Here is a 57,671-nt window from a genome sequence, read left to right on the forward strand (position 1 = left end):
TTAAGTACCTTACCAATTTGTCTATATTTATATGAAACTGAATAAGGAATCCAAATTTCATATTTTTCTATTTCATTCAACCAGTTTTCTATTATTCTTTTAATACCTGGAAGTTCAGTATTTAGTATGTTGAGTCTTCTAATTTTCCTTGCTTCTTTTCTTTGGTATTCTGTGTTGCCATCGTTAAACGCATACTCTTTTACACATTCGCTTCCTACATTAATTTCTCTTCTGGTCTGTCTATTGACAATATAATGAATATAGCGATTAGGTGTACCACAAAGAGAGCATTGAATCCACTTTTCTTTATTTTCTCCTAAATCCTTGGGAAGTTGAGCTTTTTCTTTCCACTCAAGAATTGCTTGTTGTAAAACAATTGGAAACATATTTTCCATAAAGTTTTTTTCTTTTGCTTGAAGGGAATCTATGAGGTCTTTTGTAATTCTTTCATTCTGCTTTAATAAACCATAGAACCAGTCATAATCCTGTGTGATTCGACTTAATAAAAGCACTGTATGATCTTTTTTTGTAATTGCTAATTTCATTGATTAACCCCCTCTTTTACGAATGTACGTTCCAATTATATCATTTATCTTAGGCTTCTAAAAATTATATAAAATTTAGTAAATTAAAAAATTGTACTTCACCTTTTCAAGTTACCAATTTGCTCCACGTATAGACTCTTAATACATGTTGAAGAAAGCAATTATGGAAAACACACTGTAAAATTGAAAACGAACATTAAAATTAGCACGCTAATTAGCGTGCTAAACTTTGCTTTGAGTTTTTAGTATTGTGATGAAACATAACCTTCTATATTTGCCTTTACTATGAGAACCATCATTTTTATGTCGTCATTTGTCATTGGTACTCGAACCACCACTTCTGGTTTATTTCCAGTGTATCTCGGCACAATTAGTCCTGTTTCAGTCAGCTCACCTGGGCCTGATTCTGCGGAAATAATCCATGGAACTTTATCACCAGGAGTTATTTTCATTTGTCGAGATAGACTTTTTCCATCAGGTCGCTCCTCCCCTTTTTCTTTTAATACATGTGATGGTCTGCCACCCATATCACTCCAAATTTCCTTACAGTATTTATAATTACCCTTTTGCTGTTCTTCCCTTGCCTTAGTAGATAAGGCATTGATTCTTCCATTTAAAGTGTCATTGGCAAGGAGCAAGAACTTATCAATGTTTACGTAAACAGAAATTTCGTTCTTTATTCGTTCACCCTTATCCTTAGTCACATCATATTCCAAAAAATTTATTTGAACTTTTCCTATTTGAAATGCATTATTTAATACTTCCAAAAACACATTCTTCCCATCAATTCGAATGATTTGATTGGATTCAGGCATTTCATGTCATCTCCTCAAACTATTCATTTGCAATAGTAGTACCACTACTGCAATGTTAGATTGCCCGATTTTCCAACTTATTATCTTTCCAAATTATATGGCTTTTATGTAAATTATTTTTTACCAAACACCTTTATGACAATGTAACAATGTTAGTCTTTGTAGTTGGTGAAAACAAAATTAACCCATGATTTATAAAGTGATTAATCAATCCGAACACTTTTCTGAACTCAAATTTAACTTTGTTGAATTTTATATGAAGCATGGTTTGTTAATATATGTATGTTATTGCTAATCTCCTTATTATATTTATTGATCGATTCAGCAATCAGAAAATAAAAAACCGAAGGATAGTGAACCATCTTAACCTTCGGCTGATACTTTTTTATTTAGTTTAGATTAGGTCAGTAACTTTTTTTTTATCTTGTAAGGGAGCAAACTCTTCCTCAAAGCTCATAAACCAATAATTCGATTCGTCTTGTTTACATACTGCTCGTCTACTTTCCCTTAAACCTGATGGCGTAAAATAATACGCATTTACCCTTTCGATATCATTATCACTGTCATAATAACGATAAATCATCAATGCATTTGACTTTTGGATTGAATTCCTTTTAGAAATTAATTCATTTAAAACGGTTATTCTCTCAACTGATTCGATGTATTGTATCCCGATAACATTATGTGGAACATAGGCTTCCTCCGTTTTCGAAAAGAGCTTTTCAATTGTATCAACATCTTTGTCCCATACATTTTCTCTTTCGAGATGTAACGCAAGATATAGGAAGTTTTCCTTATCTTTTCGTGCATCCCACTTCCACCATGACAAATCCATTGGCCTTGAACGACCCTTAATTCGGTCAAATTTAGAATCCTCAACAAATGCATCAAAACCCAACATTTCCCCCAAATTGGCAAAATAATCAATTTCCCTTTTTGTAAACATTGAGCGGTTATGTAAATGGGTCAAATTCATTCTTCGATAATTTCGAACGTACCCATCAAAAAATTGCATAAGATTAAAATATTGTTTTTCCAACCGAAAGATACCTCACTTTCCCCATAAATGTCTATAAATTTCTCGTTTTTTCATACTGCTTTATTCGGGGAAATTCCCTTCCATTAACAAATAGGTAATACTTTCTTACCGCATTTTGATAAACATTGTGATGTAATCCATCATTCATCACCTCTTGTATTTGAAGCAAGAGGCTATACATTTTCTCGTCATCCTTAACCTCATTATCCAAATTTACTTTTAATTGCCTTTCAACCATTAATGCTTTTGCAACCCTCGAATTAACCGCTTTTACTTTACTTTCAATATCACTATTGCTAATAAGAAACTGTCTAAACTCTACCTCTCTCACTTTCATATCCCCCAATCAGCATTTTCTAAATAGTACCATATAAAAGTGCAGTTGTGATTTAGCATTTTCCCGATCAAACACTGGTGTTTAGCCATTTATGATCAAATAACGGTTGCACAACCAACACCTTGCTCGCAATTTCATTTCCCTTAAAAAGAAATAGACCACTCATTAATGAGCGGCCCGTTTCAGGTGACTTATTTCCCTTTGATGCTGACTTCTTATTGAGAAGAAGTCATTGGAAAGGTAGAGACAGTTAGTGTTACCCGCACCTACTATCACTACTCTTTTATTGTACCATTTTCCTTTACATTGTCATTACACTTTGTAAATGTGAGTAATAGGGGACAACAATTACTCCATTGCTGTCTCCATTGAAGTAATGGCATCTTCTATGCTTGATATCGCATTTTCCATTTCGCTTATTGCATTTTCCATTGCTTCACCTCGTTCTGATACTTGAAGCCCTTCTGGAAAATTATCAAAAGCATCCTGCTCCTCGTCTTTGACACTCTCCAACTCTAAATTGCAATCATTTAGTTTATTTATTATTGATTGCAGTAATTTTCGACGGGTATTGTTCATATTTAATCCCTCTTTCAATATAGAAATTCTGAATAGCATTTCTAAATACGTACTTACATATATAACATCGACAAAAAATTATAGTCTATTTATATATGTCTGCAAGTATTAACAAAATGTCCATATTTGAAGGGGTTTCTTCAAATACTTTTTTGTTTTAGATGAAGTAAATTTATTGTGTGACAAACTCTTCTATCCTAATGTCTTATTAATATACTCCTGCCAATAAGATTCATCTCCATCAATTTCATGAATCCAACAATACATTAACAAAATTTCAAGAAACTGTTTTTTTCCTTTCATAAAAGGCTTATTGGATATTCTTCTAAACAAAGAATTAATATTGAATAAATTGCTCTTTTGCTTGTAATCATACTCATATTTCCGCCAACTCTCCTTGCTCCTAATTCTGTGCTTTACATCCCAAGTTTCCTCATTGTCATAAAAACGGGATACATAATCAGAAGCGAAAGCCAACAAATTTACTTGGTGTTTGTCCCAAGATTTATTCAACCATTCCTTCATCTCTTCTGAAATATATACATTGTCAAAGTCTGACTTAGGGTAACTTTGAATCCGATGTTGGTCTTTAATGAAGTGGAATAACATTTCTGCTTGCTCTTTCAAAAAAGGATTTTTCTTTATGAGTTGAGCATAGCATTCATATGATATACTGCGGAACTCTTGTTCAGTATTGTATAAATAAAACAGGTCATCTTTTTTTAAAAAAGAAACTATAGACCGATTCAGTTGCTTATCATAATTATCAAAAATACTTACTAACCATTCTTGAATCTCAGAATCATAGTTATGGAGCGTCTTTTGGTACTTTTCAAGTCTTTCTTCATTTAACACTGTCTTTTCATCCAACCTTGATTCATCAAGATATTGATTAAAATACTCAAATACATAGTTCACACACGTCTGCATATTTTGCGTTTTTAAATCAATATCAAATTCATTTATTCGATCTTCCTTTTTCCTTTTGGATATGTACTCTTCAAGGGAAACAAGCATATATTGTTCACATCCTATCTACTCTTTTCCTAACCTTTTTATTAATTATACTAAATTCAACCTTTTACCCTTAACCCTAATCGTCTACGTTGTTCAGACATAAAAATCCATGGGTAATTTTCCTCCCCCTCTTTCCCCGCTCCATCCCTTCTCCCGCTTGCCCTCACGCTCCTTTTCCATAATTTGTAATTGAATATAGTTTGCCCAGCGTTTTTCCCCACTTTTGCTCAATCTTGTATCGAATTTGCAATGCCCCAGAGAGAAAAAAGATTGTCCAGAATGGAGAGATAAGGGTTAAGGATTTAAGAGTTAATCAGCCATTCTTTCCCCCTTCTTTTTCAAGCCTATTCAGGCTTCTCTTCAAGCTCCTCCTCCCGCTTTTACTCTTTCATCGCCCCATTTTGTGTATAACTTGTTGATATCTCACATTTTCTCATTCTCTTTTTCCCGCTTCATTTCCGTTATTCACAACTTATCCCCCATTCACCCCAAACCTTCCTATCACACTTTTTTTATCATGCAAAAAAAGAACCGAATGGCGTACCGTCGGTACGCTACTCGATCCTTTAATAAACATTCGTCTTTTCCTTATCCTATATTTTTCCTTGGCTTGGACATTTCAACTATTACTTTACGAATATCATCCAACATTCCTTCAAATTCCCCATCAAAGTCAGTATTGAGGTGAAGCAAGGCATTGTCATATTCTTTGTAAATTTGGAGTATCAATCGGATAATATGCCTTGCTTTTCCATCCACTGCTATTCTTGATCCTAATAAAGCAGTAACGTTAAGCTCTACTTCATCCATGTGAGAGATGGCATACAGATCCTTTACTATGCTTGATTTATCTTGAATTGGTACATGGTGGATAAGTGATTTCCTAATAAAACTAAGAAGGTGAGAGACTCTTTCCACATAAGGATTATAAGCGGGGTGTGTAAACAGTTGTTTAATCTCACTTTCAAGCTGGTTGATATTAGATATTACCTTTTTGAACTTCTTTTGGTTTGATTTTATTGTGGACATTTTCGTGGTCTCCTTTGGGGGTATAGTTTGCGGGTAATCATCAGATGGGAGTGCCAGAGAAGTATTTGATGGCATCCTTTGAGGTGTACGTCGATTGCTTACATTTATATAATACATAGGATAAAAGAGCGGGACAATCCTTTATGTGTTCTATATTGTCGTAGCCCCTATCCCTTGAAATTACAGTATTCGTACCGATGGTACGCTACCCAATCCTTTGTACTTACTAACTCCTATTAATCTTCTTGAAGAATCTTATCTATAATATGCATTTCAAAGATCGTAAGCGGTGCTTCCATTAGCTCTGTTAAATCAAAGCCATCTTTCTGCATCTGTCTTAAACAATCAATACACATCCCTGTATCTCTGCCGACTAATTCTCTAAAATACAAATAAAATTCTACTGCTTTTCCTTTTAAATCCATAGTTCCTGGTGTGTTCATATTAGAGGTCTCCTTTGTATGAGGTATAGTTTGTGGTAAGCGTAAGACGGGAGTGCTTGAAGGGAAGGATTAGCACACCTTTGAGGAAGTTCATCTACCGCTTATGTATTCATTTTATAACGGAGAGTAATGCAGGACAATGGCTTGGATGTTGGAGTTTGTTCTACCCCTTCAAGCCTTGATACCACTGGAAAAGACCATAGGTCTTTATAGTAAGAGCGAGAGAGAATGGCCGAGAATAACCGATTAAAGGATCGTTAAAATGCCAGAAAAGAAGGCCTGGCAAGGAAGTGAGAAGATAAGAACATAGGAAAAAGTTTGAATAAATGTTTGAAGAAAGGGAGCGGAACAGAGTAGAGGCAAGGGTTAAAGGTATGAGATGAAGGAGCGGGAAAAAATGCCCAAAAAAAAGCACGAAGAAATGGAGCCAAAATTTTAGCTTTATCTGCTGTTCATGATTCGTTTGTTCAAATAAAAAAGAACCGAGACGTACCAACGGTACATTCCCGATTCTGATTTGGTTACAGTTGAGAATAAACTTACATACATAATTGACCCTGTACCCCTCAGTCTTGACCAGACTTTTTTCTTTAAGCCTATGATTTTTTCATTAAGCCTAAAGAAAATTGGGTGGGAACAGTGCAACTTTTTTATAAACGGTATAACTTTATTTTAAACGGTACATCTTTTTTACAAACGGTACAACTTTATTTCAAACCTACAAAGTGTTAAATTAGAATAAAGTTTGCAGAAACGAGTAAATACGTCCATCCCTTGCCATATATAGCCTCAAAGGCATTACCCAACTTATTTCATGAGAATAAAGTTTGCACAAAGATTTGCTCGTTTTAAGTCAGAAATGAAATCAATAAATAATAAAGATAAGAATAAAGTTTGCTTAAACATAGAGGAGAGATCACCAAACAAAGAGAGTAACCTAAACCTCATGAAGGCACCTTACGGTGACACCTGAACCAAAACCGATTCTTGACTTCTGATTGTTATAGGGTAATGCAGTTCTTTACTACCCTTGGAATACGGTATAATTGCCATGTTAATTAGTTATCAAGGGTGGGCATTAAATGATTTACACAATTGTATTGTTTATATTTGCTGGATTTGCAGAGATTGGTGGAGGTTATCTTATCTGGCTATGGTTAAGAGAAGGTAAGCCATTTTATTGGGGTGCTTTCGGAGGACTAGCCTTAGCGTTATATGGTATTATTGCCACATTTCAAACATTCCCATTATTCGGCAGAGTATATGCTGCCTATGGAGGAGTATTTATTGTTCTTTCTGTATTGTGGGGATGGGGGATTGATAAAAGAACACCTGATTTATACGATTGGATAGGTGCTGGTATATGTTTAGTGGGTGTTTCAGTAATGTTATTTGCACCTCGCCAATAAAGTAAAAAGACAAGAATACATTGAAGGGAAATCAACTAACGAAGGTGTATCCCGAACCGTGTAGGTGTGAGTTTGAAAGAAGGTCTTACGATGTCCACTATCCTCCTAAATCCCTTTTCCCTCTTACTCTTTTTCATTTTTCTAAAATGGAACTAATTTTTAATAAGTAGAGTTATGTATTTGGGAGACAGGCTTTTCTGTTTATTTTCACCTTTATCAAATAAAATAGAACCGAGAAGAGGTATCGTAGATACATTTCCCCGATTCGTTAGACTAATACATCAGCCTAATACATAGTTGGCTCCCTCTTCCCCTGCCTTGGACAGTTACTTAATGTATAAGAGAGTTGTAAACTTGCAGATACAGATAATCCATTAGTATACCTTACGGTTTCCCTTGTACCACCACAATTCACCTACTTACCACATGACCTATGCCTAATCATTTATTTATATATTTATTTATTTTTTATGGGCGAGTGCTTCTTTATGAAGCATGTTATACACTTCTGGACGTGGGCTTCCCTTGATTGAGTTGGTTTGAATGCTCTTCAGAGAAAAAGGGGGACGTCCCTTGTGTTGTACTTATGCAGGGATTATCCTCCCCGTAAGGGTAAGCCTGATCCTCTCAGGGAACCTCGTTAAGACTCAGTTTTATATAAAAAAGCCCTGTAATTATATCCATACTCTGGATACACTCAGGGGGCTCTGTATAAACTTTTTTCTTTATAAACAGATTTTTTCCCATACTTCAAACTTCAGTTTGGTTTGACACCCACATATAATGAACACATTTTAAAAGCAATACCACAATCAACATGCATCCTTATCCATTATTTTCACCTTTGGCTGTGAAAGTAATTCTCAAACCTTCTCCAAATAAAAAAACCGAGAAAAGATATCCTAGATACGTTCCCGATTCGATAGTCTATATATCAGACTCATACATAGACTGGCTCCCACTTCCCTTTTTTGAAAAATCATTTTCAGATTGTAAGTGGGGGATAAGTGAGACTGACACTTTATTAACAGAAGTTACATAGGAGACAATAAGAAACCTTACGGTTCACCAATACCACCCAGTTCCCTTGTGATATCCCCGTATAGACTTGGCTGTCATACAGTGGTATCCCATGCTCTGGACAAACAAGAACCCCCGATACCTGATGACTCCTCTTACATGACCAATCCCTTATTATTTATATATATTTATTTCATAGGAGAAACCACTTGAAGCATTTTACACGTTACAGGGTGTGGGCATTCGTTCATTGAATTAGTTTCGGGTCTGTATACCTTTAGAGAGACATAGGGACATTCCTTTCACCCTACTTACTCAAGGGTTACTCTTCCCGTAAGGGAATTCCCTACAGATACCTCATTATGGCCATAAATCCACATAAAAAACCCCGTTTATACATCCATATACTGGATACACTCACGGGGCTTTATGCAAACTTTATTCTTCTTATGCAGACTTTTTTCTTATTCTGCAAACTTTATTTTGTTTTAACATAGTTACAAAAACGGTTAGGTAATTTAAAAGAAATTAATCTACTAAAATTGTTTAATTCACCGTTTTCTTGAAGCAGGAAATTCTTTTAATCGAAAAACTCCATATGTGTTTTTTCTTGCTTATAGTAATCCAATCTATCTTGTAAAGTACCTGTATGGAACTCAAATTTATGACCGTCTGGGTCAGTAAAGTAAATAGATTTTTTATCTCTGACATCTCTCGGACGACCTGATAAGATGTTTATGTTCAATTCCTTTAGTCTATCGTACATTTTATCAAACTCAGTGTCTTCAATTGAAAATGCTATATGTGTGTATGATTGGTTTATTTCATTACGAGGTATATCTTTTTCAACATTCAGAGCCAGCCACATTCCATTCAAATCAAAATATGCGGTGCTTCTACCTTTAACTAACAATTTAGCATCAAAAACATTTTTGTAAAACTCGATAGAATTATCTAAGTTAGAAACTGAAAATAAAAAATGATTAAGCCCTTTTATCGACACTGTATCACCTCAACTTTTTTAAGAAATAAGGGAATCCCTATTGTTGAAGATTAGCCCCCGTTAATTAAATAAAACAATTTACTGTGAGTTTGATTTAGTAACAGTCCCTTGATGAAAAAACATTTGCCATCTACCATCTATATATTTCCAAATTGAACTTCGCAAAGTGTCCTGCTTTCGTGTTTCATCTCTTACTCGGTATGTAGTTAACACAGCCTCCGAGGATAAAGGATGAATTTCAAAATCATGAAGTGACAATTCTCGTACTCCTACTCCACCCTCACCAACACAATCTTTTTTGTATATAACAATACCTGAACTTCCAAATTCAAAAAAATTATCTGCCAACAATCTATATAGTTCCTCACTTGATGTACGAATTTCAGGATTTAAATGACTTTCCTCCAGTTCTTTCAAATGACTTTTAAGGTTTGGTTCATTTATCATTTTATAGTAGCCACCTTTCCCTGCAAAATAGAATTAAAGTTAATAATTCACTATAAGTAGTCAATTAACCTTCTTGAAGTAAACTGCTCCAATAGCACAAGAAGCGACTGCCTTGTTCTGCAATCACCCCTGTTGAATAAAAGCACTGGTTTGCCTTCCTTTAACTTAATAACTATTTTTTCCCTTGGTGCATTAAGTTCAATTGAAAGAAAATTCCACTTAATAAAGCAACTATCATTCCTAACATTACAGCATAACCTGTAAATACTTCATTCCCATACAAAACACTACAAATAACTATTCCACCAACTCCACCAACAACCATTAGTAATAACCAAGCAAATAAAAATGCCATTTTATCCCCCCGTACATATATTTATATGTTTTATTTTTATCATTTTAATTAAAGTATCTGCTTCGATAGCACAAGAAAGTTTATGACTATTCTTCTTTCGCTTTTTGCAATACTTTTTTTATAAAAGGGGCTTTATTCTCTGTATAAGCAACTCTGTCAAAGCGATAATTTCTTGCCAAATCAATTTTTAGTTGGTGGTATTCTCTCATAACATCAGGATTATTTCTTAAATAATCTCTAAACAAAATTTGATTGTTCCAATGCTCCCCTTCAAACTGATAAAAATGTAAATGATGTGTACCTGCTCTCCATTTTCCCTTCCTAAAGAAGCGTCTTTCTGGAAACTCTTTATGGTAGACAAATTCATATCCTATTTGTTTTAAAGGCTCGATAAATTCGTTAACTACCTCCAAATCATTTACTCCAATAGCAATATCTAAAATCGGTTTAGCCACTAACCCTTCAATAGAGGTACTTCCTATGTGTTCAATAGATATAACCTTTTCAGATAGTATTTCCTTTAGTTTAAATTTTTCATTTTCATATTGTTTCGACCAATTTGGGTGCCACTCTTCAATTGTTATTTCCTTATCCATACTCCCCCCTAACTTCAATAAAAAAGTTTTTATTGAACAGGCCTACTTCTTTAACATAGGAGTGACTGTAGTGTTCTGCAATCTTCACCCGTAGTTCAACATCACTATTTAATATTCATTATTTTTGTAATATGTATCTGGCTCCAGATGTTCTAATTAATTTGGATACTCCTTCAGGATGATAAGGCATTAATCTATCTGCCTCCTCCAAATCTACCCATTCAACTTTAAGAATATTTTCCTCTGTTGGAATTTCTTCAGGTGATTTCAGAACTTGACCCTGAAAGGTAATAAAATACACATGATTTTCATTAATAAATGCTTCATTAACTGCAATAATATCGCTAACTGTAACATCATAACCTGTTTCTTCTTTAACTTCTCTAATGGCTGCTTCTTTTAGAGTTTCTTTTACTTCAACTGCTCCTCCCGGCAAGGACCAAGTTTTATTCCTATTTAGTACCATTAAAACCTTATTAGTATTCTCATCAAATAAAAGTGTATATGCTACATCAACACGCTTCAAATTTCATACCTCTTTTCTCCAAAGAATTATTTTATTTTTTCTTGTTAAACTTTCCTGCCATTAGCGAAAGAAGCGACTGCTCTTGTTCTGCAATCGCCACCATTAGTTGAATATCGAAGTTTATATTTGATGAATGATTAACTTACTCCAAGTCGCCTTCCAATCCTTTTTTAAAATACGCTGATTGTAAATAGATGCAAGGTCTTTGTTTTCCAAAAAATATGGAGTCGGTTTAACTACCAAATTGACAACATCACTAATCCCATAAGGAGCCGTTAAAATAACTTTATCCCTTTCATCTAACTTTACTCCTAATGCTGTTGCTGTTTCTGGAAATTTTGAAATAGCATCAACAGAAGAAAAGTATGGTTCAACATTATTCCTGAGGTGCATTCTGGCTTCATTCTTAACCGACCAAGGTATGGTTGGTAAAAGAGATTTGAGTTTTTCTTCCAACTTCTTTTCTTCAAATTCATTAAGTTTTGTTGTATCAAAGTAGATCACATCAATATCTGGAATCGGTGTCCTTACACTAAATCCATGTAAAGCATCCCAAACTTTTGACCTAACAAAACCTGCACAAATCCACCAATCTAGTAAGTTTAATGATTTGGCAGTTTTCAATATTTCCATCATCCATTCATCTTCTTCTATAAGAGTAATGATTTCCTCCTCATTAAACACAACAATAAAACTCCTTTTTAGAATAGGTAAGAATAAAATTATTCTTTTTTCAGTTTGGATTCTTCTTTAAGGAATGCACCCGTTAACTCAATAAGTTTTTTCTTTCATATACATGAAAATAGTAGTTATACGGATTTTTATCATTCTTTATCCCTTTTTGGGCAAATACCTCATTCCATTCCTCATAATTCACTTCTGGAAAAAAAGTATCTCCTTCGAATTCATGATGTATTTTTGTGATGTACATTTTCTCAACATAAGGGAAAAACAAATTATAAATCTGTTCTCCTCCGAAAATAAAAATTTCTTCTTCGTTTTTACATAACTCAAAAACATCTTCTATTGAATGAACAATTTCACAACCATTAAAGGTAAACCCCTTATCTCTCGTCAGAATAATATTTCTTCTGTCAGGTAAGGCTCTTCCGATTGATTCAAGGTTCTTCCTACCTAATATTATCGGATGTCCCTTTGTAGTATTTTTAACATATTCCCAGTCCTTGGGAATCCTCCAAGGAATGTCATTCTCTTTGCCAATCACTCTATTCTTATCCATCGCAGCAATCAAAGAAACTTTCATTTATAACACAGCCTTTTTAACTAATTTACCATCTAATTTCTTATTTCTATCAAAAAACCTTTTCTCATTATCCTGCCCGTTAGTAAAAAATCGTTCCTCCCTTATTACTGAAACACTACCTGTTAGTTACATAAGACCTCCATCTTCTAATCCAGTTAAATATGCATTTTTAAATAGTTCATAAAAATAGGAATCCTCACCAAAATAATCTCTGAATCCGTTTAATACTTCTTCTTGGAGTTCTTTGTCAGATTTCCATATAGGCATTGCCCCTAAATCATCTTCAAACTGTCTTTCAATTAGATCAAGAGTATCATCTGAAAAAAAATTCCTATTTTCATCTATCCACGTTAACCATTCAGTTATTATTTCTTTCTCTTGTTTTCGAATAGAAGATTTGCCCTTGTGAATAACTTCCTCTATGTCAGATAGTATAAGCGAAACAAATAACTCGATGGTAAATTCACTAAAATCTCTAATATTCATTAAGATTAACTTCCTCCAGTTCTATCCTTGTTTAAATGCATCCATTAGCGAAATAACAAATCAACGTTTAAGGCAAAAAAATAAGCATTATCCAGTATGACCACAGTTTGAGATAAAAAAGCCCCGTGGCCATAACCATATGCTAGTTACACCCACAAGACTTATGTTACCTTTATTCTTCTTATGTAGACTTTTTCATTCTGCTAACTTTTCTTTCTTTTTGACACAGTCTTTCTCTAATGTTCCTATTAGCGGGAGTTATTTTAGACGTAAGCATTTGAATCAACCTCAATTTTAGGTTCAAAGTGTTTAAGGAGTTTCATTATATTCCTCTGAAGACACTTATCAACTTTCCCCTCCTTTATCACTTGTTTGTATGCTTTAATTTTTTCAATATCATTAAAACAATCTTTGTTTAAATCATAAAAGTCAGTAGGAGTTCTTTCTGTTATTGTACAATATCCTTTATTTAAATAAAGATTTACAACCACTATATTGAATTTTCTTTCAATAAAATACCTCATAATATCTTCATCCAAAAGTGTTAATATGTCATGAATGATTACACTTTTAATACCTTCCGATTCCAATTCGTTTAAATACTTTCGTAAAGTATGTTTGTGATTACTATACTCAAACTTACTTTTAACAAAAATCCCTTTCATCAACGCAGCATTACACTTTATCGCATATTCGTAATCCAACATTTCCTTGTTATCGCTAGGTTGAATATGCATAAAATATCCAGCATTCTTTAATTCCATATTACCGACCTCCTTCGGAAAAGACTACATATTTCTTTAACACTTCAATTCCTTGTTCAAAATCCTCATCTGTTCTAAGGGGAGATGGTAATTCTCTTATTATTTTTTCTGCTATTCTCTGAAACTGAAATTCTACACATAAATTCATAACCCGTTCATTATTTACAATAAATTCAACCATTTTATTTTCATTCGGGATATAATCCAAATAGATTTTACCATCGTAATTAATATTAAATTTTTCCATTAAGAGATCGCCTCCTTTAAGTATGTTAATGCTTGTTTTCTTAAATTCTAAAACGTTTATATCCTTTATAATCTGAATCTGCATTATCATAATAGTTCTTTATTTCCTTTTCTAAATCACTAAAATGATACTTCAGGCTCACATAGGTCGGAATTCCAACAAGTAGACCTAATATGGTTATCAATGCTTCTTCTTCAATATTCATTAGAGTGTTAACTACAAGCATGATGGATAAACATGATAAAAACACAAACCACCTTGTCATTTTTTTGTTTACTTCCCCATGTAGTTTTATTTTTCCAGATAAAACCCCTGCAGCCATTCCTCCAACGTATAAGAGCCATGTTTCCTGTGTCATTTCAATTTCACTGACAAACAGTATAAATGGGTAAGTTATCGTTGTTATGATCATCATTGTAACGATCTTTCCAATTAATAAGACAAACTTAGTGGCTTTTTCCTTTTTAAAACGTGGAGTTTTCAATCTTTCACCTCCCGTTTTTCATTTGCTCTTGTCCAGCGATCTACACTACTGGATACTGAGGATACGATTAACAGAATGAGAAATGTTGTAACAAGATTGGGTTTACTATTTACTATGTAGACTGATGCTAACCCTAATACTGGACCCATAATGATTGAGGATAATGCCATTCCTTTATAGTTCATTTCGGTTATTGTTTTTCGAAGCCAATTCATTTTGTTACCTCCTTCTCTTGCCCATTCATTTAATAAAAACAACTACATTGTTATTTGTGAAAGTATAGCGTGAATTTATTCACCTTCAAGGAATTGAGGACTAGTATTCAAAATAATAGATATCATACGACTTCCAATAAATCCGTCTGTAACACATTCAAAAAATGCGCCAGAATCCACTCCAGTATCATTAATCTTCCCAATGTTCTTCTGTTGGGCATATCGACTTATCATAAAAATTCAATGCCATCTTAAGGCTACCCCAACTTTACCTATGATTAATTCTCATCGCCATCAAGTTCAGTTCTAAGCGAATAATAGTCATCCATATTCTCAATTGTTACATACTCATTAATTAAAGTAAGAACTTCTTCATAACTATTCAAGTTATCATGTTTTAACCGATAATTTAGTTCCTCTAACTTATTAAATTCCTCAATATGTTCAAGAATTGCTTCCGCCTTCCACATAATGTGGTACACATTTCCCTCTGGACCAGACCAATCGATCTTCATTACTGCTTTACTGTATTTAGTTCTCATAGTGTCATCTCCCTTCTTATAAATTGGCAAATAAGTTTTTCAACTTTAAAAGTTAGGCTTAGGAGTGTAACCTGTTACCTGATGCTCAAGTATACGTATTTCTTTAACAATTTGGTGCTCAATGTTTGCTAGAAAATCTTGTTGTTGTTCAGACATTTCAGGCCAAAATCTTTCATATAAGGAGCGAATGATATCCAACTCCTCTTCTAAGTCTTGTAATCTCATATACTTTGTATTAATCATCCCTTCCACCCCCTTTAAATTTAACGAAGATCTTTTGAAACCTTCGTTATAACTCATCACGAGTAAGGAAATCAAATAGATCTTTAATTTCATCTTTGTTTGACTTTTGAAGACTAACCCTTTGAGTAGGAATTCTACAATCCTTTTCACTTATAACTTCGATATCTTCTTTACGATAGATTCTTTCTTTTTTTATCTCACCGTTAAAAACTCTAGTTACTCTTACGTTACCTCGTTCATCATAATCAATTACCTTTACCATTTTATCTCCTCCTTAATTTTGCTCTTTCTGCTGATCGGTACGAAATACTTAAGCAGTATTTATCTTTAAGATTTAGAATTAGGGCATGATAGTCATACTTCATATCAATTTGGCAAATGCATGGTCCTATCCGCCCCTACTGGACTATAACCTTATTTGATACTTTGTCTGTATTTTCTACTTGTTGGCTTCCAACTTACCCTTCTTGCCCATCCATTTTCATAGGCTAAATCTAACCTATCTTCAATTGTTTCTATTACGTTATTCCAAGTTTCATCATCAATCTCACTATAATCCCATTTCCATGCTCCAAAAACCTTAAATAATGGCTCTTTTCCACTAGTAATACCTGTTCCTTTTAAGACCTCTTCAAGAACCAGATTTGGTCTTGGAGCCAGTGGATCGCAGTCAATTAGAATAAATTTGTCCGGTTCTTTTGTTGTTTCTAACTCCGTCACAATTTGAGCATTTCCTTCTGATATCAATTTTTCAAGTGGATTCATTTTTTACTCTCCTTTGTTTCTTATTTTTATTTTTCTAACAAACTAGATATTTTTTATATCGAACTAACTTTTGCCTCTGCTGTTAATAACTCTGCTTTAAACAAATTTTCTACCGCCAGTGGAATTTTTGTTGTAGTCGCTTCTTCTAACCAGATTTTTTTTAGAAGTTTTGGTTTCATAAGATAATCCCCCTGAATGACTCTAAAGGTGACATCTTTACTTATAAATAAATCTAGAATATTAGAGTTTGCAACATGTACAGGAGATATTATTAATACAGTTGACTTCTTTTTCAGTCTAGAAAAATACTTATCATTCATACTTTTATCCTCAAAATTTGAAATTGCGCAACCATTAACAATCTTAAGGTTGTTGTTCTCAGCAAATATATCCACCATCATGGTGTATTCAAAAAATTCCTCAGTAGAATTCCTTGTTCTCCCTAGAATTGTCTCCGGTAATAATGTGAAAAATGTTACGTTTTTCATAAAGTATCATCTCCTTGAATAGTTTTTTTGTTTTTTTGTTTTTATGTTCACTTATCACTAAATCAAACACTGTATTCCTTCAATAACGAACTTAATAGGCAGAAACGTTAATACCAGTAGTAGATTCGAATTCATCTACTAAATCATTCGACATCCTTGCAACTCTTTCATAATTGATTAAGGCCTTTCTATAGTCAGAACCTAAGTTTTCCCATTTAACTTTACTGATTCTGGCTACATTATGTAGATCTGACCTCAATTGGTTGTTAGTAATTTCCTCAATCCTATATTTTGTCTTGCTACGATTAACTTCAATCAAAATGAAATGAAACCCCTCTTCGATAAACAGATTGATTATGTCCTTATTAAAAATTGAACGATCCTGTACAGCAATTGTGTCGATGTCCTGCTTTCTTAATAAACTGATAAAATACTGGGCAACTAGTGGATTACTCTTATAAGAATGGTAATTTGCAACACTTATCCCTTTAACATTCTCTAATAACACCTCTAGTACGCGACTTTTCATTTCTAAGTCTATGCTGTCATCTCTTTCAGCACTTAAGTGAACCATATAACCAACTTTATTAACTGCATTATTCTTCATATGAAACTCCTCCTAGATATCAGTAATTTGAATTAAATAGAATGGACTAAGCACTTCACTCAAAATTTTGACTTATAGGTCTTCCTCAATTCATAATATTCCGTCTTTTATCGCTAGATTAATACTTCAATCGCATTTTACTCTCTATTGATTGCTCCAATTTTATTCAATTGTTTTAGTCTAAAAATGCTAAGTTGGGAAAATATGGAAAATTCGCATAAAAAAATCTCCTCCTTTTTATCACATAATAGAAAGAACAAAAATATACAAATATACTCAAGGTTGCGCATGTCAAACACATCCTTATTAGGCGTGTAAATGCACAGAGATTATGAGCCCAGATCAATACAGTGAACTAAACTCATCATCTTATTTACTTAGGGTATATTCTGTATATTTTTTGTTCCCTTCCCTTTTAGTGATAAAAAGAAAGAGATATATATATAATCAAAAACTATTAAAATTAAATTCAAAATAAAATTAAATAATGTATATTACGTTTATTATAATATCACGGAATATTTTGCCTGTAAAGCACTATTTTGATATTTTTTTAAAATTTTTCTCTAGTACGATAATATCTTCAATCAATTAATTCAGAAACTACTAAATAATTCCGTGTTCCATATTATACCTTTCACAAGTCTCTTTAAACTTTTTGTAGTATTCAATGTCTATATGGCTATCATTACTATGTAGCATTATCCGATCTACATGGCCCCTATTAATATTTGATAATAGCAATTCTAAGATACTTAAATCAGCCATTAAACATATTATTCCTTGATTATTTTTTAACCCAACTTCTATTGGTAACCCCCACACATTCTCATACTCCTGATTTAAATGAATTTCAAAATATCCAAACACCTAAATACCTCTCTCTTATACTAACCTCATGTACTCATACAGGTTAAAAAAATGAAATAATGTGTACCCAAGTGCTAATGATAATGGAATACTCAGTAAAAAGATCCTTTCCTGCAATTTTTCTGTTTTCTCTTTTCCTTTTGTTACTACTAATGGTACATACTTCCCACAAAGAATCATCAGAAACCATACTAGGCCAACAACGCAAAAGTAACTAGAAATATAATCTAAATAGAACATCATTATCCTCCCCTGACTTTATAGGGATATTTTAACGTGTATAAAACATAAATTCCGCAAAATGATTACAGTAGATGGTAACTACTTCCCTATGGCTGCTGCAAGTCAAAGAAGTATTATGCAAAATGAGAAAGGGCTAATTATTTTGATAACAGTTGAAAAGCCAAACAGTTGTACGGACCGTTTGGCTTTTGTGGTAAGGAAAAGGTTCCTAGGCTACCCTTTCCCTGCAGTATATTCTATATATTCGATGTATTATATATAAATCATACTACGTTTAAAGAAATTAGTAAATTCCCCAAATTCCGTTGAATTAGGTTATTTCCCCTTAAAATCAGTCAAAATAATTAAATGTCTACAAATATCTATTTTCTTCTCCAACCAGATTTTTTTCATTTATTTCAGTCATAGTAAACCCTTCTGTAGCATTTTTTTCATTTTTCTTATCTGAAAAAAATCATTTTTTTCGCCTACAGTGCTTTTTAGATTCTCAGTTAACTACTATTACTAATCATTATAATGATTATAATAGTAACAATCATAAAAACTATTAATTTTCATTATAATGATTAAATGTTTCTTCCCAGTGTACTAGGCAATATAAAACACGTATTAAATATTCCTTGGCTGCTTCTTCAGATTCAAACCTTCCACCATGAATTAGTTCAAACGTCTCATCTTCAAATATTTCTGCAAAAACCGAATAATATAATACTCCGTCTTTTTCCTGAAAAATTGCAATACGGTATGTATGACCTTGAACTCGTAAATCTTTTTTCAATATATATTCTTCCATAACAAATCCCCTCCTTTCTATGTGTAGTTATAGAAAAGAGGGGGACGTCCCTTGTAAAATATTAATAGTCTTAATAAATACCAATATAAAATTTATTTAGATACTGCTTGGACACTATTTTTATCTACTTCAATTATAGTTCCTTTTTCTTTATTTATTGTTAGGAGTTTTCCATCAATATTATATTCTAAATTAGTTCTTAAATTGGGGTCTTCTTCTCTTAACAGTTCTAAACACTTTAAAGTTGATACAAGTTGACCTTTACAAACTTCTATGAAATTCTCAGTAGACATCCCATTTATTGAATAGATTTTAGAGTGTTCTACCCCTGTGTAGTAACCTGTTAATTCCTGCATTAGATTATTTGAAAAATATTGCGCACATTCAGCATTGATTTCTTTCCAAGTGTCCAATTTAGTATGAGCAACTATATGGCCTTTAGAAGTCCTATCGATTGTGGCTCCCCCACTAGTGATATAGTGTCTAAGTTTCTCTTTTAGATTAATCTGTTTACCATTAAGTAAGTAATATTGAGAAATTACATAAATAAATGAATTCATATAGATTTCGCTGTTAATTAAATATATCAAATTCTTCTTTATGGTTTCTTCACGTTTCTTTTTCTCGTTAACTTCATTAATTGTATGTTCAATTGTCTTATTTGAAGTTCTTGAAAGACTTCCTGTTAAAACTACATATATTACAGTGACTATAACCAGCGTTAAATTTATTAACACTGATAGTGCACCAGTATTATTGTTCAGAAATTCAAATAGACTCACAATACTATTCATGCTAATTTGACTTCCTCCTCTTAAATTAGATTTCATAGGCTTTCTTTTATAGTATGATATACGTTTAAATCTACTATAAGGTTCAATTCTTTGGAATACTAAACATTAAAAAATAGGGAAAGCGATCTCCCTATTTGGTCAATTGAATATTGAGTTATTAAAACTCTGTTTTCTTCAAAGCATTCTGAAGTTCTTTTATTGATGGTGTAACATAAATACGGGTAGTGTCCATTGATGAGTGTCCTGCCAATTCTGCAATACTTTGGAGTCCTACGCCACTATTTGCAAGTTGTTTACAAAAAGTGTGTCTAAGAGAATGGGGAGTAATCTCTATTCCAAGTTGATTGCTATACTTTTTCAGAATATGCTGTGCTGCTCTGGTACTTAATTGACTGCTTTTGCTACTAATCAGTATATAATCAGAATCTTTTTCCCTTTTATCTAGCCAATATTGAATATGTGATTTTGTTTTATCCGTAAAAGGTACAACTCTGTGCTTACCTTTACCAGTTACATTTGCTATATTATTACGAAAAGAAATTGAAGATTTTGTTAGAGAACATGCCTCCTCAATTCTTAAGCCTAAATTTACTAGAAGAATGATAAGCGTTTCATGCAATAGACCTTTTTGAAAATTTTGGTGTTTTGTTATTTCCACAGCATGTAATAACCTGCCTACTTCTTGTCTTGTTAACCAACGAATGGTATTCTGTTTTTGAACCTTTTTAATTGAAATCTCTTCACCTAAGTTAACCGGTGAGAAATTAGATTCAAATAAATAATTAGACCACTTCTTTATTGCTACTAATCGCCGATTAACAGTTGTAGCAGATAAAGATGAATTGACTTTAATTTCACGCTCAAAATCTTTAATGTCAGTTTTCGTGATAGCCTCAACAGTAATTGGATTAGAGGTTATGCTAGACAACCAATTCTCAAAGAAACGTAAATCTTGTTCATAACTTTTAATGGTATTTGCACTTCTATTCTGCTCGATCAAATAGTTTTTAAATCCTTCGAGCGCTTGAGAAAAAGTAACTGAAATGATTTCCAAAGGAAGCCCCTCCTACACTATGTTATACGACAAAAATTGAATAATGATTATTTATGTTATGCGACGAAAAGATATAGCCCAATCCATAGGTTCTGTCGCATAAGACATATTATCTGACAAAACTTATTTGGTCGTATTATAGCGCGTTTTAAACCCTTTGCCAGCACTTATTACATCTCCATATCTAATATATGGATTCTCACCATAAAAGAAAAAAATTCCTCTTCACTAATATTAACTCTTACTCGTCAGAAATCTTTATATCAGCATCGCTTAATCCCTTTTTAAATAACACAATGTAAATATGTTAAATATAATTAAAAAAAATTGCACACAAGTACTTAATTATTATTTATCAATACTCTTTTAATAGTTTTTTATAAGAATATCATGTGTAATAATGATTTTCATATTTTCAAAAAAATCAACCACAATTTTCTCGGAACATACTCACCTCGTCTTTTTCTTTTTATGCTATAACAAATGTAAGCCAATTAATTTGGCAAAATGAAAGGAGAGGATGATTAATGACAGACAATATCTATAATCAATTACACCTTGAACTGAACGAGCAACTAGATTTAATTAATAAGAAAAAAATGATGATGGGATATATTAGATCAACAAGTAATCAACATGATTTAACAAAAGAAGAAAGCAATAAAATTATTGGGGCTTTGATATCAGTGTGTACCTCTAAAAATCACAAAGAATATGAATATTACTCTGAAAATATTCTTGATTACATAAAGGAACTTCTTACACGGAAAATTTAATTGTTAATATATTAAAACAATTGAGTTCAGAGAGGAATGAGCAAGTATGACAGATTAAAGAGAAGGGTGTGTTTTTATGAACGATATAAATCAAGTTGTTGAAAAAATGAAGCAGTTGTTTATAACGGTTAGATACAAATATATCAAACTTAATGAAGATGGTAGTTACCATACATTCAATATTTATAATAATGACAAACATGTAAGTCTTAATGATGGGTTTTTGAAATCCCATATACTGCAGAAAAGTACTTACGGCATTTTTTGCAGGAAAATACATACAAAATTTATCACCTTTGATGTGGATGTTCCATTTATACCGGAGGCAAAAAAAGTAGTATTGGCTCTCTATGAGTCATTAAACACTCTCGGAATCCCTACGGATAAAATTTTCACCAGTTGGAGCGGTACAAAGGGATATCACGTTGACGTTTATTTTTCAGAGGAAATCCCTTACAACTCAATGAAGGTACTTTTTAACGCAGCAGTTTCAATTACATATAACTTACTAGATGGAAAAATAAATGGAAAAATCGAACTTCGACCAACACCCACTAAGGGGCTGAAACTTCCCCTCAGTATCAATCACAAAAATCGAGATAAAAGTAGTAATGTCTGCTGGTATGTTGACGTGCAAAATAATTTTACTACTTTTCAATCCTTTGATTATTTTTTAAGTATTGAACCCATGAACGCTGAAATTGTGATGGATTTAATATCGGATTTACAGGAAGATGACGAGGAAGTACCAAATATAGAAAGTGAAAGTAAAGAATTAGATAATACTGCTCTGGGGAACTTGGATCTTTCAGAAGATACACTGGATTCCTTAGCAGATTTATACAAAAATGGATTAAGGAAGCCGGGCACTAGAAATGCTGTTACTTGTAAAATGGCCGTTTATTTAAACACTTTAAAGGAAAGCAAATCTGAATGTGAACAAAAACTAAGGCAATGGATGGAGCGCCAAGATAGAGCATTTTTCAAGACCCCACTTGAAGAATGTTTTAAAGAAATAGCGAGAATCGTTAATTTAGTTTATAAAAAAAATGTTGTGTTTTCCAAAGGCTTAACAAAAATTATTGTATCCAGAAGTGAAATGTTAACACTGTATCAGTACCCAAAAAAATTTCATAAAACACTTTTTGCTTTATTTATTCACTCAAAACGATTTGCAGATAGAAATAATGAGTTTTTTATGACTTATGAACAAATTGCATTGGGTGCTAAATGCTCTGTCAAAACAGCCATAAACCATATTAAGATACTTGAGCAAGAGAACATTATTAGAATTGCAAGATCACCCAAATATTTAAGAGGAAACAAGCCGGAAAGCCATCCAAATTTTTATGAACTTAACCTAAATTGGCTCAATGCAGACAAGGAAGTTTCTATTAGTGTGAGAGCGGATAATGTAAAATCCTATCATGAAAAAAAGATTAAACTCATTCTGGAGATATTCCCCAATAATGAATGGTGGAATATTAGTGAGTTACTAAATACAGCACTAGAAAAACAATCTAAAGAATAATAATTAAGTACTTGTATGTAAATTGATTCAGTCATATTTAATCATATCGTTATGTGTAATTGTCTACAAAAAAAATAATAAAAGCGTGTAAAACTTATGTAGTTCACACGCTTTTGTTTGTCTTTATTCATTACAAAGAAAGGAATCCCCACAATTTACAGCAAAAGAGAAGGTTACATCGTGAAAATGCAAACATAATGTACCTTTAAAGAAAAGAGATTATTTATAACATTCCACAGATATTTTCTAATACCTTTATTTTTATCTAAAATCTTCATTTGTATCTCTTCCATATGTTTTAAACATTGATAACTAACTTAGCAAGTAAAAAACAAATGAAACAAATAAAACCATCAATTATTGGTGACGCTACTCACTTCAATTTTCAATCTAGTAGGAACCAACTTTGGTTGTAATTTTTATTTCTGAATCTTTTTCCCTTTCTATCTTCACCTTAATATAGCCCTTCAATATACTAAACCAAATCCACCCCCCTATTAAGAGAAATACAGGGATATATATTGCGAGGAAAACATCCCTTTTGAAATAATAAATCGCAATGCCAGTAACTATATATGCAATCATCTTGCCAGCAAACATTGCCGTATAATGTATTTTATTTAATGCTTCGTAGTCATTATCTAAGTCTATATAGAAGTATGTAAATGCCCTTTCAAAAAACGCTCCTCCTAATGCTAACAAAAACAGAGAAAGCAAGAGATAGTCTGTTGTAGATAATTCTAAGTTCCAAAAAGATAGCGGGTAAAAAATGAGCGTGAACAAAGACGCATATAACAACCACATAATATAAAAGACTAATTTATGTGAAAATCTCGTAATTACGTATTGCAATGTATGGCCCCTTTCCCCAAAATCATTTGGAATAATTTGTATACTATTATACCTGATAATTGCTTAAAAAGCAGCGTAAGAGCGGCTATTTTCACTATTAAAAAAACAAGGATTTTACTCCTTGTTCTGTCAATTTTTCGGATCAAGTTTTTGAACCTCGTTTAGGCACCTAAAAACTTCATCTTGATTCAATATATATTCCGACAAAATGGAATAGAGGTTATGAACCATTTCATCAAAGGTATGGTAGCCCTTATTAAAACAGATAATGTTAAAAGTGCCCCTATCCGTATCGCTATTCCGTTTTTTTGCTAACTTATGCTGTTTGCGGAAGATATAAATTAAATATAAATATTTGGCTTCTTCCCGAACGTTTGTGTCTGTTAAACTAATACGCTCGAACCTTGTGAACAAAATATTGTGTTCTCGGTGACGAAATTCAACAAATTCTGTGTCCATTCCTTCAACTTTAAAGTGCTCCTTTTTCATGAGTAATCTCCTCCATTGTCTATGCATTATTTAATATGTATACATGTTAAACACGAATACACGTTTCCCTTTTGGTCAATAAAAAAAAGAGCAGAAACAAATCCACTCTTTTAATTCCAAAATTTCCATTTAATGTTACGCTGATAAAGAAGTACTCCATTGCTCAATTACTTCATCGACACTTGCTAACCAAGCAGTTGAGTCATTTCCTGCATCAATGTTTTTATTAAATATGTTTGCAAGGAGACTCTGTAAATCTTTATGATTTACTCTAACACCTTTCTCATTTAGTTCTTTTACCTTTTTCAAAACATTTATATACTGATTTATTGTGAGAGGGATAATTTTTTGTACTCTTCCTTCATAGCCTAATTTAACACTCATCCAAAAAGTATTTAACGTGTCACGATGAATGTTAGGAGCAATGAATAAACAATAATTATCTAGAGACTTGTTTAAGTCTTTATCTTCAAATTCCCTTAAATGTCTCATTATAGGTTGTCCTTCATTAAACCACTGATCACGGCCTCTAAGAAGAGTTACCTCACAAATCATGTTAAAAGAAGAATACTTACACTCAATATCTGGATTATTACCCGCAGCAGTAAATAATGGTAAGTTATCATCCCCGACTGAGTAATTAGGTGTAATTTCCTTTGCATCATCTAAAGCCATTAAAGATAACGTAGTATAATACTCTAGGTTTAATGGATCTTGGCCACTTATGCTTCTTTTTCTTGTGGCTAACTCTGTTAACTTTTTAATATATAAATCTATATTTTCTAAACTTCTCTCTCGTAGTATTGATAAATCATTATTTAATGTTTTTATTATTTCTCTTAATTTTGCTATTTCTTTGTTATAATCATTTATACTCGAAAGTTCAACTTTGGTCAAAGTGAATTGGTGGAGAGCCTGATCTCGATATTGGTTGTTTATATCAGTTTGTAAAGACCTCGCTTGTTCTAATAAGTTTTCATAAACAGATTTTAAATCACTTAGGTTCTCCCATGGTAGAGCAGGTTTATCGATATCAGACATATAAGTTAAATAAGCCTCAGCATTTTTAAAACTTATTGCTCGCCCATCAAAGTTTTCTAATAGCCTTTTAATCTCTACTCTTCTAGTAGGGGCTAAATCGACATATCTACCATTTCCTCTGTAGTAAAATAACTTTGTTTGTCTAAAGTATCTTATTGCAGAGTCTCCATAATCATAGAGGTTATTAACTTTAGTTTCTACTTTTTTCTTCTCACTAGGTTTTAATTTAAAGACCTCTATTGCAGTTTCAACAAATCTTCTTTCAACATAACGTTGTGCTGCATTTTTATCTAATGATCTCTTTTCTTTCCTAAATTCAATAATTTTTGACACACGATCTTTGATATCTTTATAATCAATCAAGGTTGTTAAAAATAAGGAAAACTCTTCTTTTGATACTCCAACAGGTTTATGCCCTAAGTTTTTCCATTCTTTATTTACCTTACTAATAACATGCATAACTGCAATAAAGGGTACGATATCAAAGTCCTTGTATCCCTTGTCAGTCGGATTTGGTAATTGCCATTTTAAAAAGTATCTAAAGAAAACATTAACTAAGTCTACTTCTTCATTGATTAATTTTTTTCCTAAATCGGTTATTCTAACCGCACCCATTGATTCCTTAGCAATTGCCAATCCCATCTTAGTAATATTACTTACTGCTGTTCTTCCTCTCATGGCATATGCCATTTCTTGATCATTATTGAAACTCTTGTTCTCATAGTGAACTTGACTTAAGATATCTTCTAATTCTTTATTAGTAAACTCTTCAGGATCTTCAAACTTTTGCTTGTAATAATCTGAAATTCCTGTAGGTGTGTACAATTTTGTTTTAATTAATTCTTTAAAAAATAAGCCTTGTGTTTTATCATTAAAAGGTCTTCCTTCAAACCTAGAAAGCACCTTTAAAAAATCAACTATCCGTTCGGGATTTCTCAAAGTTGTACTTATACTCCATGTACCCGGCATATAAACTCCCCCTAGATGAATATGTTTGAAAACTCTGAACCATAATTCCTCTTATTTTCATTAAAATTTCCAAAGAATTCTTGGTTATAATGAATCCCTTTAAAATCGGAAAAATAATCTCTATTATTAGAATTATAATTCTTCATATCGTGTAACCACCCTAAGAAAATACTTCTACTTATACAATACTTATTCTCAGAAGTAATGCCTCTAGCAGTGTCCAAACTTAAAACTTCAATTACTGAGATTTTTTCATTAGGATTATCACTATAGTTAATTAAAAATAATCTGCCATTTAACTGCTGTTTTGTATTCCATAATGATATATACTTTTGTTTATTATCACTTGAACTACCCGTCCAACAATACCTCATTGGATGGGCTTGTATATTATTTATATGGTGATTTTCCCTTTTAAGAAATTCATATATTACATATTCATTTGTTGATGGTATATATTGGAATAAATCTAGATCAAAACCTTTAGTGGTATCACCATTAAGCAAATTTTTGGTTAAGACAAGACCATTATCATCTTGAAATTGGTTGTCATTATAAATGGATTGTAATAAACCATTTACATAACTATCAATGTTTGTATTTCTAGCAGCCCCTAATCCCTTTGAATTGCTTTGTCCGTCAATATTATTTACTCCTCTAAACCACTGTTGAAGTTGATCAAAAGTCAGGATATAACCATTTGTTTGATTAATGTAAGGATTTATCTCAATCAAAACGTACTTATTAATTCCTTGTTGATAAAAAATAAATAATCTTACTGCATGTTGATAACCCCTAAGAAAGTTAATTTTACCAACTTCTACATTACTAATCATAGTAAATAATGCTTCCCAAAAATGCCCTTGATTAAGTAACTGATTATTATTTCCTATAAGACCATTAATATTATTTACTTCCATAAATTCAAAGAAGTAGTACTGTCCATTGGTATTAGCATACTGAACCCTATCAATTGTGTATAACAAATAGCATCTTCCTTTTTCTAGAATCTAATATACTACTACCATCATAATTCATATTACCTATTTGTTAAATAGTTTCCAGAAATATATAAGAAAAAACCTTCCCAACAATGCTGGAAAGGTTTCATATTATTTCTTATAATTAGTGATTAGTACTTCAGAGGTCTTTGTTGTCTTTTCTTTAATTTGATAGTTAGAATTATTGTAATTATAGTCTAGATAGTTAATTTCATAATTTTTAGCCCAATTTATTAGAATTGTATTCTCTTTGCCCTTATGTTCAAGTACATTTGATAATGCAAATTTAACACCTTGTGAATCTAACTTATCTAATAGATTTAACAGGTCATATTCTTCAGTTTCAGTCCACCCATTTTGTTCATTATATGTTGCAGTTGAAATTAAATAAGGAGGATCTGCATAGAGAAAATCCCCTCTTAAAAGTTCTATCTCCACTTGACGGAAGTCGTCGCATACAAAATCTATATCCTTATCCTTTATTACCTCAATAAACTTATTTAAGTTTGACTGAATTTTGTCATTAAAATCTCTTTTACCAACAGGAATATTGTAATGACCTTTTTTATTAAATCTTATCTGATTATTAAAACCATAAACAGTTAACAGATAAAATAGAAGATCATAGTAAGTGTTGTCACTTGTCCGACAATTGTAATCCTCTCTTAACTTTAAAAAACGCTCTTTGTTATAAAAAGCAAGTCCATTTCCAGACTCACAACCATAATGAGAATATCCATTCTTCTGGGTATCAGTTAACTCATACTTTAATATTATATTAGAAATAATATTAAACACATCTTCTTTACTTGTGTTCTTTAAAGTATTAAAAAGTCGTAAGACCTCTCTCTGCTTGTCTATGCCAAGCATATTCCCTTTTGCACTAACATTGATAGCAACATTTGCCCCGCCGCAAAATAAATCAACAAAATTATTTATTTCTTCGGGGAACAAAGGAACAATTTGCTTTAATAATTTATGCTTTCCACCTGTATAATTTAAACATGATTTGAGATACTTCGTATCTGTTTGTAACAATTTTATCACCTGCTTATTTCACAAAGATACAGTATTTCCTTATGATCTTCAATGTTTGTTTTTCCAGTAGTATAGGCTTGGAAATCCGTATCAAAAATACTCACCTTACCTCTGGTTTCTAGAATCTCTACTATTTCTTCAGCAGAAATTTTTGCATTTGAACGGCCAACACCTTTTTGTGCCATATTGTTATAAGAAACAAGAATATACTTACCAGAGATATTCGAAATTAAGTCTTCAAAAGCCTGAGTAGCCTTCATAGTACAATAATCACTCTTAATATGAGAACGGTTTATCATTTTTTTGGCAACTCCTGAAACTTCAGGTTTCTTCCATTCTGCGATATTCTCTAGGAGGTGATAAGCATCTCCATATTGACGTGAGTTATAAGGAGTGTCTATATAAATCAAGTCTGCACTTATTTTTCTAACTAATTGGTTCGCATCCTCGTTAAATATTCTATTTCCTTTATTATAATGATCATTAAATTTTGGTACTAAAAGTTTAATTTCTTTCAAAGAATCTAATTTTCTTCTATAAGCGTCATAATGCCCCACTGTATTAGCAACTTTATCCATAGCATAGAGCAATGAAGTAATAAGGGTTGCTTTTTCACGAAAATTAATTTCCTCTGATAATCTCTCAATTTCTTCCCTAATATAGCCTATTTTTTTAGCATTATATTCTGAAAAATAAGTACCACCATAATGTTTTGATACATAGTTATCTTCAGTAGGCTCAGCGTCATTAAATTGTTTAATTATACTCTGTATCTTTTTATAATCAATTTTTTCGTCACTAAACCATGTCCAATATGCTAAGTGATTTGAGTACAAAATATCATTAACAATTATGTTTTTGCCGGCAATGTTAAATCTATCAGCAACTACACCTGTTCCACCAAAAATATCTGCCACAGTGTTTACATTTATACAATTCTCATTAACAACCTTCCATATGAATTCTAATAATTTATATTTACTGCCTAAATATCTACGATTTTTGATATTCAATTTTATATCATTTTCAATTGGTAGAGACAGTTGCTTCTCTTTTTTTCTAATTACATTTGTTATTTCACTTACGTGTTGTTCAGTCCACATTCTCCAGCCTCTCCAATCTTTCTTAGGGGCAGAAATATCTCCAATTTTCACCCAATTGTAGAGTGTTTGCCTTGTTAGATTAAATTGTTCTAATAATTCTTTAGTACGTATTTGTTGGTTCATTTCCCCACCCCATTTACGCATCACCGCATCGTTCTATTTTTACTATTTCGATTATATCATCAACTAGAAGGCAATTAAACGTTTTTTTCTGTCGAATTTTAGAGAATGTTAATGGCATGCTTCATAAAAGCCATGATGTTATACTTTTAAAAAGATGAATCCTTTTTTGATATAAAGAACTTATGGAGGTAGTCATGGGATTTCCAAGGTTTGATGGTAATAAAGGAAGCAAAGGAGTAAATTTAGTAGAGAGAAAGGTTATAGAGGAGTTGGGCTGGATATTTAGAGAGCAGCCTACACAAGATTATGGAATTGACGGTCATATGGAAATCGTTGACGATGAATATGTAACTGGAAGACTTGTCGCTATTCAGATAAAAGCAGGAAAAAGTTATTTGAAAGAGGAAATAAGTACAGGGTTTGTATTTAGAGGTAAAATAGAACATTACAACTATTGGAACAACCATTCATTACCTGTTATTTTGATATTGTGTGACCTTGAAAATGATACTTGCTATTGGGAACAAATTAATAAAGATACTGTAGAATTAATCTCAGACACTAGTTGGAAAGTCACTGTTCCAAAGGAACAAATAATAAATCAAGAGTCCTTATCTAGTCTAAAATATATTGCCGAGAATACCACAGATTATGAAAGACGCTTAAATTCATTAGTTCTATCAAGAACTTGGATGGAGGAACTAATGAATGGAAATAAAGTAATTTTGGAATCAGACGAATGGATAAACAAAACATCTGGGAGAGGATCCTTAGTTTTGAAAGTTATAGAATCAGATACGGAATATGAGAAAGTTGTCCTGAACTGGCCAATGGTATTCTTCCCTTTCGAAAGTTATGAAGATGTATTTCCAGAATTGTTTCCTTGGGCAAATTTCTCAGTTGATGAAGATTTTTATGAAGAATATGATGAAGCAGAATTACTTGCCGATAATGCTGTTTGGGATAAGGAAGAAGGAGAGTACATAGTATTTGGAGATATACAAGAGTGGAAACAGGAACGCACTGATATTAGACCTTATGCTATTCTTTCTGGGGAAGTAGCATCTTATCGACTATACTTAAGTCTCAATGAACTTGGGAGTTCGTTTTTACTCTTAGACAACTATCTAAGAAATGGGTTTGAGAAAAGGGACTCTGAAAAAAACAATAATAAACACGATAATTGGTTTTAATAAATGACTATTCTCTGTTCTGGGAATAGTCTTAATTTCTTTTTGATACTGAGATCCCATAGTTCATAACCCATTTTAAACCTACCTAAAGGCTCTATTTTGCAAAGTTTTATTAAGCCAGCACCTAAATGTGTGTTATGTAATTTAAAATTGATTCTAGGGCTATTTTAAAGCCCATTTTATGCATATTCGGGACAGGCTTCGTCTTTTGTTAATTCTCTTTCCAAAAATTAAATAAAAAAAGACAAAGCCCTCACAAAAAAGGCTTTTAATTAAAGTTCTAAAATAGAAGGAAATCTAATTGTGAAATAAAACATTTTACCAATCACCTATTTTATCTAATTTTGAAAATGCCTCAGAATTTACTACAAGTTTTCCTTCACTCTTATTAATTAAGTTAAAACCAACAAGATATACATTAATTCTACTCATTTGAACTCTATTTGTATGTTTTGCTCTCTTTCCATATCTTTCTTCATATAGGGCTACCCATTCATTAAATAAATCTTTATTATATTTTGGCGCATTCTTATGAATTAGGTATAAAAGTTCTAAAAATCCAAAGTAACTATAAATAAAACCTTTAGATAAATAACTTATATCTTTAGTTTGCAGGTAATTTTCACTCATATTAGTCAATTTAACTATCTTATTACTTTGCCTTAGTAGATTTGCTCTTTCTAATATAGGTCTAACGTTAAATGCTGTATTAAAGGAAACTCCAAAAGTTTCCATTATTATAGTTGTTAATTGTTCATGATTAATTTCTTCATGCTCTTTTACTATTAGTAAGATTGCCTCTATATCCTCAACTAAAGTGTCATTCTTTCTTGGAATTGCTAATATTGATTTATACCTATCAACAGATTCTTCTATATCATTTTTTATTTTAGTTAGTATTAAATTTGTCATTATTCCCCACCCTCACGTACTTACTAAAATCCATACTATCCTGATTAATATTTCAAATTTTTGTACAATTTTTAGCAGTCAAAATTCTGCATAGACCACTAATGACAAAAGCAATCCAAGTTATAAATATGTGATATTCAAATATAGTTATCACTAATCAATGTAAAAAGCATAATAGACATATATTTATACTCGAATTTATTATTCTTTAACTGTACTATATATCCTTTTTAATTATCAATATAATAATGTCGAATATAGTCGGTGCCTGTTATAATTTTCCTATAAGTCTATTAGGAGGGTTTTATGTGAATAGTTATTTTGCGAAATTTTACAAGTGTGCATTACAAGTAAATCCTTTTGATTATATTAAATATAGAGGGAAAGAACATTCCTTTACTGAAGAAGAATATAATCACAGTATTTACGAAAATTGTATTAAAGAAGGCATTAAGGTTGTTGGACTTGCTAATCACGGTGATGTTCAAAATTCAAAGTCTCTCAGAAATTACCTACAAGAAAGAGATATTGTCGTTTTTCCCGGTTTTGAAATCTCCACTTCAGAGAGAGTACATATTGTATGCCTGTTTGATGAAAGTACGAATGAACTCCAATTAGAAAGGTATCTTGGCTCCTTAGAACTTACTGATACAAACGACGGTATTTCACCAAGTAAATTAAGTTTTATCCAAATTGCACAAAAGATAGAAGAATTGGGTGGTTTTTGGTATGCCGCCCATGTAACACAAGATAATGGCGTATTGAAACTTCATCAATACCCTATTTGGCAATCTAGATTTTTAAAAGCGGCACAAATTCCAGCAAAACGTCATGAAGTAGAAGACAAATTTATTAATATTTTAAAGAATAAAGACCCCAACTACAAAAAAGACACATCCTTTGCTTTGATAAATGCAAAAGACGTAAGTAAACCTGAAGATATATTAATAGAGACTGCAAGTTGTCTGGTTAAAATGTCTGAACCAAATTTCAAATCTTTTAAATTAGCCTTTCAAGATCCTGAAGCAAGAGTAAGACTTACTTCTGATTTAAATGAGGTTCATCAAACTTCAATTGATCAAATAAATATTTTTGGGGGTTATCTCGATGATTTTGAGATAAAATTATCACCTAATTTAAATACCATTATTGGTGGACGCGGTACTGGTAAATCCACATTGATTGAATTAATTAGATACGCACTAGACCAAAAACCTAAAGGAAAAGACGCCAAAAAGACATTTGATAATATTATAGAGGCAAATCTTGGTGCGGGTGGTAGAGTAGAACTTTTGGTAACCTCACATAAGCAATTTGGTAAACAGTTTAAAATAATTAAACGGTTCAACAGTCCTATCGCTATTATGAATCTTGATGGTACAAAGTCAAAACTAGAAATACATGACATTCTTCCTAACATTGAGATATATAGCCAAAACGAAGTTGTTGAGATAACTGACAGTGAAAATGCAAAATTACAAATTTTAAATCGCTTTTTGGGTAAGCATAACAGTTTTGAACAGGCTAAAGAGGAGAAAAAAGGTAGTTTAAGGAAAAATGCATCTCTCCTTTTAGAAAAATTAGAACGATTTGATGAACTATCTTCCAAGATAAATAAACTACCGAGTTTAAAGGAAAAACAAAGAACCTACGACGAACTTGGTATATCACAAAAATTGAATATTCAAGGACAAATAACAACTGAAGAGAGATATATCCTAACTTGTAAAGAAAATATAAAAAAACATTCTCTTCAGATTCAAAAAGCAGCAATCCCTTTTAATGATGAGTTTATTGAAAAGACCAAAAATGGTAGTATTTTTAAAGATTTGAAGCGGGAAATTAATGATTTCAACGAGCGGATTGAGCACCTTCTAGCCCAATACACTGACATAAAATTATCTACTTTAACTGCCCTTGATTCTTTAAGTGAGAAATGGCTAGTTGAAAAACAAGGTGCTGAAGTTGAAATTAAAAAAGCAATAAAATCATTAGGGGATCTAAATGGACAGAATGGTCAAGATATTGCGAAAGAATATTCCAATACTTTGGAACAAATAGCGAGCATAGAACCTCTTACTCAAGAACTCTCGCTATTAGAACAGGAAATTAGTGATTTAGAATATGAAAGGGATAACTTAAGAGAACAATTAAATGTTATAAAAGATACAGAACTTGACACGCTTAGAAAAGCAGTAAAAAAAATCAACAATAAAAAGTTACAGGGTAAAGTTAAAATAGAAATATATCCTAAGAAAAATCGAGATTTTTTAATAAACTTCTTAGCACAAGAAAAAGGTCTCGGAGTTCAGGGGCTGAAGTGGCTTGAAGAGATAGAAACTTTTGATATAACTAGTTTTATAGAAAATGTCAAAAATGGTAAAGATGCTTTATATAACGCTTACAAGTCATATGGTTTACAGCAAAATAGAGCAGAAATTATATCAGCAATGAGCAAAGAACGGATTTTAGAATTGGAGATTATTGATTTACCAAATATTATTGACATACAACTCAATGTATCCTCAGGTAAAGAGGAAAAATATAAGTCTTTAGATAAATTATCAAAAGGACAACAATGTACAGCAGTGTTAAATATACTTATGTTAGAAAATGAAGATCCTTTAATTGTAGACCAACCAGAAGATAATCTGGATAATGCATATATTGCAAATAATTTAGTAAAAGGTTTAAGGGAACTAAAAATTAATAGACAATTTTTATTTGCAACTCATAATGCTAATCTTCCTGTTTTTGGAGATGCGGAACTAATTGGTGTAATGGAAGAAAACGAAGGTACAGGCTGCGTCAATGAAGAGTGTTTAGGTTCAGTTGATAATAACTACGTAAAAGAAGCAGTTGTAAATACATTAGAAGGCGGAAGTATGGCCTTTATCATGCGGAAAGAAAAATATAACATATAATACTATAATCCCTCTAAATCTAATTAGAGGGATTCATTCTCTATATTTATATGCAAGATTAATGTATGGCTCAATTTGACAGAAGTTCTTTACCCACTCAAGACGTATATATGCTTCATGTGGATACTTTGTATATTCATAATCCTTTCTTGGATATTTAATACCTATTTCTTTATCTATCTTGTCTTGAATTTCTAAACCTAACCTTAAATCCTTCTCTCCAATATGGAGTATTAAACATCTTTGTCTTGCAGTTGTTAGAGTAGCAAACTTTGTTTTCCCCACCCTTTTGTAGCCTATTCCATTACTTGTCCCTGCATCTACAACATTAAATTCTTCATTAGCCCAAATATAAGCATCTATTTTTCTTGCAAGTTCTCTTGCTTTTGATTTCTCAAACTTCAAAAAAAAATATTCTTTTGACTTTTGCTTGTCACCTATACTATTAATGTTACAAAACTCCTCAAACTGAAATAATAAAAAGCAGGTAACTAAATCATTTTTCCTTTCAAAGCATTGACTTTGCTTCTTAAAGAAGTTCCTAATTTCTTTCCACGTTATGATTATTGGTTTATTTTTTACTATTTGTTCATTTGCAAAGTTCTTTTTATGCCTATTTAATTGCTCTTGTTCTAAATATGAGTTAAAACCTATTTTGTTTTCAATCAATAGAGAAACACTATCAGAGATTATTGCTCCATCAGGTATACCATATTTCTTAGACGCTCCTGCCTTTAATATGTTACTTTCTGCAATTCCGACTACTGCAGCAATTGATGAAACATTTGAGAGTGCTGAACTTAATTGATAACGGTATTCACAATTCTCCATATAAGCGCCTTCAATCCCTAACATCTTTATAAAAGATGTAGTCAACTCAGGAGATGAATGTTGTAATACATTTAAAAATGCTTTTGTTACATTATTTTCAACCTGAAGTATATGTGTCTCTTCGGAACTGTTTTTAGTCTGTCCCCTATAGTAATGAAATATATTTTGGTAAATAGACATATTTTCACTCTTTCTTCGAATCTTTAATCTGCTTTATACCTTTTCTAGATATGAAAGGTATTGAAATACAGTTTAGTTCTTTACATTAGAGTTTAGGTTCCAATTAGTTCAGTAAACCAATAGTCACCATATGAATCCCAGTTGAAAAAGTAATCTTTATTAAGGGTAAAATCAATACCATACCCTCCAACAGGCGTTGAAAAGTTGGCACCTGAATTTATTCTTGTGCCATCAGATATATCATAAGCCCAACACTTTGCATTCTTATTTAAAGGATAAACTGATGTTCTGTAATTAGACATAACTAAACTTATACCTATATCAGCAATATTTTGACTGCAATATTGTTCAAGTAAAAATAGATCATAATAAACATCTTTCATAAAAATATCATGTGCTCCTCTTGGTCTTCCTGAAGAGGCAAATTCTTTGTAGCATTTCAACTCTATTGCAATTGTATACGTTGACAAATCCAAATCAGTACCTTTTATTAATATATCTATTTCTTTTGTTTTACCATTAACAAAGCATGTTGACTCCAATTCTATTTCTATTTTCTGTCTTTCATTAAAAATAATTAGCGGTATGAATTGTTGCAGAATATATGCATACTTTAATTGCATTGATGCCTCTTTATTAATTTTTATTAACCCACTTCCAACTTTTTGAGAAAATATTTTCCATGAGTAACTAACAATACCCCTTAACCGTTCAAAAAAGTTCTCGCTTAATACCATTTTATAATCACCTTTTTTAGTAGGATGTTTCCATAATATAACAGGAAATATTATTAATTTGAAGTATAAACAATAACCTAATTAGAAGTCACAACTAAAATTTTACTTTATAATTAAATAAAAATCTTTTTATAACCTCGAAAAGGAGAATTTTTATGACTCAGCGAAGAGACCACATAATAAATATTCTGGCAAAAAAATATTATGAATTTCTTTGTTGTCTTAAATATAATGAATCAGTGAATTTTAATTTCTAAAGGAAAAAATATCAATCATTTTAAGCGTTTTATTTAGGACGCAATATCCATCACTTAATCATGTTCAAAAGTGATTCTAGAGCCATTTAAAAGAATAATTTTTAAAGGATTATATTCCTAATATAACGCAAAAAAGACAGGTTATTTACCTATCTTTTTTTACGATAATAGTATTTAGTAATTTGTAGTATAAGGTTGATACCAGAGGAGCGGGATCTTTTAGTCAACTATGTTTATAGATATTTCTCCCATGAGATCATTCTAATCTGTCTTTAGTTCATCATTTATATCTACAATTTTTGCTATTCACCTAATATTTACTTAACATTTCTTTTTGGTAATCAATTATGCTGTAGATATAATTAAGTTCCTCTAAATTACAGTAATACTTATGTCCATCTTCAACAGAGATTTGCACAGGATAGTGTTCACTTGACTTATCTACTTTTACATCAATAAAACCATAAACTCCTGAATGGACAATGTCACAAATATCCTCAACGTAAAAGTTTCTAAGAACCATTATCAAATCCCTCCTGTTAAGAATGAATTCTTCTAAATCACCACCAGTATGAAGTTCTAATAGCACCGTATTGCCTGTTGCATATGTTATAGTTACCCTTGATGCACTATTATAAAAATCATTAATTTCTACTAATTCTTCTACACTTAATTTAAGCAATATTACCACCTCCTTTACCCTTTACTTCAAGATTAAGTCGATTATTACTGCATTTTTAGAACAAGAATTTTATCAACACATTCGGGAATTTAATCAATTAAAAAGACAAGGATTTCACTCCTCGTCTTCTTTCAAATAAATAGGATTCAATTTTTCAGCCAGTTTTAGACACTCGAAAATCGCATCATCAACTAGAATGTACTCGCTCAAAATGGCATCTATATTTTGCTTAAGACCTTCAAAGGTTGCAAAAACATTGTCTCTAATCTCTGTATTGAAAACTTCGGTTAAAGAATTCTCTTTATTAACCTTTGCTAGCCTTTTGTCGAACACAAATAAAAAGTACTGATATTGAGCGAACCCCTTGTACTGCTTCCAGTTGATTTTTTTAAAGCGTGTAATAATAAATTGATAATCTTCGTGATGGAATTCAACAATTTCATTTTCCATTGGTTTTCTTGAGTGATTTGTTTGCTGCAAGTGTATCTCCTCCATTATCTTATGAAAATTTATACATGACGACTCTTCCAGATAATGAAGGAAAAACCTTGATTTTTGAAATGAATTTACAAATTGCTTAAAATTGATTTTCCAGCAATATTTCAACCCTTTAAGACCTTTATGCCGGGTTTATTTTTTAGTTATTTCTAGCAGAAAAGAAATAGGTATTTATACCTATCCATCGTTCTAAACCATTTTTACTTTCTAGTATTCTTAGCAAATTAAATAACGAGCATGAAATTATCAATTTTATCTTCAATATCATATTTATCATTTAGGTCTGTATAGTTTTTTAATAGTTTCTGGATTTCTTCTTTACTCAAAGCATCTAATAAAACATCTTTGAAATCCTGATATTCTTCCTCATCATCTTCCTCAATGTATGTATATTCATCTACATAATCAACTAAATCCCATTTTATATACTTTAAAAGTTCCTCTTCGTTATCAAATAAATCCCTGAATCCTACTTTTTCTGCTTGAATTAAAATGTCACCCTCGTTTTCATCAAAAATAGTTATGGAAAAACCATTATCTTCAAGGTGTTTATATAGTTGGAACGGGGACAGTTCATTGAATTGATTTAATGGGAAATCATATTCATCTACTCCTGAAACAGTATTCAAACCTACCCGATAGCATCTTCCCTCCTCAGTAATTACAATTTTTTGTCCATGGACTCCATGAATGTATTCTAAAATGAAATCTTTACTATCCTTTATTTTAATTTCTTTCATAATATATCATCCTCCTTTTCTGGCCGTTTACACGGGTGTTCACCTTCCCATCGTGTAACTGTACGTTCGTTCCCGTATTCCCCTAATGTATAATTAAACGTCCTCCACCTCCTTTTTTTAATGTGGAAAATAACTCCGTATTAGGAACGGAACTGGTTACTTTTTTTATCAATTTGTTCACTAAGTTAGTTGTATCATAAATTCCAAAAGACAATATCGATATAAATAGAAATTCTTGATGGGATATTTTCATTTGGCTATTATATTAAATCGTGAAAATAGTGAAATTAAATATCTTATTATCAATATCTATTTTTATCAGGAAACGCCATTTAAAAGGGGGTTATTTTTAATCCTATACAATCATATAAGGAAACCCTTAACTAAAATTATAGAGCCAATTCCCCCTACATTTTTCAGTGATTTAATACTAAATAGACTATTGCAATAAGATATTTAGAATTACTATATATCAGAACGGATGAAGTAATTTTTGATTAACTAATAATAAAAAAGAGCAAGATAGAAAATTACTTCCTAGTCTTACTCTTCTTTCTTACTGTTATAAAATTTACTAACCTAACCATGAAAAATTAAAGCGATATATACCTATTTAACGAACCCATAGGCACAAGTTATTCTTCTCAATAATTAATTTTATTGCTTCTTCCTGAAGGTCTTTCTGGAAGTTTTCCCTAATCCCCGCCTTTCGATATATTCTCCATAAAGATAAATCCTGACCGTCTTTCTCTAACTCTTGTACTGCCCATTGTAACCTTCTAATTTGAAAATCCTTAATACTCTCAGTTTTGTCATTCAAATACGCTTTTGTCATTGGTAGTTTATCAAGGTGTTTTTCCAATAATGGTCTAATTCCAATTCTACTACCTACTGAACTTATCGTAATACGTACGGGCTTCCCGACAGTCAACATATCATTGACTGCAATTCTTACATTTTCGTAAATTTCCTCGTCCCGTTGCTCCCAGTCAACCCTATGATTATCGTTGACTGTTGATTTTATTTTAGGGGAGTTTCGATTCAACCAGTTCCTATCATTTCGGTACAGCCATGTAAACACTCTATTGTTAAGTTGGCGTAATTCTGTTTTACTGCTGTGCGGATACTGTTTTATTAAATTCAGCCATTCTCTTCTGAAACTTTCTTTCTTCTCAACAGAAGAATCTTCCTCATTGATATTTACAATTTTTTGATCTTCCCCACCTCTTTTTAACCAGTATGTTTTCAAATCTAATTTCTTCGCATATTTTTTGACTGTGGCTGGGTCTACAGCCAATTGCCTTGCCGTTTCCCTTAAACTTAGTCTTTGATTAGTAAGTTTCTTTAATTTGTTTTCCCATACAGAGCCAAAATGCTTAATCTTTGTTATTTTATATCTGTCTTTTTCTTCACGATCAGGGCCCGTTCTGAGGTAAACAAAGCCGCAATCACATATAAAAACACCAATAGGACTTTTACTATCTGCACCATACTTTAATTCCATATCGTTAATCACAGGTTTTAAATAATGGCTAGCAGCAGAATTCAAACATGGCCATGGTCTCTCTCCAAAGGGCTTGTACTCAATTTTTTTATTAAAAATATGTGAAGGAGAAATCCCCAAAAAATGTGTAAATAAAAGATGTCTGATAGGATGGCTTGATTTATTGTTTCTCCGAATCATTTCATATAGCCAATTACTATTACTATTGAAATCAATGTCGGATTGAACCATTTTTAAAAATCTATGACCATAGAAATTCACGAATGATTCTAACAACTCCTTTTGTTTTATCCTACCGTTTATATTTGCAATCCCAAGTTCTTTTAGCCTATTGATATACTGTCCTTTAAACCACTTTAATGATTTATTTTCCATTTTGTTATTTAACAGATAATCAATATCCTGTGCAATATTGATTGCCTTATCCATGATATTGTCAGGGTAATTTAACTTAGGGTAATTTATTTTGCAAGTTTCTGGAGTGGCTAATCTATAATCATGTTTGTTATAACCCCTAACAGGGACTTGGCTATCATAAAGCGGGGTGTTATGCTCTGGACAAACAAGAACTCCCGGTATTTGATGAATTCTATGCCAATACATTTCTCCAAGATTATACATCTCCTCATCGGCACATTTGGGGCAAAATTTAAAGTACTGATTAAACTTAACTGAACTTGCCATCAAACCAATTCTATTGTAAATACTGCCCCCCTTGTCCCCAATCATAGATTCCTTAACTTTAGCAGCATGTTCAGAAGGCAGGAAAGCAGCGTAGAATGGATACAGTGTATGATTTGCAATTAAGTATTCTGGCGTATAATGATGGCCAACAGGAAGGTTTTCCATAATACGATAGATATGAGAAGGCAAGTCCATTATTGCTGTAATACTGTCCGTACCGTATATATCCTTTTGTGTGGCTTTAATACTGACGTTTCCACTACGAACGTGGTATCTCGCCAAAACGCTATATAAAAGTTCATCTTTATACGGTACTGGAAAGAAGGTCATCATTTCACATCACCCTGTCTGACCGAAATCGTATTCATAACTCTTGATAAAACCCCCATTACCAAGACCTTCATAGGCTGTTTTGTTTTCCTTACGACATTCAACAACTAAGGTCCTTATATCATTCTCTACAGAAGATTCTTCTTTCTTTCGTTTTTTATTTCGTTTAGTTGAAGCGGATATACCCTGTATGGTCTTAACAACCAGTTCGTTGATATCCAAATTCGCCTCTTTTTCAGTAATTTCTTCTACAACCTTTTGAACCTCGGTAGGTTCAAAATCCAATTCTATAAGTTTCAAAATTGCCTTTTCTTTTATTGAAATACTCATTTCTTGTTCTTTTTTCTTTTGTGTTCTTTTTATTGCCTCCATCTTCATTTGCAAATCAACAGAAGCCCTTTCTTTTTCCATAAATCCTAAAAAATCTACGTCCACTGTACTGATATCTTCAAACTTTGCAATCTTACTAATGTTGCCCGACTTCAAAGCCTGAATCATTGGCCTAACAAGTTGCAAATGCTTACTAGCCACCTGACTAATTGTTTCTGGCATTATTTCTTCTCTTTCCATCATAATGGCCTCAATTTGAGCCATGGCATAAAGTTTTACAGCGATATCAATAATACCTTGGCTTTCCTCATACAGGATATTTTTAAAATCATCCGTTAAAGGAATCTGTTTTCTTGTCCATTGATAGCCCCAAAGAGCATTAATCAATAAATCCCAGTTTTGGTCGTTTTTCAACCTATCCCAAATCATATCCCCTTGACCACTTCCCCGTCTTGCCTGTCTAAATTCGCTTTGCAAAATAGACAATCCAGCGGGTGTTCCTACTAAAATAACTGGAACTCCAATTGTATTAACTAGTGTTACAAAAAAGTTCAGCATCTTCTGATCCCCACCACTTTTGGCTTTACTTAAATGCTGAATCTCGTCTATAACTAAAACGCCCAGCCCTGTGTTTCTCGCTATTTGAGACATAATCACCAACATATCATTTATAGTTTTTCTACCTAGGCCAAATTTTTTATGATACTCTGTTCCTAATAAATCGTCTACCTTACGGAAAAATTCCAAGGCTAGTCCTCTCAAGGAAGAATCAAATGGGCAATCAAGTTTAAGCCATACAAGTTGATACATACTGAAATTTACTCCATTATAGTCTTTATGAACAATGACTTGAGGGTATAAAGATAAAATCCTATTTAAAGCCGTTGTTTTTCCCATGCCACTTACACCGATTATCGTAAATCCTGCTGCTGTTGTTCTAAAAACACTATTATTGCTTAATTCACTTTGCAATCCGTTGATATTTCGATGCCCTTCCTGCAAGCCCTGTGCATATCCGGTTCGAAAAGGATTTCTTGCCAAATATCCCTGCCGAATAACTCTGGAAATTCTACTTTCCAAATCCAAGTGTATCCATAACGGCTGAAAACATTGGAATAATCTTTGTACCAAATGAATGCGATAATGTTTATCTAGCATTCTTGCTTTTGAATTGTATTCGGCATATATAGCCATTTTTTCAATGGCTTCCTCTGTAGAAAGGATAGAGGGAAGTGCTTCAATGAAGGGATTCCCTCTATATTCCTCAATAACCTGTTCCCCGTATTCAGCGACAACAGCATCACAACCATTTGGAATGATGACTCTATTCATCTTTTTTATTTAAAGCCTCCTTCTGCTTTCTCAACAACAAATCATACCCTGTATCCCTCATACTTTCAGATTGATTAAAAGGAACAACCTCTGAGTTTTCTATATTACTTTTATTTAATTCAAAGGCCTCTTCTTCACGTTGAATCATTTTTTCAACAGTACGGTTTTCTCGTATGCTTCCAATCTTGCTTCTATTACTGGTTTGATTCGTTTGATTTTGAGATGTTTTCTGTTTAGCCTGATTTACAATTTCCTCGATTTCAGTATTTAAATCAACTTTTGACTGTATTGTCTTCTCCTTGTGTTGCCTTTCTTTCAGTTTCTCGTATTCTAGCAAATAATCGACTTCTTCAACTACCTTGCCCTTATAACGTTGTTGATGTTCCAATAAAAAACATTTATCAAAACTCAAACCATCTTCAGCCCGTAAATATATATAATCCATATTTCTTGGATCATAACTTATTTCAATTTTCCAAGTCCCCCGATTCCGTGCTTTTTCAAACCACCTTTCCTTTAAGGACTGTTTTGAACCATATAGTAACCCTTTATACGCAATCCCTTTTGCAGTTACAGTAGCCTTGCCCGTTGGCATGAGATTAAGTTTTACAATATCTTCTGAAGCATGACGTAACTTTCCAGATTTGTTGTTTATCCCCCATTCCCAAAGTTGTATTGGAATAGACTCTATGCCGTCCTCCACCATCATTTCTTCACGCTGATAGTTTGTAAGATAATGTTGATTATTATGATATAAAACACATTTAATAATCACTTGAGTAAACTGGTAAATATCCAATTGTGCTTCCAAACGGTAATCACGATCCCCACGTTCTTTAACAGGCTTTACTGAACCCGGCAGAAAAGCCTTCGTTCTTGTATTGGTCACTCGGAAATGCTGTTCAATTATTCCCTTTAAATCAGCCCTGTAAGAGGGTGTATTTAGAATTTTTATTCCGAAGTTATTAATTAGGGGCTCAACTTTACTTCCCTCTAATTCTCCTCGGTCAGCCAAAATAGATTCTGGAAGATGTGCTGCAGGCCACTCATGTTTTTCAATCTCAATTCCGAAGTCCCGACAAAAACTAACTTTATCAGAGGCAGCATTAGCCAAAGCCATCATTGCACCAGCCCAAGATGGACCTTCCAATCCAATATATAGACCTACGATCATTCTGCTATAAACATCCATTACAGAATAAATTACAGGTCGTCCAATTATCCAATCACGATTAAATCTTGATAACAGGTACAAGTCGCCTACCGTTGCATCAATCTGATAAACTGCACCGGGACCTAATGCTTCGGTTGTAGACTCCCCAATAATTGCTCTATGATTTTGGTCATAGTTTTTTCGACCTTTTCTTTGGCTGATTTCCTTTTTTATGTCTCTTTCCTTTTCAAACCAATATCTAAATTGATTTAGTGAAGGTAACTCTCCATAGGATTTTATTACGGGTATTTCTACTTTTCCTTTCACTTTACTGTCCATGCTAAAATAATCTTTTAACATTAATTCGTAGGTAAGAGTTAGTGATTTTTCAGCAGAGGAGTAATAATGCTTGTTTATAGCAGACCTAAATATTTTTTTAATATTTTCATCAATATTTATTCCTTCTCCTGTAACCTGTCCATGCTTTCTAGGCCTTCCTCTTTTTATTTCACTTGCCCTCTTTTCCTTACCCTTACCCCCACAGAGATAATAATCAGGTAAAAGGGCATTTTTGGTTTTACCGCGTTGCCAATACTTCTTTAAGTAGCGAATAACTGTACTTTCATGAACATTGTGGACTTCACATATTTTTAGAATTAATTTTCTCCTTTCTGCTGAGTGGTAAACAAATGGTTCTAACTTCACGATATCCTTTATGATCTCCCAAGCATTGTCACGTAAGGACAGATGCTTTTCAGGAATATCATTTTCATTTATCAACCGTCTGAAAGGGTCTTTTTCAACAATAACCATGCTACCCTTGTTAAGTCCGTCTTCTACTTCTGAAATATTCATTTCATAGGGCAGAGAGATGGAATGAATATTAAAAAAGTACCCATAATCATGTGCTTTATTAAGCCATAATACCCTTTCAACTACTTTCTCGTTTTCTGACGTAGTAAAGGAAATAAGATTATTCACTACAAGCATTTTCTTTTTGCCTCCTCATGCGTAATTCGTGGCTTTACTTCAATTATTGGGTTGGATAGATTTACATTAATTTGATTAGTCATATCTATTCCAATCTGTTTTGAAGCAATTAAGAACTTGAACACAAATAACCCTGTACCCGAATCGTTATTAAACTCCTTGTCAAAATCAGCAGTTATCTTTCTAACTGAATGCTTGGCATCTATTAATCTTTCTATTAAAGCGTTACCTAAATAAATCAGTTCATCCTGTGTAAAGCCTCTTTCAGCATATGAAAATAAGGAAGAATGCACCCATTCAATATTTTTTGCAACCACATTAGAAATTTCTTTTTGCGTAACAACTCCCCAGTCTATTCCTTTTTCCGTCCAATATCGGCGTTCAATTTCTAATCTTTCTAATGTCATTTTCTTCTCAAGTTCCGAAGCCATTTTTATGCTTCTTGCTAAATACAAATTAACTCCATCGGCTCTATTTATTGTTATTAAGAAATTAGTACTTAGTGTATATGGGTATCCACTTTCCTTATCTGTAAAAAGTTTAAAATTCAAATCTGATTTCTGTTGTATAGTATCTTCAAGATCCAATAGGGGAAAATGTTCTCGTATGTCCACAACCGCATCTTCCCACTCCAACATATAAAAGTATCGAGCCTGCAAATCCGAAAATAAATGATGTACCCTACCACTCTTCCACCCAAGTATTCTTGATACCCGCCCCATAGAAGGAAAATCCTGAATAGTCAACCACGGTTTATATTCCTTACCTGCTCCTTGTCCTCGTCCTTCTTTAACAAACCGATTATATTTATTCTCATTCCAAGATTGATTACGTTTTGTCATACTCCACTTCCTCTACTGCATTATGTATCTAGTACTCTAGTGAATTTTTAGTAACTCGATTCTAACGGGCCGGTTAGACACATTCAATATCCCCCAGCAATCTTTTTTATGATTTTAAGAGAACATTATTATCATTCTTCTAACACCTAAGATATTTACTGCAAATAAGTTTTTGTAACTATGTTAAATTAGAATAAAGTTTGCAGAAACGAGTAAATACGTCCATCCCTTGCCATATATAGCCTCAAAGGCATTACCCAACTTATTTCATGAGAATAAAGTTTGCACAAAGATTTGCTCGTTTTAAGTCAGAAATGAAATCAATAAATAATAAAGATAAGAATAAAGTTTGCTTAAACATAGAGGAGAGATCACCAAACAAAGAGAGTAACCTAAACCTCATGAAGGCACCTTACGGTGACACCTGAACCAAAACCGATTCTTGACTTCTGATTGTTATAGGGTAATGCAGTTCTTTACTACCCTTGGAATACGGTATAATTGCCATGTTAATTAGTTATCAAGGGTGGGCATTAAATGATTTACACAATTGTATTGTTTATATTTGCTGGATTTGCAGAGATTGGTGGAGGTTATCTTATCTGGCTATGGTTAAGAGAAGGTAAGCCATTTTATTGGGGTGCTTTCGGAGGACTAGCCTTAGCGTTATATGGTATTATTGCCACATTTCAAACATTCCCATTATTCGGCAGAGTATATGCTGCCTATGGAGGAGTATTTATTGTTCTTTCTGTATTGTGGGGATGGGGGATTGATAAAAGAACACCTGATTTATACGATTGGATAGGTGCTGGTATATGTTTAGTGGGTGTTTCAGTAATGTTATTTGCACCTCGCCAATAAAGTAAAAAGACAAGAATACATTGAAGGGAAATCAACTAACGAAGGTGTATCCCGAACCGTGTAGGTGTGAGTTTGAAAGAAGGTCTTACGATGTCCACTATCCTCCTAAATCCCTTTTCCCTCTTACTCTTTTTCATTTTTCTAAAATGGAACTAATTTTTAATAAGTAGAGTTATGTATTTGGGAGACAGGCTTTTCTGTTTATTTTCACCTTTATCAAATAAAATAGAACCGAGAAGAGGTATCGTAGATACATTTCCCCGATTCGTTAGACTAATACATCAGCCTAATACATAGTTGGCTCCCTCTTCCCCTGCCTTGGACAGTTACTTAATGTATAAGAGAGTTGTAAACTTGCAGATACAGATAATCCATTAGTATACCTTACGGTTTCCCTTGTACCACCACAATTCACCTACTTACCACATGACCTATGCCTAATCATTTATTTATATATTTATTTATTTTTTATGGGCGAGTGCTTCTTTATGAAGCATGTTATACACTTCTGGACGTGGGCTTCCCTTGATTGAGTTGGTTTGAATGCTCTTCAGAGAAAAAGGGGGACGTCCCTTGTGTTGTACTTATGCAGGGATTATCCTCCCCGTAAGGGTAAGCCTGATCCTCTCAGGGAACCTCGTTAAGACTCAGTTTTATATAAAAAAGCCCTGTAATTATATCCATACTCTGGATACACTCAGGGGGCTCTGTATAAACTTTTTTCTTTATAAACAGATTTTTTCCCATACTTCAAACTTCAGTTTGGTTTGACACCCACATATAATGAACACATTTTAAAAGCAATACCACAATCAACATGCATCCTTATCCATTATTTTCACCTTTGGCTGTGAAAGTAATTCTCAAACCTTCTCCAAATAAAAAAACCGAGAAAAGATATCCTAGATACGTTCCCGATTCGATAGTCTATATATCAGACTCATACATAGACTGGCTCCCACTTCCCTTTTTTGAAAAATCATTTTCAGATTGTAAGTGGGGGATAAGTGAGACTGACACTTTATTAACAGAAGTTACATAGGAGACAATAAGAAACCTTACGGTTCACCAATACCACCCAGTTCCCTTGTGATATCCCCGTATAGACTTGGCTGTCATACAGTGGTATCCCATGCTCTGGACAAACAAGAACCCCCGATACCTGATGACTCCTCTTACATGACCAATCCCTTATTATTTATATATATTTATTTCATAGGAGAAACCACTTGAAGCATTTTACACGTTACAGGGTGTGGGCATTCGTTCATTGAATTAGTTTCGGGTCTGTATACCTTTAGAGAGACATAGGGACATTCCTTTCACCCTACTTACTCAAGGGTTACTCTTCCCGTAAGGGAATTCCCTACAGATACCTCATTATGGCCATAAATCCACATAAAAAACCCCGTTTATACATCCATATACTGGATACACTCACGGGGCTTTATGCAAACTTTATTCTTCTTATGCAGACTTTTTTCTTATTCTGCAAACTTTATTTTGTTTTAACACAAAGGGGTGTTTCTTCGCAACATTTATTACTCAACCGTAACAGATTTTGCTAGATTACGCGGCTTATCGACATCGCAGTTGCGGTGCAGGGCTGCGTAGTAAGCGAAGAGCTGCATTGGGATTACAGAGATAAGAGGTGTTAATAGTTCATGCACCTCCGGAATCACGAAACGGTCATCAGCCATTTCAAGTCCCTTCATGGAGATAATACATGGATTTGCTCCGCGGGCAACGACCTCTTTTACATTACCGCGAATACTTAAGTTCACACTTTCCTGTGTAGCTAAGGCAATAATTGGAGTACCGTCTTCAATTAAAGCAATCGTTCCATGCTTTAACTCTCCACCTGCAAAGCCTTCAGCCTGAATATAAGAAATTTCCTTTAATTTCAATGAGCCTTCAAGACATACATAGTAGTCTACGCCACGGCCAATAAAGAAGGCATTTCGAGTTGTTGCAACATACTCACTAGCCATTTTTTCAAATTCTTCTTTGGTGTCACAAAGGACCTCCATCGCATTAGCAACAATTCCAAGTTCTCGAGAAAGATCGAAGTCGACTTCGATATTCTTGCTCTTTGCAACCACTTCAGCGAGGATTGCCAATACTCCTAATTGAGCTGTATAGGCTTTTGTAGAAGCAACCGCAATTTCAGGACCAGCATGCAGCAATAATGTATAGTCTGCTTCTCTCGATAGCGTGGAGCCGGGAACATTTGTAATCGTTAATGCTTTATGGCCAAGCTCTTTAATTTGAACCAGAACAGCACGGCTATCAGCAGTTTCACCGCTTTGTGAGATAAAAATAAACAGCGGCTTTTCAGATAATAATGGAATGTTATAGCCAAACTCACTAGCAATATGAACTTCGACAGGAACGGCAGCCAATTTCTCAATAAACTGCTTTCCTACTAGGCCTGCATGATAAGATGTTCCAGCAGCAATAATATAGATACGATCGGCATCTTTCACTGCCTTCACAATGTCCTCATCAACTTCCAATTCGCCATTTTCACTGCGATACTTTTGAATAATTTTACGTAGTACTAGTGGCTGTTCGTCAATTTCCTTCAGCATAAAATGCGGATAGGTTCCTTTTTCAATATCACTAGCATCCAATTCAGCACGGTATGGGTTACGCTGTACCACTTCACCGGAAAGTGTTTTGATGGTTACTTCGTTTTTCGTAACAATAACGATTTCCTTATCCATGATTTCAACAAAACGGTCTGTAACCTGTAGCATTGCCAATGCATCACTGGCAACGACATTGAAATCTTCCCCGATTCCAACTAAAAGAGGGCTTTTATTTTTGGCTACATAGATGATATCCGAATTTTGTTCATCCAGTAAGGCTATCGCATAAGAACCCTTCAATAGCCCAAGAGTTTGACAGAAGGCGTTCTCCACATCTGTTCCTTTGTTAACCAATAACTCAATTAGCTGAACGATAATTTCAGTATCTGTATCACTTTGTAATGATACATCCATTAAATACTCATTCTTAATTAATTCGTAGTTTTCGATTACACCGTTATGAACAAGTGTAAAACGGCCAGAATTACTTTTGTGCGGATGTGCATTTGATTGACTTGGTACACCATGTGTAGCCCAGCGTGTGTGACCAATACCTGTATTAGCTAAAAGATCATAATCCACGATACTACGTAGATCAGCAATACGACCTTTTTCTTTAAACACTTGAACACCATCATCATTCATTAATGCGATACCGGCAGAATCATATCCTCTATATTCCAGCTTTTCTAATCCCTTTAATAAAACCTCTTTTGAATCTTGATTACCAATATATCCTACTATTCCACACATATTTCTTCATCCTCCCTATAAGGGAACAAGAAGTCTTTATATAAAGTTCAAGCTGATCAATGGCTCACAAATATTAGGTGCGACCGGTCGCATACGTACTTGCAAGGCATCCCTTTACAACTTTTTTTGGGACATTCTTGTCCCCTTATCTCTGTATTGTTTTTTATCAAATATGATGACGGACCCATGATAGATCCTATCTTGTTTAGCATACCCTTCCCTTTGTCCATTAAGTTACCCTAATGATTTAAGGAAGTGTTTTTCGGTTGTGCTGGCAACCGGGAGGCATCCGCCGAAAATTCGATAAACCTCCTCCTCGTCAACTATCATCCATCACATGGATGTAGTCCAGGCGCTTTTACATTTAATTGGTGGTTATATTAAGCTCTCGCCTCCTTCATTATGATATGTGTTGTTCCTTATATGGTTCAGAAACAAGAACAATCATACAATAGTTTATAAACCTCGTCAATCATGGTCATATTATGTTCACTTTTTTACTACTGTACACCATAAAATATGCGCAGCAAAAAAAATGGTGTCAGGCACCAATGATGGACAAATTAGTACAATTTGTCTTTTTGTGGTGCCTGACACCCAACTATCTATTCCGTTAATCCCATTTCATTTTCAACGACCTGTGCAATGCGGCTGACATAGGATTCGCAAAGCTCCTCTGTTGATGCTTCGGCCATAACACGTACAAGAGGTTCTGTTCCTGAAGGACGAACGAGGATTCTTCCATTCCCGTTCATTTCCTCTTCAACCTCTTGAATGACCTTACTTACCTTTTCATTATCCGTTACATGGTGCTTGTCCTTCACACGAATATTCACAAGCTTTTGCGGATATTTCTTCATTTCCGCTGCAAGCTCTGATAATGGCTTATTTGTCATCTTCATAATATTTATTAGTTGAACACCTGTTAACAATCCATCTCCGGTTGTGTTGTAATCAAGGAAGATAATATGCCCTGACTGCTCACCGCCCAGATTATAGCCGTTCTTCTTCATTTCTTCAACGACATAGCGGTCACCGACAGCAGTTGAAATGCTATGAATCCCTTGTGTCTCCAATGCTTTATAAAAACCTAGATTACTCATAACTGTCGATACAACTGTACTCTGCTTAAGTAAACCATGCTCTTTCATATACTTTGCACAAATATACATAATCTGGTCGCCATCAACGATTTCGCCATTTTCATCAACTGCAATGATGCGGTCGCCATCACCGTCAAAGGCAAGGCCAACATCCGCTCCCTTTTCCTTTAAAAAGGCTGCCAGAGCTTCAGGGTGTGTGGAACCGACACCCTCGTTAATATTCAGCCCATTAGGTGACGCGCCCATTGTCGAGATATCAGCGTCAAGATCAGCAAATAAATAGGTGGCAAGGTTCGATGTGGCTCCATGTGCACAGTCTAATGCAATATGTATATCTGAGAAATCCTCGTCCACTGTTTGTTTTAAATACTGTAAATACTTTTGCACACCTTCAAAGTAATCATTTACCAAGCCTAATTCAGCACCAATCGGTCTTGGCAGTTGATCTTCTTCCAGGTCCATTAGCTTCTCTATTTCATTTTCCTGCTCATCAGATAATTTAAATCCATCAGGACCAAAAAATTTAATTCCATTGTCAGCCACTGGGTTATGAGAAGCAGAAATCATCACTCCTGCCTGAGCTCCCATTGCTTTTGTTAAATAGGATACTCCTGGTGTAGAAATAACGCCTAAACGCATGACTTCCGCGCCAATGGAGAGAAGTCCAGCTACAAGAGCCCCTTCTAGCATGTGCCCAGAAATACGTGTGTCACGTCCAATTAATACCTTTGGCCGAGCATGGTTTTTCGTTAATACAAAACCACCAAAGCGTCCTAATTTGAAAGCCAGTTCCGGAGTTAACTCACTATTTGCCACTCCTCTGACTCCATCAGTACCGAAATATTTACCCATTGTTTGAATCGCTCCTTCTAGGATTATTCCTATATCGTATAGAGGGACACCGGTTCTTCCCTCTAAATCATTTTGTTTTGTTTTATGATTATTTAAGAAAATTCATTTAAAAGCTAAGCCTGTTGTTTTTCCGAAATAGCTACCGTAATAGTATTAATATCGGATGTCCAGGTGACATTTTCCGGACCCTTAACATCCAGCTTGACCTTGTGCTCTCCTACACTCAATTCAGCCACATTCACTGATAATTGGAAATCAGATTCATTAATTCCCGTAAGGACACTTTCTTTTCCTGTTATGGTTAAATCAAGGCTACCACTTGCTGGGTCCCGAAAAACAGCATGATAGTTTTCCGGCAACCCAATAAAGCGGATGGGAAGCTTTGCTAGTGTTTTGGTTGTCTCTACTTCAGTTCCAGACGTTTCTTCACTGTTAGAGCTAATTTTAACCGTCGCTTTAACCGTTTTAGGTGTTACTTCTTTGATTTCATCAGAAATGATAACTGGCAGGGTCAAGTCCGTACTTTCTTTCAGCGAGCTAACGTCGACTTCTACTCTCACAGCTTCTGTCTTATCCAAAATATCCTGATTTGCAGAAATCGTTGCCTCATTTGTATCTAAAGTAATAGACTCAATAGTTACTCCTTCAGCAGGTGCACCTTTCTCAACTACATCGATTTTCACCGTTTTACTTAGCTTCTTAATCGGAACCGTTACATTGACTACCTCATGATCTACAATAACATTTAACTTATTTAAATTTTCATCTAGAACCGTCACTCTAGCTGATTCATCAATGGTGTCATTCACTGTTTTATTGATGTCAATAATAGCCTTTACATAACTAATTTTATCCATTACATCTTTGCCGCCGGTAATTTTTACTTTATTCGGCTTTACAACAGGAGCACCTGCCTCATATCCATCTGCAACTAGCTTATGATTAAACTCAGCATCGATCGTATATTCCTTTGTGACCTTTTCCTGTACGTTTACTTCAACATAGTCTGGATTAATCGTAGCCTTTAATTTATCAGACAGATTCCTGATTTGGAGCTTGACCCGTTGCTTACCAACCTTTACGTCTGATAAATCAGCATATACTTCAAAATCCTTCTGCGTCTTCGCAACCTGCAAATTAGGAGTAGGTCCCTTTAGAGTCACTTCAACTGTTTCCGGGACACCTGTGATGACAAGGTTGTCCGTATCGTAATAGCTCTTAACCGGAATGTTGGGGATAATTTCTGACTGTTCACTGCCTGGAACATTTATTTCATTGGTATCCTTACTGCTGTCATAGACAGTACCAAATAATAACAAAGCTAATAACAAAGCTACTAGTTTCATAAACAGCTTACTATCCGTTAGTTGATCGAGCCATTTATCCATGTTTCTTCCCCCTCCAGTTCCAACGAGCTGAAGAAGCTTGTTTCTCTGTAGTTGGAGCTAATAATTCATTTGTTAGCATCTCGCGAAAAGCTTCCTTGCCTAAATCCCTATGCAGTTTACCGTTTTTGGTCAAAGAAACAGCACCCGTTTCCTCTGATACAACCACTGTTAAACTGTCCGTCACTTCACTAATACCAATTGCGGCACGGTGTCTTGTCCCCAGTTCTTTTGAAATAAACGGACTTTCTGATAATGGTAAATAACAAGCTGCGGCTGCCACTCTGTTTTTTTGTAAAATAACGGCCCCATCATGGAGCGGTGTATTGGGAATAAAGATATTGATCAACAGCTCAGATGATATTTTCGAATCGACTTCAATTCCTGTTTCAATATAGTCACTCATTCCCGTTTCCATCTCTAAAGAAATGAGCGCCCCTATTCTTCTTTTCGCCATATAATCAACTGCTTTTATGATGGCTTCAACCGTTTTTTCCTGATCATCCTCTTCCCGGGAGCCTGTTCTAGAAAAGAACCTTCCGCGGCCTAATTGTTCTAGGGCTCTTCTTAATTCCGGCTGAAAAACGATAATAATGGCTAGAAATCCCCAATCAATAATTTGATCAGTTATCCAAAAAAGTGTTTGAAGATGGAAGACTTCACTTATCAGCTGGACAATGAGAATAACAAAAATACCTTTTAAAAACTGGACAGCCTTCGTCCCTCTGACAATCATTATTATTTTATAAATGACGTACCAAACGAGGAGAACGTCAACAGTATTAGCCAAATATTCCATTAGTTGAAGGTCTTCAAACAACATTGTTCTTCCTCCATTTATTAATTGTTAACTTTGGTACATAAGAATCTATTATATCATGAGAGTTTTTATTTGATTCGCTTCATTATGTATCTTTCCTATTATACCACAATAGGTACAAATACCAATCCAGTAACTGCTCGTATATCCATTATTAGAATAACTTGAACATGGAAGAAAAACTAGCATGAAAAAACCCTGCCTTAGCAGAGTTTTTTTATGGCAAACTAGGCATTATCATCATTTTTCCCGACGACCTTTTGTTCATCAAATATGCTGAAGACCTCTTCACCTGTTTCCTTTATGTGATACCAAAGCCACTCGAACACTTCATTAATTTCTTTTATCTCACCTGTTACGTTTCCGGCTGATGCCATGTATTGTTCTCCATTAATAACGGTAACATTGCCATCAACCTGACCTTCAATTTTTAATTTACCATTACGAACTATAATATCTCCCTCTACAACCTCACCGTCCGGAACGATGACTGTATCATTTTGGACGATTAAATTTGGCTGCTTTGAAACAGAGAATTGTTGATCCTGGTTCCAAGTCGATAACAGACTGCCTGTCATTAATACAAGAAATAGAGAGGCTGCTGTCAGTAATGGATGCTGCATAAACCACCGTTTGACACCAACTTTTCGCTTTTCCTTAGGCAAATTAGCCATAATATTTTCTGTAAAATTGCTAGGTGCTTGAATATGTGATGTACTTTGCACTAAGGCAATCGACCTTTTTAATTGATGAAAATATAATTTGCAATCCATACAGCGGTGAATATGCTCTCTTAATTCTTTTTCATGTTCGGCTGAGATCTCATCATCTAAGTATTCATGCATATAAGCTACCAATTTTTCTGGACATTTCAAAGTTCTCACCCTCTTATCACACATGTCGTAATTGTTTTCTCAAAGCTTCCCGACCGCGATGAATTCTTGTTTTAACCGTTCCAAGCGGCATTTCAAGGATTTCGCTTATTTCATTCAATGACAGTTCTTCTATATATTTAAGCACGATAACTGTTCGGTATTTCTCAGGCAGATTTGAGATCTCTCTTTGTATGGTATCTTGGAGCTCCAGGCTTTCTACATCGTCCTCTGGAAGTCGTGTTTTTGAGGGAATCTGGGAATACATTGTTAATCCTTCAGTTCCTGCAACTTCAGCGTCAAGATAATAATCAGGTTTTTTCTTTCGAATCCGATCAATACATAGGTTCGTGGCAATCCGATAGAGCCAAGTTGAAAACTTTAGGTTAATATTATAACTTTGAATATTGACATAAGCACGAATAAAGGCTTCCTGAGCAATATCCTCGGCTTCATGTCTATTACCCAGCATTCGAAATGACAGCTGAAACACTTTATCCTTATAAATTTCTACGATTTCTCCAAAAGCGTTTCGATCTCCCTTTAAAACCTGTTTTACGCGTTTTTTAATTATTGCTTCCATTCTCTTACCTCCGCTCTATGCGGCTACTCGATATTACGAATCGATACCGGAAAAGGTTTCACTTTTCATCATTTTTTCATATTTAGTTTTTAATTAAAAGAATTTGGCTTGGTCTGCAAAAATGTGATGGTCTATTAGGAATTTTGGCAATTCTCAACCCTGACTTATGTATTTATTTTAACAATATTAGACAAAAAATAAGCAGTAACTGTCGATAATAGTTACCGCTTTTTCGTCTATTATAATAGTTTTTCGCCAAATAATGAACCCATTAATTTCACTGCTGCTGCTGCCGTTTTATTTTTTTCATCAAGGATTGGGTTGACTTCCACAAATTCAGCAGATGTAATGATCCCTGATTCAGCAAGCATCTCCATCGCTAGATGACTTTCCCGATAGCTTACCCCGCCTGTAACAGGTGTTCCCACTCCTGGTGCATCTGAAGGGTCTAATCCGTCCAGGTCCAGCGATAAATGAACACCATCGGCCTTTTCCTTTAAATAGGAGATTGTTTCATCCATCACCTTTGTCATACCTAATCGATCAATTTCATGCATCGTGTATACCTTAATGCCTCTTTCCTTAATTAGCACTCTTTCACCTTCATCTAATGAACGTGCCCCAATAATCACAATATGCTCTGGTTTCACTTTTGGACTATAGCCCATCATATTTGTAAGCAGCTCGTGACCTAATCCAATACTGACGGCTAAGGGCATCCCATGTATATTTCCAGTCGGAGATGTTTCGGCTGTATTTAAATCTCCATGTGCGTCAAACCAGATGACCCCTAAATTCTTATAATGCTTTGCAACACCTGCTAATGTCCCAATCGCAATACTGTGGTCTCCACCTAATACTAAGGGAAAAGCACCCTCTTCTATTACATCTGAGACAGCCTTAGCCAATTCCTCATTTTTCTCTGCAACGAGATGCAGGTTTCGCAAATTAGAATCGGGGTCAACCACAACCTCAGGACGGCCAATTGCAATATCGCCTTTATCATCAATCTTATCAAAGAGCTTACTTAAGTTTTCATAAATTCCTGCGTAACGCATCGCACTCGGACCCATATCTACGCCACGTCTCATTTGCCCTAGGTCCATTGGCATCCCAATAATTGAAAGTTGTTTCATAACGTAACCTCCATGTTGAATTATACATGATCGCATTTTGTATTATCCGCATGTTTCTTCTTATATATTATAAATTACCTTTATTAAAATTGTTAAAATCAAACATCTGTCCAAAATAAAAAAATCTTAGGAGATGTTCTCCTAAGATTTTCAAGATGAGCCATGAAGGACTCGAACCTTCGACCCTCTGATTAAAAGTCAGATGCTCTACCGACTGAGCTAATGGCTCTTATGGCTGGGCTAGCAGGATTCGAACCTACGAGTGACGGAGTCAAAGTCCGTTGCCTTACCGCTTGGCTATAGCCCAATATAATGATATTTACAAAATAAAAAGGACATTTATTATTGTGTCCCGTTGCTTATGACTTATTCAAAATAAATGGTGGAGGGGGACGGATTCGAACCGCCGAACCCAAGGGAGCGGATTTACAGTCCGCCGCGTTTAGCCACTTCGCTACCCCTCCGGAATAATGGTTAATCTTTGAATGTAAGGAATCCTGGTGCCGGCCAGAGGACTTGAACCCCCAACCTACTGATTACAAGTCAGTTGCTCTACCAATTGAGCTAGGCCGGCAATTTCTAGTTACTAGTTGTTAGCTTTTAGTAGTTAGGAAATTACTCTACCTAACAAACTAATTACTAGTTACTAAC

The 57,671-nt window shown here is 33.7% G+C and carries 60 protein-coding genes and 4 tRNA genes (1 of these 64 running past the window's edge); 6 read left to right on the plus strand and 58 right to left on the minus strand.

Annotation, left to right across the window (positions count from 1 at the left end; genetic code table 11):
• The 8 genes from BQ5321_RS22800 to BQ5321_RS22835 all read right to left on the minus strand — a co-directional run.
• A protein-coding gene (locus BQ5321_RS22800) for a hypothetical protein (RefSeq protein ID WP_071396627.1) crosses the window boundary here: on the minus strand, positions 1-545 show its 5' portion. The gene continues 784 nt to the left of window position 1, outside the view; the window shows 545 of its 1,329 coding nt (coding positions 1-545); it begins with the start codon at positions 543-545; the stop codon falls past the left edge of the window.
• Positions 546-787: 242 nt separating this feature from the next.
• Positions 788-1,318, minus strand: coding sequence for a hypothetical protein (locus BQ5321_RS22805; RefSeq protein WP_234978488.1), 531 nt, complete (start codon positions 1,316-1,318; stop codon positions 788-790).
• A gap of 436 nt (positions 1,319-1,754) precedes the next feature.
• Positions 1,755-2,399: a hypothetical protein gene (locus BQ5321_RS22810; RefSeq protein ID WP_071396629.1), complete on the minus strand. Its 645-nt coding sequence runs from the start codon at positions 2,397-2,399 to the stop codon at positions 1,755-1,757.
• Between the two features lie 31 nt (positions 2,400-2,430).
• Positions 2,431-2,730 (minus strand): hypothetical protein, encoded by a 300-nt coding sequence (locus BQ5321_RS22815; protein WP_234978444.1) that lies wholly within the window; start codon positions 2,728-2,730, stop codon positions 2,431-2,433.
• 354 nt (positions 2,731-3,084) lie between these two features.
• The gene (locus BQ5321_RS22820) at positions 3,085-3,315 is read right to left on the minus strand and encodes a hypothetical protein (protein WP_071396631.1); all 231 of its coding nucleotides are present in this window, start codon (positions 3,313-3,315) and stop codon (positions 3,085-3,087) included.
• A 192-nt stretch (positions 3,316-3,507) separates the two neighbouring features.
• Positions 3,508-4,332, minus strand: coding sequence for a hypothetical protein (locus BQ5321_RS22825; protein WP_071396632.1), 825 nt, complete (start codon positions 4,330-4,332; stop codon positions 3,508-3,510).
• Positions 4,333-4,920: 588 nt separating this feature from the next.
• Complete coding sequence (locus BQ5321_RS22830) at positions 4,921-5,361, minus strand: hypothetical protein (RefSeq protein WP_071396591.1); 441 nt, start codon at positions 5,359-5,361, stop codon at positions 4,921-4,923.
• A gap of 236 nt (positions 5,362-5,597) precedes the next feature.
• Positions 5,598-5,804, minus strand: a complete 207-nt coding sequence (locus tag BQ5321_RS22835; protein WP_071396592.1) for a hypothetical protein — start codon at positions 5,802-5,804, stop codon at positions 5,598-5,600.
• 1,082 nt (positions 5,805-6,886) lie between these two features.
• Here BQ5321_RS22835 and BQ5321_RS22840 point away from each other — a divergent pair.
• A complete protein-coding gene (locus BQ5321_RS22840) occupies positions 6,887-7,213 on the plus strand; it encodes a YnfA family protein (RefSeq protein WP_071396633.1) in 327 nt (108 codons plus the stop codon).
• Positions 7,214-8,813: 1,600 nt separating this feature from the next.
• Here BQ5321_RS22840 and fosM read toward each other — a convergent pair.
• The 23 genes from fosM to BQ5321_RS22955 form a co-directional block, all read right to left on the minus strand.
• Positions 8,814-9,236, minus strand: coding sequence for a FosM family fosfomycin resistance protein (gene fosM / locus BQ5321_RS22845; protein WP_071396634.1), 423 nt, complete (start codon positions 9,234-9,236; stop codon positions 8,814-8,816).
• Positions 9,237-9,314: 78 nt separating this feature from the next.
• A complete protein-coding gene (locus tag BQ5321_RS22850) occupies positions 9,315-9,683 on the minus strand; it encodes a nuclear transport factor 2 family protein (protein WP_071396635.1) in 369 nt (122 codons plus the stop codon).
• A gap of 172 nt (positions 9,684-9,855) precedes the next feature.
• Positions 9,856-10,038, minus strand: coding sequence for a hypothetical protein (locus BQ5321_RS22855; protein WP_071396636.1), 183 nt, complete (start codon positions 10,036-10,038; stop codon positions 9,856-9,858).
• A gap of 86 nt (positions 10,039-10,124) precedes the next feature.
• Complete coding sequence (locus BQ5321_RS22860) at positions 10,125-10,634, minus strand: GrpB family protein (RefSeq protein WP_071396637.1); 510 nt, start codon at positions 10,632-10,634, stop codon at positions 10,125-10,127.
• Between the two features lie 118 nt (positions 10,635-10,752).
• Positions 10,753-11,160: an NUDIX hydrolase gene (locus BQ5321_RS22865; RefSeq protein ID WP_071396638.1), complete on the minus strand. Its 408-nt coding sequence runs from the start codon at positions 11,158-11,160 to the stop codon at positions 10,753-10,755.
• Between the two features lie 120 nt (positions 11,161-11,280).
• Positions 11,281-11,850 (minus strand): nucleotidyltransferase family protein, encoded by a 570-nt coding sequence (locus BQ5321_RS22870; protein WP_071396639.1) that lies wholly within the window; start codon positions 11,848-11,850, stop codon positions 11,281-11,283.
• Positions 11,851-11,926: 76 nt separating this feature from the next.
• The gene (dfrG, locus tag BQ5321_RS22875; protein WP_000868795.1) at positions 11,927-12,424 is read right to left on the minus strand and encodes a trimethoprim-resistant dihydrofolate reductase DfrG; all 498 of its coding nucleotides are present in this window, start codon (positions 12,422-12,424) and stop codon (positions 11,927-11,929) included.
• 126 nt (positions 12,425-12,550) lie between these two features.
• Complete coding sequence (locus BQ5321_RS22880) at positions 12,551-12,910, minus strand: hypothetical protein (protein WP_071396640.1); 360 nt, start codon at positions 12,908-12,910, stop codon at positions 12,551-12,553.
• 263 nt (positions 12,911-13,173) lie between these two features.
• Complete coding sequence (locus BQ5321_RS22885) at positions 13,174-13,674, minus strand: hypothetical protein (RefSeq protein WP_071396641.1); 501 nt, start codon at positions 13,672-13,674, stop codon at positions 13,174-13,176.
• Position 13,675: 1 nt separating this feature from the next.
• Complete coding sequence (locus BQ5321_RS22890; protein ID WP_071396642.1) at positions 13,676-13,921, minus strand: hypothetical protein; 246 nt, start codon at positions 13,919-13,921, stop codon at positions 13,676-13,678.
• 40 nt (positions 13,922-13,961) lie between these two features.
• Complete coding sequence (locus tag BQ5321_RS22895) at positions 13,962-14,405, minus strand: hypothetical protein (protein ID WP_071396643.1); 444 nt, start codon at positions 14,403-14,405, stop codon at positions 13,962-13,964.
• Positions 14,402-14,620: a hypothetical protein gene (locus BQ5321_RS22900; RefSeq protein WP_071396644.1), complete on the minus strand. Its 219-nt coding sequence runs from the start codon at positions 14,618-14,620 to the stop codon at positions 14,402-14,404. The genes BQ5321_RS22895 and BQ5321_RS22900 overlap by 4 nt, the downstream gene beginning before the upstream one ends.
• A gap of 278 nt (positions 14,621-14,898) precedes the next feature.
• Entirely contained in the window at positions 14,899-15,162 is a 264-nt protein-coding gene (locus BQ5321_RS22905; protein ID WP_071396645.1) for a hypothetical protein, read from the minus strand.
• Between the two features lie 45 nt (positions 15,163-15,207).
• Entirely contained in the window at positions 15,208-15,405 is a 198-nt protein-coding gene (locus BQ5321_RS22910) for a hypothetical protein (protein WP_071396646.1), read from the minus strand.
• A 46-nt stretch (positions 15,406-15,451) separates the two neighbouring features.
• Positions 15,452-15,667, minus strand: a complete 216-nt coding sequence (locus BQ5321_RS22915) for a hypothetical protein (protein ID WP_071396647.1) — start codon at positions 15,665-15,667, stop codon at positions 15,452-15,454.
• Between the two features lie 152 nt (positions 15,668-15,819).
• On the minus strand, positions 15,820-16,170 hold the full coding sequence (locus tag BQ5321_RS22920) for a hypothetical protein (protein WP_071396648.1): 351 nt from the start codon (positions 16,168-16,170) through the stop codon (positions 15,820-15,822).
• 53 nt (positions 16,171-16,223) lie between these two features.
• Positions 16,224-16,658 carry a hypothetical protein gene (locus BQ5321_RS22925; protein ID WP_071396649.1) on the minus strand — a complete coding sequence of 145 codons (435 nt, stop codon included), beginning with the start codon at positions 16,656-16,658 and terminating at the stop codon, positions 16,224-16,226.
• Between the two features lie 91 nt (positions 16,659-16,749).
• The gene (locus tag BQ5321_RS22930) at positions 16,750-17,265 is read right to left on the minus strand and encodes a hypothetical protein (RefSeq protein ID WP_071396650.1); all 516 of its coding nucleotides are present in this window, start codon (positions 17,263-17,265) and stop codon (positions 16,750-16,752) included.
• A gap of 606 nt (positions 17,266-17,871) precedes the next feature.
• The gene (locus BQ5321_RS22935; protein ID WP_071396651.1) at positions 17,872-18,135 is read right to left on the minus strand and encodes a hypothetical protein; all 264 of its coding nucleotides are present in this window, start codon (positions 18,133-18,135) and stop codon (positions 17,872-17,874) included.
• Between the two features lie 15 nt (positions 18,136-18,150).
• The gene (locus BQ5321_RS22940; protein WP_139187867.1) at positions 18,151-18,378 is read right to left on the minus strand and encodes a hypothetical protein; all 228 of its coding nucleotides are present in this window, start codon (positions 18,376-18,378) and stop codon (positions 18,151-18,153) included.
• 547 nt (positions 18,379-18,925) lie between these two features.
• On the minus strand, positions 18,926-19,171 hold the full coding sequence (locus tag BQ5321_RS22945; RefSeq protein WP_071396653.1) for a hypothetical protein: 246 nt from the start codon (positions 19,169-19,171) through the stop codon (positions 18,926-18,928).
• Positions 19,172-19,263: 92 nt separating this feature from the next.
• Complete coding sequence (locus BQ5321_RS22950) at positions 19,264-19,965, minus strand: hypothetical protein (protein WP_071396654.1); 702 nt, start codon at positions 19,963-19,965, stop codon at positions 19,264-19,266.
• A 157-nt stretch (positions 19,966-20,122) separates the two neighbouring features.
• Positions 20,123-21,019, minus strand: a complete 897-nt coding sequence (locus BQ5321_RS22955) for a tyrosine-type recombinase/integrase (RefSeq protein WP_071396655.1) — start codon at positions 21,017-21,019, stop codon at positions 20,123-20,125.
• 527 nt (positions 21,020-21,546) lie between these two features.
• On the opposite strand from BQ5321_RS22955, the gene BQ5321_RS22960 reads away from it, so the two are divergent.
• Both BQ5321_RS22960 and BQ5321_RS22965 read left to right on the plus strand, forming a co-directional pair.
• Positions 21,547-21,795, plus strand: a complete 249-nt coding sequence (locus tag BQ5321_RS22960; protein ID WP_071396656.1) for a hypothetical protein — start codon at positions 21,547-21,549, stop codon at positions 21,793-21,795.
• A 76-nt stretch (positions 21,796-21,871) separates the two neighbouring features.
• A complete protein-coding gene (locus tag BQ5321_RS22965; RefSeq protein ID WP_071396657.1) occupies positions 21,872-23,326 on the plus strand; it encodes a helix-turn-helix domain-containing protein in 1,455 nt (484 codons plus the stop codon).
• A gap of 390 nt (positions 23,327-23,716) precedes the next feature.
• Here the strand turns inward: BQ5321_RS22965 and BQ5321_RS22970 are convergent, their stop codons facing one another.
• The 6 genes from BQ5321_RS22970 to BQ5321_RS24565 form a co-directional block, all read right to left on the minus strand.
• A complete protein-coding gene (locus tag BQ5321_RS22970) occupies positions 23,717-24,178 on the minus strand; it encodes a hypothetical protein (RefSeq protein WP_071396658.1) in 462 nt (153 codons plus the stop codon).
• A gap of 129 nt (positions 24,179-24,307) precedes the next feature.
• The gene (locus tag BQ5321_RS22975) at positions 24,308-24,667 is read right to left on the minus strand and encodes a hypothetical protein (RefSeq protein ID WP_071396659.1); all 360 of its coding nucleotides are present in this window, start codon (positions 24,665-24,667) and stop codon (positions 24,308-24,310) included.
• A gap of 135 nt (positions 24,668-24,802) precedes the next feature.
• Complete coding sequence (locus BQ5321_RS22980) at positions 24,803-26,677, minus strand: AlwI family type II restriction endonuclease (protein WP_071396660.1); 1,875 nt, start codon at positions 26,675-26,677, stop codon at positions 24,803-24,805.
• Positions 26,678-26,688: 11 nt separating this feature from the next.
• Complete coding sequence (locus BQ5321_RS22985; protein WP_071396661.1) at positions 26,689-27,663, minus strand: hypothetical protein; 975 nt, start codon at positions 27,661-27,663, stop codon at positions 26,689-26,691.
• A gap of 126 nt (positions 27,664-27,789) precedes the next feature.
• Positions 27,790-28,716, minus strand: coding sequence for a Dam family site-specific DNA-(adenine-N6)-methyltransferase (locus BQ5321_RS24560; protein WP_199794633.1), 927 nt, complete (start codon positions 28,714-28,716; stop codon positions 27,790-27,792).
• A 5-nt stretch (positions 28,717-28,721) separates the two neighbouring features.
• The gene (locus BQ5321_RS24565; RefSeq protein ID WP_234978445.1) at positions 28,722-29,942 is read right to left on the minus strand and encodes a DNA adenine methylase; all 1,221 of its coding nucleotides are present in this window, start codon (positions 29,940-29,942) and stop codon (positions 28,722-28,724) included.
• Positions 29,943-30,136: 194 nt separating this feature from the next.
• On the opposite strand from BQ5321_RS24565, the gene BQ5321_RS22995 reads away from it, so the two are divergent.
• On the plus strand, positions 30,137-31,135 hold the full coding sequence (locus BQ5321_RS22995; protein ID WP_071396662.1) for a DUF4365 domain-containing protein: 999 nt from the start codon (positions 30,137-30,139) through the stop codon (positions 31,133-31,135).
• A gap of 318 nt (positions 31,136-31,453) precedes the next feature.
• On the opposite strand, the gene BQ5321_RS23000 is transcribed toward BQ5321_RS22995, so the two are convergent.
• Positions 31,454-32,047: a hypothetical protein gene (locus tag BQ5321_RS23000; protein ID WP_071396663.1), complete on the minus strand. Its 594-nt coding sequence runs from the start codon at positions 32,045-32,047 to the stop codon at positions 31,454-31,456.
• 308 nt (positions 32,048-32,355) lie between these two features.
• On the opposite strand from BQ5321_RS23000, the gene BQ5321_RS23005 reads away from it, so the two are divergent.
• On the plus strand, positions 32,356-34,971 hold the full coding sequence (locus tag BQ5321_RS23005) for a TrlF family AAA-like ATPase (protein WP_071396664.1): 2,616 nt from the start codon (positions 32,356-32,358) through the stop codon (positions 34,969-34,971).
• Between the two features lie 33 nt (positions 34,972-35,004).
• Here BQ5321_RS23005 and BQ5321_RS23890 read toward each other — a convergent pair whose 3' ends face one another.
• From BQ5321_RS23890 to BQ5321_RS23050, 9 genes are all read right to left on the minus strand, one after another.
• Positions 35,005-35,982: a hypothetical protein gene (locus tag BQ5321_RS23890; protein WP_084786901.1), complete on the minus strand. Its 978-nt coding sequence runs from the start codon at positions 35,980-35,982 to the stop codon at positions 35,005-35,007.
• A 92-nt stretch (positions 35,983-36,074) separates the two neighbouring features.
• Complete coding sequence (locus BQ5321_RS23015) at positions 36,075-36,719, minus strand: hypothetical protein (protein ID WP_071396665.1); 645 nt, start codon at positions 36,717-36,719, stop codon at positions 36,075-36,077.
• Positions 36,720-37,286: 567 nt separating this feature from the next.
• Complete coding sequence (locus BQ5321_RS23020; RefSeq protein WP_071396666.1) at positions 37,287-37,658, minus strand: hypothetical protein; 372 nt, start codon at positions 37,656-37,658, stop codon at positions 37,287-37,289.
• A 114-nt stretch (positions 37,659-37,772) separates the two neighbouring features.
• Complete coding sequence (locus BQ5321_RS23025; protein WP_071396667.1) at positions 37,773-38,138, minus strand: hypothetical protein; 366 nt, start codon at positions 38,136-38,138, stop codon at positions 37,773-37,775.
• Between the two features lie 242 nt (positions 38,139-38,380).
• Entirely contained in the window at positions 38,381-38,896 is a 516-nt protein-coding gene (locus tag BQ5321_RS23030) for a hypothetical protein (protein ID WP_071396668.1), read from the minus strand.
• A gap of 613 nt (positions 38,897-39,509) precedes the next feature.
• Positions 39,510-41,417, minus strand: coding sequence for a TnsD family Tn7-like transposition protein (locus BQ5321_RS23035; protein WP_071396669.1), 1,908 nt, complete (start codon positions 41,415-41,417; stop codon positions 39,510-39,512).
• A 6-nt stretch (positions 41,418-41,423) separates the two neighbouring features.
• On the minus strand, positions 41,424-43,076 hold the full coding sequence (locus BQ5321_RS23040; protein WP_071396670.1) for an ATP-binding protein: 1,653 nt from the start codon (positions 43,074-43,076) through the stop codon (positions 41,424-41,426).
• On the minus strand, positions 43,069-45,219 hold the full coding sequence (locus BQ5321_RS23045; protein WP_071396671.1) for a Mu transposase C-terminal domain-containing protein: 2,151 nt from the start codon (positions 45,217-45,219) through the stop codon (positions 43,069-43,071). The genes BQ5321_RS23040 and BQ5321_RS23045 overlap by 8 nt, the downstream gene beginning before the upstream one ends.
• Positions 45,210-46,061, minus strand: coding sequence for a heteromeric transposase endonuclease subunit TnsA (locus tag BQ5321_RS23050; protein WP_071396672.1), 852 nt, complete (start codon positions 46,059-46,061; stop codon positions 45,210-45,212). Before BQ5321_RS23050 ends, BQ5321_RS23045 begins: the two co-directional genes overlap by 10 nt.
• A gap of 537 nt (positions 46,062-46,598) precedes the next feature.
• On the opposite strand from BQ5321_RS23050, the gene BQ5321_RS23055 reads away from it, so the two are divergent.
• Positions 46,599-46,925, plus strand: coding sequence for a YnfA family protein (locus BQ5321_RS23055; RefSeq protein WP_071396633.1), 327 nt, complete (start codon positions 46,599-46,601; stop codon positions 46,923-46,925).
• A 1,541-nt stretch (positions 46,926-48,466) separates the two neighbouring features.
• Here the strand turns inward: BQ5321_RS23055 and glmS are convergent.
• The 11 genes from glmS to BQ5321_RS23110 all read right to left on the minus strand — a co-directional run bounded on the left by glmS (position 48,467) and on the right by BQ5321_RS23110 (position 57,594).
• Positions 48,467-50,269 (minus strand): glutamine--fructose-6-phosphate transaminase (isomerizing), encoded by a 1,803-nt coding sequence (gene glmS / locus BQ5321_RS23060; RefSeq protein ID WP_071396673.1) that lies wholly within the window; start codon positions 50,267-50,269, stop codon positions 48,467-48,469.
• Between the two features lie 605 nt (positions 50,270-50,874).
• Positions 50,875-52,224 carry a phosphoglucosamine mutase gene (glmM, locus tag BQ5321_RS23065; RefSeq protein ID WP_071396674.1) on the minus strand — a complete coding sequence of 450 codons (1,350 nt, stop codon included), beginning with the start codon at positions 52,222-52,224 and terminating at the stop codon, positions 50,875-50,877.
• A gap of 113 nt (positions 52,225-52,337) precedes the next feature.
• Entirely contained in the window at positions 52,338-53,612 is a 1,275-nt protein-coding gene (locus BQ5321_RS23070; RefSeq protein WP_071396675.1) for a CdaR family protein, read from the minus strand.
• Entirely contained in the window at positions 53,605-54,432 is an 828-nt protein-coding gene (gene cdaA, locus BQ5321_RS23075; protein ID WP_071396676.1) for a diadenylate cyclase CdaA, read from the minus strand. Before cdaA ends, BQ5321_RS23070 begins: the two co-directional genes overlap by 8 nt.
• A gap of 224 nt (positions 54,433-54,656) precedes the next feature.
• Entirely contained in the window at positions 54,657-55,304 is a 648-nt protein-coding gene (locus BQ5321_RS23080; protein ID WP_071396677.1) for an anti-sigma factor family protein, read from the minus strand.
• 16 nt (positions 55,305-55,320) lie between these two features.
• A complete protein-coding gene (gene sigW / locus BQ5321_RS23085; protein ID WP_071396678.1) occupies positions 55,321-55,884 on the minus strand; it encodes an RNA polymerase sigma factor SigW in 564 nt (187 codons plus the stop codon).
• A gap of 239 nt (positions 55,885-56,123) precedes the next feature.
• The gene (gene rocF, locus BQ5321_RS23090; RefSeq protein WP_071396679.1) at positions 56,124-57,020 is read right to left on the minus strand and encodes an arginase; all 897 of its coding nucleotides are present in this window, start codon (positions 57,018-57,020) and stop codon (positions 56,124-56,126) included.
• A gap of 156 nt (positions 57,021-57,176) precedes the next feature.
• Positions 57,177-57,249, minus strand: a tRNA-Lys gene (locus tag BQ5321_RS23095).
• 3 nt (positions 57,250-57,252) lie between these two features.
• Positions 57,253-57,327 (minus strand) — tRNA-Gln (locus BQ5321_RS23100).
• A 73-nt stretch (positions 57,328-57,400) separates the two neighbouring features.
• Positions 57,401-57,484, minus strand: a tRNA-Tyr gene (locus BQ5321_RS23105).
• 34 nt (positions 57,485-57,518) lie between these two features.
• Positions 57,519-57,594 (minus strand) — tRNA-Thr (locus BQ5321_RS23110).
• Positions 57,595-57,671: the final 77 nt, after the last annotated feature.

The organism is Bacillus tuaregi, assembly GCF_900104575.1.
In the GTDB taxonomy this organism is placed as follows: domain Bacteria; phylum Bacillota; class Bacilli; order Bacillales; family Cytobacillaceae; genus Bacillus_BD; species Bacillus_BD tuaregi.

Bases quoted from the DNA above. Each gene is read 5' to 3' on its own strand.
- BQ5321_RS22820 (WP_071396631.1), bottom strand. From the start codon at position 3,315: ATGAACAATACCCGTCGAAAATTACTGCAATCAATAATAAATAAACTA.
- BQ5321_RS22825 (WP_071396632.1), bottom strand. From the start codon at position 4,332: ATGCTTGTTTCCCTTGAAGAGTACATATCCAAAAGGAAAAAGGAAGAT.
- BQ5321_RS22830 (WP_071396591.1), bottom strand. From the start codon at position 5,361: ATGTCCACAATAAAATCAAACCAAAAGAAGTTCAAAAAGGTAATATCT.
- BQ5321_RS22835 (WP_071396592.1), bottom strand. From the start codon at position 5,804: ATGAACACACCAGGAACTATGGATTTAAAAGGAAAAGCAGTAGAATTT.
- BQ5321_RS22840 (WP_071396633.1), top strand. From the start codon at position 6,887: ATGATTTACACAATTGTATTGTTTATATTTGCTGGATTTGCAGAGATT.
- BQ5321_RS22850 (WP_071396635.1), bottom strand. From the start codon at position 9,683: ATGATAAATGAACCAAACCTTAAAAGTCATTTGAAAGAACTGGAGGAA.
- BQ5321_RS22855 (WP_071396636.1), bottom strand. From the start codon at position 10,038: ATGGCATTTTTATTTGCTTGGTTATTACTAATGGTTGTTGGTGGAGTT.
- BQ5321_RS22860 (WP_071396637.1), bottom strand. From the start codon at position 10,634: ATGGATAAGGAAATAACAATTGAAGAGTGGCACCCAAATTGGTCGAAA.
- dfrG (WP_000868795.1), bottom strand. From the start codon at position 12,424: ATGAAAGTTTCTTTGATTGCTGCGATGGATAAGAATAGAGTGATTGGC.
- BQ5321_RS22880 (WP_071396640.1), bottom strand. From the start codon at position 12,910: ATGAATATTAGAGATTTTAGTGAATTTACCATCGAGTTATTTGTTTCG.
- BQ5321_RS22885 (WP_071396641.1), bottom strand. From the start codon at position 13,674: ATGGAATTAAAGAATGCTGGATATTTTATGCATATTCAACCTAGCGAT.
- BQ5321_RS22890 (WP_071396642.1), bottom strand. From the start codon at position 13,921: ATGGAAAAATTTAATATTAATTACGATGGTAAAATCTATTTGGATTAT.
- BQ5321_RS22900 (WP_071396644.1), bottom strand. From the start codon at position 14,620: ATGAATTGGCTTCGAAAAACAATAACCGAAATGAACTATAAAGGAATG.
- BQ5321_RS22905 (WP_071396645.1), bottom strand. From the start codon at position 15,162: ATGAGAACTAAATACAGTAAAGCAGTAATGAAGATCGATTGGTCTGGT.
- BQ5321_RS22910 (WP_071396646.1), bottom strand. From the start codon at position 15,405: ATGATTAATACAAAGTATATGAGATTACAAGACTTAGAAGAGGAGTTG.
- BQ5321_RS22915 (WP_071396647.1), bottom strand. From the start codon at position 15,667: ATGGTAAAGGTAATTGATTATGATGAACGAGGTAACGTAAGAGTAACT.
- BQ5321_RS22920 (WP_071396648.1), bottom strand. From the start codon at position 16,170: ATGAATCCACTTGAAAAATTGATATCAGAAGGAAATGCTCAAATTGTG.
- BQ5321_RS22925 (WP_071396649.1), bottom strand. From the start codon at position 16,658: ATGAAAAACGTAACATTTTTCACATTATTACCGGAGACAATTCTAGGG.
- BQ5321_RS22930 (WP_071396650.1), bottom strand. From the start codon at position 17,265: ATGAAGAATAATGCAGTTAATAAAGTTGGTTATATGGTTCACTTAAGT.
- BQ5321_RS22940 (WP_139187867.1), bottom strand. From the start codon at position 18,378: ATGATGTTCTATTTAGATTATATTTCTAGTTACTTTTGCGTTGTTGGC.
- BQ5321_RS22945 (WP_071396653.1), bottom strand. From the start codon at position 19,171: ATGGAAGAATATATATTGAAAAAAGATTTACGAGTTCAAGGTCATACA.
- BQ5321_RS22950 (WP_071396654.1), bottom strand. From the start codon at position 19,965: ATGAATAGTATTGTGAGTCTATTTGAATTTCTGAACAATAATACTGGT.
- BQ5321_RS22960 (WP_071396656.1), top strand. From the start codon at position 21,547: ATGACAGACAATATCTATAATCAATTACACCTTGAACTGAACGAGCAA.
- BQ5321_RS22965 (WP_071396657.1), top strand. From the start codon at position 21,872: ATGAACGATATAAATCAAGTTGTTGAAAAAATGAAGCAGTTGTTTATA.
- BQ5321_RS22975 (WP_071396659.1), bottom strand. From the start codon at position 24,667: ATGAAAAAGGAGCACTTTAAAGTTGAAGGAATGGACACAGAATTTGTT.
- BQ5321_RS22980 (WP_071396660.1), bottom strand. From the start codon at position 26,677: ATGCCGGGTACATGGAGTATAAGTACAACTTTGAGAAATCCCGAACGG.
- BQ5321_RS24565 (WP_234978445.1), bottom strand. From the start codon at position 29,942: ATGAACCAACAAATACGTACTAAAGAATTATTAGAACAATTTAATCTA.
- BQ5321_RS22995 (WP_071396662.1), top strand. From the start codon at position 30,137: ATGGGATTTCCAAGGTTTGATGGTAATAAAGGAAGCAAAGGAGTAAAT.
- BQ5321_RS23000 (WP_071396663.1), bottom strand. From the start codon at position 32,047: ATGACAAATTTAATACTAACTAAAATAAAAAATGATATAGAAGAATCT.
- BQ5321_RS23890 (WP_084786901.1), bottom strand. From the start codon at position 35,982: ATGTCTATTTACCAAAATATATTTCATTACTATAGGGGACAGACTAAA.
- BQ5321_RS23015 (WP_071396665.1), bottom strand. From the start codon at position 36,719: ATGGTATTAAGCGAGAACTTTTTTGAACGGTTAAGGGGTATTGTTAGT.
- BQ5321_RS23030 (WP_071396668.1), bottom strand. From the start codon at position 38,896: ATGAAAGAAATTAAAATAAAGGATAGTAAAGATTTCATTTTAGAATAC.
- BQ5321_RS23035 (WP_071396669.1), bottom strand. From the start codon at position 41,417: ATGATGACCTTCTTTCCAGTACCGTATAAAGATGAACTTTTATATAGC.
- BQ5321_RS23040 (WP_071396670.1), bottom strand. From the start codon at position 43,076: ATGAATAGAGTCATCATTCCAAATGGTTGTGATGCTGTTGTCGCTGAA.
- BQ5321_RS23045 (WP_071396671.1), bottom strand. From the start codon at position 45,219: ATGCTTGTAGTGAATAATCTTATTTCCTTTACTACGTCAGAAAACGAG.
- BQ5321_RS23050 (WP_071396672.1), bottom strand. From the start codon at position 46,061: ATGACAAAACGTAATCAATCTTGGAATGAGAATAAATATAATCGGTTT.
- BQ5321_RS23055 (WP_071396633.1), top strand. From the start codon at position 46,599: ATGATTTACACAATTGTATTGTTTATATTTGCTGGATTTGCAGAGATT.
- glmS (WP_071396673.1), bottom strand. From the start codon at position 50,269: ATGTGTGGAATAGTAGGATATATTGGTAATCAAGATTCAAAAGAGGTT.
- glmM (WP_071396674.1), bottom strand. From the start codon at position 52,224: ATGGGTAAATATTTCGGTACTGATGGAGTCAGAGGAGTGGCAAATAGT.
- BQ5321_RS23070 (WP_071396675.1), bottom strand. From the start codon at position 53,612: ATGGATAAATGGCTCGATCAACTAACGGATAGTAAGCTGTTTATGAAA.
- cdaA (WP_071396676.1), bottom strand. From the start codon at position 54,432: ATGTTGTTTGAAGACCTTCAACTAATGGAATATTTGGCTAATACTGTT.
- sigW (WP_071396678.1), bottom strand. From the start codon at position 55,884: ATGGAAGCAATAATTAAAAAACGCGTAAAACAGGTTTTAAAGGGAGAT.
- rocF (WP_071396679.1), bottom strand. From the start codon at position 57,020: ATGAAACAACTTTCAATTATTGGGATGCCAATGGACCTAGGGCAAATG.